The sequence below is a fragment of the Bradyrhizobium sp. BRP22 genome, assembly GCF_020194175.1.
Lineage (GTDB): Bacteria > Pseudomonadota > Alphaproteobacteria > Rhizobiales > Xanthobacteraceae > Bradyrhizobium.
In genome coordinates this window covers 229,373-271,696 of the sequence record NZ_JADYVX010000008.1, presented here as the reverse complement: position 1 = coordinate 271,696, position 42,324 = coordinate 229,373, and the positions used below count along the sequence as shown (strand labels likewise).

General features: G+C 62.6%; 36 protein-coding genes (1 of these 36 running past the window's edge). 14 read left to right on the top strand and 22 right to left on the bottom strand.

What is annotated here, in order from left to right; all coding sequences use genetic code 11:
- Positions 1 to 1,928, bottom strand: a 1,928-nt coding sequence (locus I6F35_RS14065; RefSeq protein ID WP_225118260.1) for an ATP-binding protein, incomplete at its 3' end; no start/stop codon positions are given.
- Between the two features lie 292 nt (positions 1,929 to 2,220).
- Between I6F35_RS14065 and I6F35_RS14060 the strand changes: the two genes are divergently transcribed.
- From I6F35_RS14060 to I6F35_RS14050, 3 genes are all read left to right on the top strand, one after another.
- A complete protein-coding gene (locus tag I6F35_RS14060; protein ID WP_225118259.1) occupies positions 2,221 to 4,848 on the top strand; it encodes an MMPL family transporter in 2,628 nt (875 codons plus the stop codon).
- 586 nt (positions 4,849 to 5,434) lie between these two features.
- Entirely contained in the window at positions 5,435 to 6,454 is a 1,020-nt protein-coding gene (locus tag I6F35_RS14055) for a patatin-like phospholipase family protein (RefSeq protein WP_225118258.1), read from the top strand.
- Positions 6,455 to 6,459: 5 nt separating this feature from the next.
- Positions 6,460 to 7,914, top strand: coding sequence for a GntP family permease (locus I6F35_RS14050; RefSeq protein WP_225118257.1), 1,455 nt, complete (start codon positions 6,460 to 6,462; stop codon positions 7,912 to 7,914).
- Between the two features lie 20 nt (positions 7,915 to 7,934).
- Here I6F35_RS14050 and I6F35_RS14045 read toward each other — a convergent pair whose 3' ends face one another.
- Positions 7,935 to 8,870, bottom strand: a complete 936-nt coding sequence (locus tag I6F35_RS14045) for an AEC family transporter (RefSeq protein WP_225118256.1) — start codon at positions 8,868 to 8,870, stop codon at positions 7,935 to 7,937.
- Between the two features lie 100 nt (positions 8,871 to 8,970).
- Here I6F35_RS14045 and I6F35_RS14040 point away from each other — a divergent pair, with 100 nt between their 5' ends.
- From I6F35_RS14040 to blaBJP, 5 genes are all read left to right on the top strand, one after another.
- Complete coding sequence (locus tag I6F35_RS14040; protein ID WP_225118255.1) at positions 8,971 to 9,855, top strand: LysR substrate-binding domain-containing protein; 885 nt, start codon at positions 8,971 to 8,973, stop codon at positions 9,853 to 9,855.
- Positions 9,856 to 10,114: 259 nt separating this feature from the next.
- Complete coding sequence (locus I6F35_RS14035) at positions 10,115 to 11,266, top strand: D-alanyl-D-alanine carboxypeptidase family protein (protein ID WP_225118254.1); 1,152 nt, start codon at positions 10,115 to 10,117, stop codon at positions 11,264 to 11,266.
- A 66-nt stretch (positions 11,267 to 11,332) separates the two neighbouring features.
- The gene (locus I6F35_RS14030) at positions 11,333 to 12,904 is read left to right on the top strand and encodes a L,D-transpeptidase family protein (protein ID WP_346283164.1); all 1,572 of its coding nucleotides are present in this window, start codon (positions 11,333 to 11,335) and stop codon (positions 12,902 to 12,904) included.
- A 187-nt stretch (positions 12,905 to 13,091) separates the two neighbouring features.
- Positions 13,092 to 13,622 (top strand): hypothetical protein, encoded by a 531-nt coding sequence (locus I6F35_RS14025; RefSeq protein ID WP_346283163.1) that lies wholly within the window; start codon positions 13,092 to 13,094, stop codon positions 13,620 to 13,622.
- Positions 13,623 to 13,701: 79 nt separating this feature from the next.
- Positions 13,702 to 14,589 carry a BJP family subclass B3 metallo-beta-lactamase gene (blaBJP, locus tag I6F35_RS14020; RefSeq protein ID WP_225118253.1) on the top strand — a complete coding sequence of 296 codons (888 nt, stop codon included), beginning with the start codon at positions 13,702 to 13,704 and terminating at the stop codon, positions 14,587 to 14,589.
- A gap of 107 nt (positions 14,590 to 14,696) precedes the next feature.
- Here blaBJP and I6F35_RS14015 read toward each other — a convergent pair whose 3' ends face one another.
- The 5 genes from I6F35_RS14015 to I6F35_RS13995 form a co-directional block, all read right to left on the bottom strand.
- Positions 14,697 to 14,918, bottom strand: a complete 222-nt coding sequence (locus I6F35_RS14015) for a hypothetical protein (RefSeq protein WP_225118252.1) — start codon at positions 14,916 to 14,918, stop codon at positions 14,697 to 14,699.
- Between the two features lie 159 nt (positions 14,919 to 15,077).
- Positions 15,078 to 15,536, bottom strand: a complete 459-nt coding sequence (locus I6F35_RS14010; protein ID WP_225118271.1) for a CDP-archaeol synthase — start codon at positions 15,534 to 15,536, stop codon at positions 15,078 to 15,080.
- A 110-nt stretch (positions 15,537 to 15,646) separates the two neighbouring features.
- Positions 15,647 to 15,868 (bottom strand): hypothetical protein, encoded by a 222-nt coding sequence (locus tag I6F35_RS14005; RefSeq protein WP_225118251.1) that lies wholly within the window; start codon positions 15,866 to 15,868, stop codon positions 15,647 to 15,649.
- 273 nt (positions 15,869 to 16,141) lie between these two features.
- Positions 16,142 to 18,181, bottom strand: coding sequence for an NAD(+) synthase (locus tag I6F35_RS14000; protein ID WP_225118250.1), 2,040 nt, complete (start codon positions 18,179 to 18,181; stop codon positions 16,142 to 16,144).
- A gap of 153 nt (positions 18,182 to 18,334) precedes the next feature.
- Positions 18,335 to 19,507, bottom strand: a complete 1,173-nt coding sequence (locus tag I6F35_RS13995; RefSeq protein ID WP_225118249.1) for a CopD family protein — start codon at positions 19,505 to 19,507, stop codon at positions 18,335 to 18,337.
- Positions 19,508 to 19,561: 54 nt separating this feature from the next.
- Between I6F35_RS13995 and I6F35_RS13990 the strand changes: the two genes are divergently transcribed.
- Positions 19,562 to 19,996: a hypothetical protein gene (locus I6F35_RS13990; RefSeq protein WP_225118248.1), complete on the top strand. Its 435-nt coding sequence runs from the start codon at positions 19,562 to 19,564 to the stop codon at positions 19,994 to 19,996.
- Here I6F35_RS13990 and I6F35_RS13985 read toward each other — a convergent pair.
- The 15 genes from I6F35_RS13985 to hutI all read right to left on the bottom strand — a co-directional run bounded on the left by I6F35_RS13985 (position 19,993) and on the right by hutI (position 37,987).
- Positions 19,993 to 20,325, bottom strand: coding sequence for a copper resistance CopC family protein (locus tag I6F35_RS13985; RefSeq protein WP_346283162.1), 333 nt, complete (start codon positions 20,323 to 20,325; stop codon positions 19,993 to 19,995). The two genes, I6F35_RS13990 and I6F35_RS13985, sit on opposite strands and share 4 nt — an antisense overlap.
- 448 nt (positions 20,326 to 20,773) lie before the next feature.
- Entirely contained in the window at positions 20,774 to 21,520 is a 747-nt protein-coding gene (gene eutC / locus I6F35_RS13980; RefSeq protein ID WP_225118246.1) for an ethanolamine ammonia-lyase subunit EutC, read from the bottom strand.
- 16 nt (positions 21,521 to 21,536) lie between these two features.
- The gene (locus I6F35_RS13975; protein ID WP_225118245.1) at positions 21,537 to 22,928 is read right to left on the bottom strand and encodes an ethanolamine ammonia-lyase subunit EutB; all 1,392 of its coding nucleotides are present in this window, start codon (positions 22,926 to 22,928) and stop codon (positions 21,537 to 21,539) included.
- 9 nt (positions 22,929 to 22,937) lie between these two features.
- Complete coding sequence (gene hisN, locus I6F35_RS13970) at positions 22,938 to 23,726, bottom strand: histidinol-phosphatase (RefSeq protein ID WP_225118244.1); 789 nt, start codon at positions 23,724 to 23,726, stop codon at positions 22,938 to 22,940.
- Complete coding sequence (locus tag I6F35_RS13965; RefSeq protein ID WP_225118270.1) at positions 23,726 to 24,661, bottom strand: choline/ethanolamine kinase family protein; 936 nt, start codon at positions 24,659 to 24,661, stop codon at positions 23,726 to 23,728. Before I6F35_RS13965 ends, hisN begins: the two co-directional genes overlap by 1 nt.
- 122 nt (positions 24,662 to 24,783) lie before the next feature.
- Entirely contained in the window at positions 24,784 to 25,749 is a 966-nt protein-coding gene (locus tag I6F35_RS13960) for a phosphotransferase (RefSeq protein ID WP_225118243.1), read from the bottom strand.
- Positions 25,746 to 27,035 carry a Zn-dependent hydrolase gene (locus I6F35_RS13955; RefSeq protein WP_225118242.1) on the bottom strand — a complete coding sequence of 430 codons (1,290 nt, stop codon included), beginning with the start codon at positions 27,033 to 27,035 and terminating at the stop codon, positions 25,746 to 25,748. Before I6F35_RS13955 ends, I6F35_RS13960 begins: the two co-directional genes overlap by 4 nt.
- Positions 27,028 to 27,789: a DeoR/GlpR family DNA-binding transcription regulator gene (locus I6F35_RS13950; RefSeq protein WP_225118241.1), complete on the bottom strand. Its 762-nt coding sequence runs from the start codon at positions 27,787 to 27,789 to the stop codon at positions 27,028 to 27,030. The genes I6F35_RS13955 and I6F35_RS13950 overlap by 8 nt, the downstream gene beginning before the upstream one ends.
- A 70-nt stretch (positions 27,790 to 27,859) precedes the next feature.
- Positions 27,860 to 29,701 (bottom strand): ABC transporter ATP-binding protein, encoded by a 1,842-nt coding sequence (locus I6F35_RS13945; protein WP_225118240.1) that lies wholly within the window; start codon positions 29,699 to 29,701, stop codon positions 27,860 to 27,862.
- Positions 29,698 to 30,618, bottom strand: a complete 921-nt coding sequence (locus I6F35_RS13940) for an ABC transporter permease (RefSeq protein ID WP_225118239.1) — start codon at positions 30,616 to 30,618, stop codon at positions 29,698 to 29,700. The genes I6F35_RS13945 and I6F35_RS13940 overlap by 4 nt, the downstream gene beginning before the upstream one ends.
- 13 nt (positions 30,619 to 30,631) lie before the next feature.
- Positions 30,632 to 31,612, bottom strand: coding sequence for an ABC transporter permease (locus I6F35_RS13935; protein WP_225118238.1), 981 nt, complete (start codon positions 31,610 to 31,612; stop codon positions 30,632 to 30,634).
- Positions 31,613 to 31,677: 65 nt separating this feature from the next.
- Positions 31,678 to 33,261 (bottom strand): ABC transporter substrate-binding protein, encoded by a 1,584-nt coding sequence (locus I6F35_RS13930; RefSeq protein ID WP_225118269.1) that lies wholly within the window; start codon positions 33,259 to 33,261, stop codon positions 31,678 to 31,680.
- A 258-nt stretch (positions 33,262 to 33,519) separates the two neighbouring features.
- On the bottom strand, positions 33,520 to 35,190 hold the full coding sequence (gene hutU, locus I6F35_RS13925) for a urocanate hydratase (protein ID WP_225118237.1): 1,671 nt from the start codon (positions 35,188 to 35,190) through the stop codon (positions 33,520 to 33,522).
- Positions 35,190 to 36,776: a histidine ammonia-lyase gene (gene hutH, locus I6F35_RS13920; RefSeq protein WP_225118236.1), complete on the bottom strand. Its 1,587-nt coding sequence runs from the start codon at positions 36,774 to 36,776 to the stop codon at positions 35,190 to 35,192. The genes hutU and hutH overlap by 1 nt, the downstream gene beginning before the upstream one ends.
- On the bottom strand, positions 36,773 to 37,987 hold the full coding sequence (hutI, locus tag I6F35_RS13915) for an imidazolonepropionase (RefSeq protein ID WP_225118235.1): 1,215 nt from the start codon (positions 37,985 to 37,987) through the stop codon (positions 36,773 to 36,775). Before hutI ends, hutH begins: the two co-directional genes overlap by 4 nt.
- Positions 37,988 to 38,069: 82 nt before the next feature.
- Here hutI and I6F35_RS13910 point away from each other — a divergent pair, with 82 nt between their 5' ends.
- The 5 genes from I6F35_RS13910 to I6F35_RS13890 all read left to right on the top strand — a co-directional run.
- Positions 38,070 to 39,428 carry a formimidoylglutamate deiminase gene (locus I6F35_RS13910; RefSeq protein WP_225118234.1) on the top strand — a complete coding sequence of 453 codons (1,359 nt, stop codon included), beginning with the start codon at positions 38,070 to 38,072 and terminating at the stop codon, positions 39,426 to 39,428.
- On the top strand, positions 39,425 to 40,168 hold the full coding sequence (gene hutC, locus I6F35_RS13905) for a histidine utilization repressor (protein ID WP_225118233.1): 744 nt from the start codon (positions 39,425 to 39,427) through the stop codon (positions 40,166 to 40,168). The genes I6F35_RS13910 and hutC overlap by 4 nt, the downstream gene beginning before the upstream one ends.
- A gap of 77 nt (positions 40,169 to 40,245) precedes the next feature.
- Entirely contained in the window at positions 40,246 to 41,190 is a 945-nt protein-coding gene (locus I6F35_RS13900; RefSeq protein ID WP_225118232.1) for an ABC transporter substrate-binding protein, read from the top strand.
- Positions 41,191 to 41,279: 89 nt separating this feature from the next.
- Positions 41,280 to 42,053, top strand: coding sequence for an ABC transporter permease (locus tag I6F35_RS13895; protein WP_225118268.1), 774 nt, complete (start codon positions 41,280 to 41,282; stop codon positions 42,051 to 42,053).
- Positions 42,050 to 42,324, top strand: partial view of an ABC transporter ATP-binding protein gene (locus I6F35_RS13890; protein WP_225118231.1) — the beginning only. It continues 511 nt past the right edge of the window; 275 of the gene's 786 nt are visible here — the first part of the coding sequence; it begins with the start codon at positions 42,050 to 42,052; the stop codon falls past the right edge of the window. The genes I6F35_RS13895 and I6F35_RS13890 overlap by 4 nt, the downstream gene beginning before the upstream one ends.

Genomic DNA, 42,324 nt, shown 5'->3' with positions numbered 1-42,324 from the left:
TTGTTGGACGCCGAAACGCGCCCCCCCTGCCCCTCGATGATCGTCCTGCAGATGGAGAGCCCAAGACCCATTCCGTCGGACTTGGTGGTAAAGAACGGTTCAAAGATGCGCTCAGGGTTGCCCTCGATCCCGGTACCGCTGTCCTCGACCGCCACCTTGATGAAATTCTCGGCAGCCCCGTCGATCTTGACGCGGATTTCGTGGGGCCGGTCAGTGATCCCCCGGGTCGCATGCAGCGCGTTCATCAAGAGGTTCACGATGACCTGCTGCACCTGGACGCGGTCGCAGACGATCGGGCCCCGGATATTGACTTCCTCGATGCGGATGGTCGCCGCCGCGGCGCGCGCTTCCCGCGCCAGCAGGGCAACGGCATCCTGTACCAACGCCCCCATATCGACCGAACTGGTCTGCGGCGCGGTCTTCTTGGCGAGCGCGCGCACCCTCCCGACCACCTCCGCGGCCCGGTTGCCGTTCGAGACGATCTTGTCCAGACAATCGGTCACTTCGGTGAGGTCGGGATTGGGCCGGGTAAGCCAGCGTTTGCCCGATTTTCCGTAGTTGATGATGGCCGCAAGGGGCTGGTTGACCTCATGCACGATCGAACCCGCGAGCTGACCTAACAGGGCGATGCGCCCGGCATGAGCGAGTTCGACGGAGGTCTGCTCGATCTTCGCGCGGGCTTCGTTTCTCTCGGTGACATCGAAGGCCATGAGCAGCACGCGGGACCAATCCTGTCCATCCGGCAGGACCGAGACGCGCAGCACCGCATCGATGATGCGACCATGCAGGGTGGCGCACCGCGTCTCGATCTCCGCGAGCGAAGCGCCGGCGGCCAATGAAGCAAAGATATGCGCGATGGCCGGTTCGGAATCCGGCAATTGTCCGAGAACCACGTTGCCATCGGTCAAATCGGCGACGGTATCGGCTTCAAACATGGTGAGCGCGGCGCTGTTGGCATTGTAAATCCCGATCTCCTTTGCCGCTGCGCGCAGGATCTGCGGATTTGACCGCAACCATGTCTCGCAGTCGTCAGCGGGTCCCTTGCCGTCCAGAATCAGCCGCATGGCCTTGCTCAGGTCGCATTCCAGGGCGGCAAAACCGGCGGAGTTGAAGATGGTGCTGTAGCGCTGCTCGGAGCTCCTTCTTTCCGCCAGCGCGCGTCGGCTCTCGGTGAGATCGGCGCTGGTCTCGATGATGCCGATGGCCCGGCCGTCCGGATCCCTGCGCTCGAGCCAGCGGCTCGCCAGAATGAGGCGCGTGCCGTCTCGCCGCGTTCGCACAATTTCTCCCGACCATGTTCCGCTTTGCGCGAGAGCGGCGCTGATCTCCCGCGCCGGCACGGCCGACTGGAGAAGGTCGCTACAGCGCTTGCCGAGCGCCTCGCCGCGGGTCCAACCGTAGAGCCTCTCCGCGCCTTCGTTCCAGTACCGGATCATGTCCGACTGGTCTCGAACGATGACGGTGTCATGCGAGAGCTCGAGAATCCTTGCCTGTTCGGCCAGGGTGGTTCGCGCGGACCGGTCCCTGAGCGACAGCATGACCGTGATCGCGATCGCGACGAGGCTTACCGCGTAGCGCAGGTGCGCCCCTCCAAGGGGATCTTCCGCGTGCCCGATGAGAAATGCGATCGTCGTGAGCACTGCCGTAATGCAGCCACTGGCAATCACGAACCTGCGGCCGAGCGGCGCAAGCGTCAGCACCACGCCGGTGTACAGCACCGCGACGGCGCCATCGATTGGACTCAACGCATCCGCCAGGAAGATCAGCACCGACGCAACGACGGCCGCCGCGAGCGCGAATTGCCCTCTCCGGCTGCTGATCGCCTTGAAATCACCCTGCCTCAGACCAGTGTTGGCCGCCATGTCAGTCCTCATCAAGCCCCGTTCCGGAGCCGACTTTTTATAGTTTCTCCTCGAGAGAATGATCATACCTAGGTTTGCATTCTCGTGCCGCCGTTTTGTCTGTACCTGCGGAGCCTGGACAGGAACCGCGCGCACCGTGCAAATTTGAAACGCTCACGCGAACCTCGGAAGACAGGGTTTTGATTGGCAACGCATCCTTCGGCCACGCTTCGCCTGAAGCCGCACTATTTGTTGTAGTGACCCATATCGGGGCGGACGGGTACGCTCGTTGCGCACGAGTTTCCCCCGAAGATCAATCCAGCATTGACGCGGAGTTTGTGGCCGAAGGCGATGCGCCCGTTGGGAAAGCCGATTCATCATGTTGAAATCAGCAATCGTTGGAGTCGTGGATTTCTGTGCGCATCGGCGTTGGTGGGTTCTCATATTCGGAATCCTGCTCGCGGTCGCGGCTCTCGCCTATGATGTCGCGCGATTTTCGATCACGACGGACACGGAGAACCTGATCGCCAACAATCTTCCCTGGCGTCAGCGGCAATTGGCGCTTTCCGAGGCATTTCCGGACAAAGGAATCCTGGTCGTGGTTTCGGCACCGACGCCGGAAAACGGCGAAGCGGCGACGAGCGCCCTGCAGCAGGAGCTCTCCAGGCACCCGGACCTATTCCGCGCGGTCGTTCGGCCTGACGGAGGCGAATTCTTTCAGCGCAACGGCCTGCTGTTCGAGCCGCTGCCGACCGTCCAGAAGTCCATCACGGGACTATCGAGCGCCGACTTTCTGATCGGCTCGCTCGCTGCAGACCCAACCCTGCGCGGCGTCGCGAAAGCGCTCGGCTATGCGATCGATGGCGTCGAGGGAGGAGACATCAAGCTCGATCAACTGGCGTGGCCGCTCTCGCTTGCCGACGAGACCCTGAGCGACGTGCTTGCCGGCAAGCCGGCGACATTTTCATGGCAAGCGCTGGTGCAGGGCTCAAAGCCGCGGACGGAGCAATTGCGTCACTTCATCGAGGTGGAGCCGATCCTGGATTTCTCCGCGTTGCAGCCCGGCCGCAAGGCCACGGACGGCATCCGCCGCGCGGCGGCCGATCTGAAACTGGGCGAGAAATTCGGCGCCAACCTGCAGCTTACCGGCACCGTGCCCATGAACGACGACCAGTTCTCGGTGATCCGGCAAAGCGCGCTGCGCGACACGTTGACGGCGTTGTTCGGAACGCTGATCATCTTGTGGCTGGCGCTTCGTTCGTGGAAGATCGTCACCGCGGTGTTTTTCAGCGTCATCGTCGGTCTCGCCGCCACCGCTGCCCTTGGCATCGTCATGGTCGGGGCCTTCAACCTGATCTCGATTGCATTCTTCGTCCTGTTCGTCGGGCTCGGCGTGGACTTCGGCATCCAGTTCAGCGTCCGTTACCGCTCCGAGCGGCATGAGTGCGGCGATCTGCGTGAATCGCTGCGACGGGCCGCACGCAAGGCGGGAGCCCCCCTCTCCCTGGCTGCCGCGGCCACGGCGGTGGCGTTCTTCTCGTTCCTGCCGACCAGTTATCGGGGCCTTTTTGAACTGGGTCTCATTGCCGGATGCGGAATGTTGATCGCCTTCCTCTGCAGCATCACCCTTGTCCCGGCGATGCTGGCTCTGCTCAAACCGCCGGGAGAGGTGGCACCGGTCGGTTTCAGCAGCCTCGCGCGGCTGGATGATTTCCTGCAGCGGCATCGCATCGCGGTGATCGCCGGCACCATCCTTGTCGTCCTTGCCGGAACGCCATTGCTGTTTCGCCTTCCGTTTGATTTCAACCCGATCCACCTGCAAAACCCGCACGCCGCTTCGGTTGTGACCTATCGCGAGTTGCAGGGCAATCCGCTGACCAGCGGCGGCGACGCCGAGGTGCTGGCATCATCGCTGAGCGAAGCCGACGGCATCGCAAAGCGGCTGGCTGCGCTGCCCGAGGTCTCGCGCACGCTGACGCTGAGCAGCTTTGTTCCGGACCAACAGGATCAGAAGATCGCCGTCATCAAGGCCGCCGCGCCACGCCTCCATGGCGCCCTCAATCCCAAGCGCGATCCGGCGCCAACGGACAAGGACACGGTGGACGCCATCCGCGCGACCGCGCAACATCTGTCGAAAGTCGCGGGCAGCGCGACCGGGCCCGGCGCCGAAGCCGCACGACGCGTTTCCGATTTGCTGATGCGCCTGTCGGAAGCCGACGCCGCGACGCGCACAAGCGCCGAAACCGCCTTCGTTCAACCGTTGAACCTCGATCTCGACCAGTTGCGCAGCAACCTCGATCCGCAACTTGTGACCGTCCAGAATCTTCCGGCCAATCTAGTACGCGACTGGCTGCTGCCCGACGGCAGGGCTCGCGTCGAGGCGCTGCCGAAAGGCAACCCGCAGGACAACAGCGTGATGCGGCGCTTTGCGACGGCGGTCATGGCGGCGGAGCCTTCGGCCACCGGCCCCGCGATCAGCCTCTATCAGTCGGGCAGGACGGTGATCGACGCCTTCATTGAAGCCGGCGCGCTGGCGCTTGTCGCCATCGCGATCCTGCTCCTGATCGCGCTGCGCCGCGTCACGGACGTGCTGTTGACGCTGACCCCGTTGCTGCTGGCGGGCGCCGTGACGTTGGAGATCTGCACGCTGACCGGCACGGCGATGAACTTTGCCAACATCATCGCCTTGCCGCTGCTGCTCGGTGTCGGCGTCGCCTTCAAGATCTACTACATCATGGCCTGGCGCGAAGGGCAGACCGGCTTGCTGCAGTCCAGCCTGACGCGCGCGGTGATCTTCAGTGCCATGACCACCGCCGTCGCGTTCGGAAGCATGTGGTCGTCGAACTATCCGGGCATGTCGAGCATGGGCAAGATGATGGCGCTCGCGCTGCTGTGCACAATGGCCGCCGCCGTGCTGTTCCAGCCGGTCCTGATGGGCCCGCCGCGTCAGGTCAGGGCGGCTCCGGCCAAGGGGTCGGCCGGCCCATTGCCGCGCGCGGCCGAATAAATTGGGAGCCTATTCGGTTGCATTCTAGCGAACCAGTTCACATTCCCCGACCGCTCTGTCATGCTATGTTCATATATCGCAACCGGACGGAGGACCGGGCGTTTGCCGCTTGGAGGGGGCGAAGCTGCATCTGGCCATCGTGACCGAGCGAAAATGGTGACGTGCTCGCCTGCAACATTGCTGGAGGTTGACCATGCACTCCGTTTCAGCCGAATGGCAATCCACTTCGACAGCTCCCTCTGACGAAGATCTCGAAATTTGCACATTGAACTATGATGGCATGGTCCATGCACTTCCGTTTCCTTGCCGGAAGGATGGATCCAACTGGGTCGATCGTTCGGGCGGAACGCGCGCTGACATTCATCCGACCCATTGGCGCAAATGGATTGAAGCCAATTAGCCCATTGTCAGGGTAGACGCGGCCGTTCCCTGACTGCGCTGCCGGAATTGCATGCTGGCGCAGCCCGATCTGCGGCCAAGCGAGGTCGGCCGTCGGACAGTGCATATCGCGACCACAAGTTTGTCTCGCATGTTCCGACTACCTGCGACATAGTCAGCCCCCCGTAGGCCGCGGAAATCGAGGCTCATGAACCGAAGCCCGGTGCTCATAGACCTGGCCCTCCAGGGCGGCGGCTCGCATGGCGCGTTCACCTGGGGCGTCCTCGACCGGCTTCTGGAAGAGCCGTGGCTTCAGATTGCAGGCATATCCGGGACCTCGGCCGGGGCGATGAACGCCGCTGTGCTGGCGGACGGCTGGACGGAGGGCGGCGCCGCCGGGGCACGCGACGCCCTGGACAAATATTGGCGGAGCGTCTCGCGCGCCGCCGCATTCAGTCCGCTGCAACGCTCGCCTCTCGACCACCTCATGGGACGATGGTCGCTCGACACCTCTCCCGCCTATCTCTTCACCGACTTGATGTCGCGGGTGCTGTCGCCCTACGACCTCAATCCGCTCGGCTTCAATCCGCTGCGAGAGATCCTGGCCAAGGCCATCGATTTCGAGCGTCTTGCCCGTGCGCCGATCAAACTCTTCGTCACGGCCACGCGGGTGCGGACCGGTCGCGGACGGATCTTCCGCAACGCGGAGATCAATGCGGATGTCCTGCTGGCGTCGGCCTGCCTGCCGACCATGTTCCGCGCAATCGAGATCGATGGCGAGCCCTATTGGGACGGCGGTTACGCGGGCAATCCTACGATCACGCCGCTGGTTCGCGAGACTGATGCGCACGACACCATCATCGTGCAGATCAACCCGACCGAGCGGCCCGAGCAGCCACGCACCGCCGCTGACATCCTCAACCGCCTCAACGAGATTTCATTCAATTCGCCGCTCGCGAAGGAACTGCGGATGATAGCACTGCTTCGCCAGGTCGCCGATCCCGGCACCGGCGAGGGCGCCCGTTGGGCACAGATGAAGACGCACCGGATCAAGAGCGACATGCTGGCGACATTCGGCGCGTCGTCCAAGCTCAACGCCGAATGGGCGTTCGTATCCAGGCTGCGCGAGGAAGGGCGGCGCGCCGCCAGTGAATTCCTCGACGCCCACGGCGCCGATCTCGGCGGGCGTTCGACCGCCGATCTCGACATCCTGCTGGCGGAGTGCTGAGGGCCATGGGGCTTCTCGGCATTCTTGTCGGGCTTGGTGTATTGATCTGGCTCGCTTTCCGCGGCTGGAGCGTCCTGCTGCTCGCGCCGGTCGCCGCGCTGATCGCGGCAGCGTTCGACCGTCAGCCGCTGCTCGCCAACTGGACGCAGACGTTCATGAGCAGCGCGGCGGAATTCCTCGCGCAATTCTTTCCCATTTTTCTGCTTGGCGCCGTCTTCGGCAAGCTGATGGACGACAGCGGTGCGGTCGTCGCGGTCGCGAACTTCATCACCCGCAGTCTGGGCGAGCGCCGCGTCATCCTTGCCGTCGTGCTCGCGGGCGCATTGGTCACCTATGGCGGCGTCAGCCTGTTCGTCGCATTCTTCGTGATCGTTCCCATGGCCCAGTCGCTGTTTCGCAAGGCTGCGATTCCGCATCGCCTCGTGCCTGCGGCGGTCATTCTCGGCACCTCGACCTTCACCATGTCGGCGATGCCCGGCACACCGTCGATTCAGAATGCCATCCCCATGCCCTTCTTCGGGACGACGCCGTTCGCCGCGCCGGGCCTCGGCCTGATCGCGTCGACGATCATGCTGGGCGTCGGGCTATGGTGGCTGCTTCGCGCCGAGAAAGCCGCGCGTCGGGCCAATGAGGGCTACGGCGACGCGCCATCGCCAACGCCCGAAGCTGCAGTCGATGATGAATTATTGCGCGGCCGAGCGACAACCGCGCGGGAATTCGATCCGGCGGAGATCCGCCACGGGCACCACAGCGAAGCGGCGGCGCCGGTCCTCAACGCTATTCTTCCCTTGATCGTCGTCATCACCGTCAATCTTCTGATGTCGCTACTGGTCCTGCCGCGGCTCGACTTCTCATTCCTGGCCGAGCAGCGTTGGGGGAACACTTCGCTGGCTGCCGTCACCGGCGTCTGGTCAGTGATCGTCGCATTGGCGGCGGCGATCTCGACCGTCATCATCTGCAACTGGCCGCGGCTGCCGGCACTGCGGCAAACCATGGATGCCGGCGCCAATGCATCCGTGCTGCCCGCCTTGAGTGTCGCAAGCCTCGTCGGTTTCGGCGCTGTTGTCGCTTCCCTCCCCGCCTTCGACATGGTGCGGGATTGGGTGTTGGGCATCGAGGGCGGTCCGCTGGTGTCGCTGGCCGTCGCCACAAATCTGCTTGCGGCCTTGACAGGGTCAGCCTCCGGCGGCCTGACGATCGCGCTCGATGCGCTGGGTCAGACCTACATGACGATCGCCGCGCAGGCCGGGATTGATCCGGGGATCTTGCATCGCGTCGCAGTGATCGGCTCGGGGACCCTGGACATACTGCCTCACAACGGCGCCGTCGTGAGCTTGCTCGCGATCTGCGGCCTGACGCACCGAGAAAGCTACCTCGACATCGTGATGGTCGGAATCGTGAGCTCTGTCATCGCCCTTGTCGCCGTGATCGCAATCGGCAGCGTGTTCGGGTCGTTTTGACGCAATGCACGCGACGGAGACTATCCGGCCAAAGCGAGATATCCGCTCACGGTCAGAACCGATGCCGCCGTGGATGCAAGGATGACGTTGGACGTGATATCCGCCTCGCGCTGATAGAACTCCGCCAGCATGAAAGGACCTGTCCCGGTCGGGAGCGCGGCGAGCAGAACGGCAACATGGGTGAGCAACGGCGAGAGGCCGAACACGGCGGTCGCCATCACCCAGGTGACGGCCGGCTGCAGCACAAGCTTGAAGCTGACCAGAAGAGCTGCCGATCCGATGTCCTGCTCCTCGGTCTCCCGCTTCGCCGCGAGGAACAGTCCGAGCGCGATCAGCGCGCAGGGCGAGGCCGCGCCACCCAACAGTTTCAGGAAGCTTTCCACTGGATCGGGAACACTGAGACCGGCGAGCGGAATGATCGCACCGAGAGCAGGTGCGACAAGCAAGGGATTGCGAAGCAGCGAACCGCCCACCTTGATCAGGAGGTGCCTGCGCCGCTTTTCGGTTTGCAGGCCAGTCTCGATCAGCACGATCGCAATCCCAAAGAGGATGCAAACCGTGATGATCGTGGCAATGAGGGTCGGTGCCAGTGCGTCCCGGCCAAGCGCCACCAGCGCCAGCGGGAAACCGACAAAGCCAACATTCGCGTAACCCGCATTCAGTCCGTCGATCGCGGCATCGGCCAGGTGCCGCGGGCGACGCAGGCGAACGGCGATCGTCAGGCAGAAGACCAGCGCCGCGCCGACGCCGAATGCCGCGATGAAACCCGGCTGCCAGACGTCGGCCCATCGCGCGTGGGCGATGACGTCGAACAGCAGGGCCGGCAGCGCGAGGTAGACCACGAAGCGATTCAGCTCCGTCGAGGCGTGGAGCCGGAGGACGCCGATCCGGCGAGCGAGCCAACCAGCGAAGATGAGCGCGAAAATGGGTAGGACGGCGGAGAGGGTCGAGAGCATCGGGAAGCCTGGCTTTTGAAGATTGCCGGTTAGCCCTATCCCAGCGGCTCTGATATCATCTAATACTAATTATGGCTCCCATCCATACCTTTCCGGTATCATGATCGACATCAGGCAGATGCGCTATTTCGTGGCCCTGGCCGAGACGTTGCACTTCGGCCGCGCCACCGAACGCCTCCACATCAGCCAGCCGCCCTTAAGCCGGCAGATCGCGGCCCTCGAAAAGGAACTCGGCGTCCGCCTGTTCGAACGTCACTCACGGCGTGCGACGCTGACCCATGCCGGGCGGCGCTTTCTCGAAGACGCACGCGCGGTGTTGATCGGCTTCGACCAAGCCTGCCGCAACGCGCGCCTGGCTGAGCGCGGCGAGTTGGGCGAGCTTTCCATCGGCTTCATGATGCACGCGGCCTACACGGTTCTGCCGGGCCTGGCGCGGCGTCACATGGCCAGTCATCCCGGGGTGCGTGTCGAATTGCGAGAGGTCGTTCCCGCCACCCTGGCTGATGCCGTGCTGGCCGGTCGCTTCGATGCAGCCATCATGTTCAACCCCGGCCCCATTCGAGGCCTGGACACGTATACGATTTACCGCGAGCGGCTTTGCCTGGCCGTGCACTCCAGCCACCCTCTCGCCGGCCATGCGGTGATCCGCGCCAAGCAACTCAATGGCGAGCCCCTGATCGCTGTCCCGACCGACGTTGCACCGAAGCTGCGCGAGGCGATTGTCGCCTATTGTCGTTCCGGTGGCTTCGAGCCGACGTTCAGGCTGGAAGTCGCCCTTCAGCAGACGATCGTGAACCTGGTCGCGGAAAACCTTGGTATTGCCCTGGTGCCGCAATCCATGGGGCAGCTCGGCATCGCCAATCTGGTCCACCGCAAGCTCGAAAAGGCGCCTACCATCGAGCACGTGGTCGCCTGGCGGCCGGGCAATCTCAATCCGGCACTCCGGCCATTCCTTGAAGAGGCGCGGGCCGCCCTCGCTCCGTAACTGATGCTGCGGCTAACCGCGCTTCGATCGTTACAATCCAATTTAAATCTGCCTGGAAGGGCGGCGTCTTGCTACCAGCCAAACCTGACGAAGTCGCGGTACCGCTTCAGCGCCGCCGCGTTGCATCTCGGCAACAGTTCCGGAAAAAAGCTGACAACCTGCAGTTTCCGCCATTGTGCGTCCAAATCTTGATCCGAACAATCAACCTGCTTGGCTGTGCAGCTTGGCTCAAGTGGAGCCCCTTTGGAGGCTACGGGACATGAACGCGCGGCAATTTGCGACGGCAGCGCCGGCGCTATGCGGAACGATCGTTCTTGCAGGTTGGGTCGTCGCATCACTTGATGGCCTAGGTTCGGCCAGCATCGAGAACGCCGGTGCAATGCGGATCGAGGATCACCGCGCACCATCTCCCATCGCCGAAGCTGCGGACGCATCGCAGGTGACGGCAACGGGCAACGTCGCTGTCGCTGCTGCCGATGTGGCGGCGGCCGTGGAATCGGTGGTCGGGACGACCACCGATGCAACAGCGGCTCCGGATGCGCCGGAACCGATCGTCGAGGCCGCGCTGCCCGATTCGTCGCAGACGCTCGCGCCCGATACACCGTCCATGCAGGCGGCGACGGCGAACACGCCCGATCCTGTACCAAATGACGCCAGGGAGGCTGTGAGCCGCATCGAAATTCTCGATGAGTGCTTCGTGGTGGACATCTGCGTCGACCGATACCTGTGGGCGCTGTACCAGCGGACGCCCAAGGAGGACACCAACAAGGTGTACGAGCGGAGGAAAGTGACCGTCAGGAAGCGCGGCAAAACGGTGACTGTTACCAGGACCTTTACCAGGCTCGTCGATGCGGACTTTACGTGGAAGGATCCCAGGGCGGCGGAACGAGCCGGCATGCCGATGATGGACTACGTGATCGGAGGCATGGATCGGCGCTTCAAGCTGAAGCTGTTCCATACGCTTCACGCCGCGGAGCAGGCCGGGCTGTCGCCCGGCATAACCAGCGCCTTCCGCGATGACTATCGCCAATCGATCGCGAGCGGCCTGAAGGCGGCGAGCAACAGGTCATACCATGGCGGCAGCCTCCGCGGCGGCTATGGCCACGGGCTTGCGGCGGATATCGTGAGCGTCAAGGGAACGACACGGGCGCAGCGGTGGGTTGCCAGCGAAGCCCTCTGGAAATGGGTCGATGTACACGGGAAGGAGTTCGGAATCGGACGACCGTATCTCGATAGAGATCCGCCGCACGTGGCACCCATGGATGGTAAAGAATATATTGCTCGCCGCGGAACGAACGTTCGCCAGGCGGAAGCGGATATGAAGAAGCGCACCCGGCTGGTCATGCGGTACGATCGCGGCATATCGAAACGCACGAAAAACGCACGGGCGTCCAAGGGGAGAACGATCTAACCCCATTCAGCGTGCGCTCTAAGGACGCGGGCAGGCTCCGCCGAATTCCTCAATTGTGCCGCTCGAATGTCCCAGGAACCATACGAGTTCGGACCGAGCCGGCTGGTGCCGCAGATGGGGTGCATGATTTCTCGTTTTGTGGGATCGAAGCGCAGCCAAGCGCGACGGCGGGCAACGCATCTCATCATGGCCAGTCTGGCCGCGTTGGTCGCGGCCGGAGATGACGCAGGCGCCAGGGGCGGCCGGAGTGAACGCCGGATCGAAGCCGTCGAGTCGCGCATCGCCGGCGACCCGATCATGGCCATCGTTTCGCTCCAGGACCAGCGGATCATCGTCTATGACGCCAATGGCTGGATCCTGCGTGCGCCGGTCTCGAGCGGCCAGAGAGGACGCGAAACGCCTGCCGGGATCTTCAGCGTGATCCAGAAGGAAGCGGAGCACTACTCGAACCTGTATGACGACGCCTACATGCCCCACATGCAGCGCATCACCTGGTCGGGCATCGCGCTCCACGGCGGTCCCCTGCCCGGCTATCCCGCGTCGCATGGCTGCGTGCGGATGCCCTTCGATTTCGCGGCGCGCCTGTTCGAGGACACCCGACTCGGCCTGCGGGTGATCGTGGCGCCAACCGATGTGGCACCGATCGAGATTGCCCATCCGGCCCTGCTCAAGCCGAAGCCGGATGTCGCCGCTTTGGCCGCTGCCCGTCGGGCGGAGGCCGACGAGGCAACCGCAAAGGCGGATCAGGCAAGGCTCGCCGCCGCCAAGGCCTACCGGGAGTCCACGCAGGCCACGATGCCGGTGCGCGTTGCGGAAAATCTGAAGCGCAGAGCCGAGACGCAACTCGCGGCCGCCGAAAACGCGCTCGGCTCCGCCACCTCGCCTGAGTCAAGAGAACAGGCGGAGCGCGCCAAGGCGCAGGCGGTCACCCGAGTGGCCGAGTTGCAGGAACAATGGACCGCGGCAAAGGCCGAGCTGCAGCCGAAACTCGATGCCGTGACGGCTGCGCGTGAAGCCGCCCTCGCCGCGGAGAATGCACGGATCGTGGCAGTCGAGGCCGCGCGGCAGGCGACGCGCGAGCTCGAGCCGGTATCGGTGCTGATCAGTCGCAAGACCCAGCGGCTTTATGTCCGGCGTGCCTTCGAGCCCATCCTGGAGAGCCCGGTCACCGTCCAGGACGCCGATCGTCCGATCGGCACGCATGTCTTCACCGCCACGGCGCAGACCGACGGCAGCACGGGCGTTCGATGGAGTGTCGTTTCACTGGAAAGTGGCCGTCCGCACATCGCCACGGCTGAACTCGATGATCCGGCGCGCAGGCGTGGAGGTCATGAGATTGAGCCAAGGAAGACGGAACCAGTCAGCGCAATGGCCGCGCTCGACCGGATTGTCATTCCGCAGGACGTCTTGGATCGCATCGGTGGGGTAACACCGCGGTCGTCCTTGATCATCACCGACGAAGCCTTGAGTTCCGAAACCGGCAAAGGGACAGAGTTCGTGGTCGTCATGAGCGGCGAACCGCAGGGCGGAATCAAGATGCGACGACGCGCTCCGGCGAGCGAATTTCCCTATGCGCGGTCACGCGATCGCCGGCCATTCTGGAGCCCGCCATTCGCGGGTCCATTTTCCACGTGGTGAAGCTGCGCTTGTCGCAACGGCAACGGCACAAGCGGCGCCGCGCTGGCATTCGTGACATCCGGAGCATATAGTTTCGGAACAGTTGGCGGTCGCGCAGATGTACGTTCACTCACGCAAATCAGGTCTGGCATTCATGTTGGCGGCGCTCTGCCTAGGCGGGCCCGCAGCCCACGCCCAAGTTGCGCCCATGACCTATTGGACTCCCGGTTGGCCCCTCGGCTTTGACAATCTGGCCGTCGACCAGAGTTCGAGCACTTACGGCAACTTTCCGAGCTTTGACGCCGGCGACTCTCGTGGCGGCTTTTCCTATACGCGCTACAACTTCCCGAACGGCTGGTTCGTCGGCAGCGAACGTAGCGGCATGGGTTTCAGCGGCATCAACCAGTACGCAGCGTTTGGCAATTTCGGTTCGCTCTATACGGAAGGCGTGCAGTTCGGCTACAGCTTCAAGAACGCAGGCGGCTTGCCGCTGACGGTCTATGCCGGCTTCGACACTTTGAAATACAACACCGGCATCGGCAGCCCCTTCGCGCCCTTCGACTCGGTGTCCGGCACGCTGCCCGGCTATAGCGCGCATGCGGGCGTCGAGTTCCAGCCGGCGTCGAATATCAGCCTGTCACTCGGCGTCGGCTACGTCCAACAGTCGGGACGCATCGACAGCGACATCAATTCCTCCCTGCTGCCTGGCGCTTCTCCGTTTGCCTTCGGTCGCCGCTAACTGATGCTTGAGCCGGCCGCTCAAATCGCGCATCAATGCTCTCCGTTGCACACCACAAAAAACAAAAAGGGAGGCAATCATGAGAACGCTCACAGCCGCGCTGTGCGCTTTGGTGCTGTTCGCAACCGGCGCGCAGGCACAAACCGTCAAGGATTTCCTGGCGCTCGTCACCAAGAAATGGACCACGCCGTTTGAGCCATTTCAACTGATCGGCAACATCTACTACGTCGGCACCGACGGCATCGCCGTCTACATCATCAAGACGTCGCAGGGCCTGATCCTGATGGACACCGCGCTTCCGCAGTCCACCGGCATGATCAAGGACAACATCGCCAAACTCGGGTTCAAGCTCGGCGACATCAAGTACATCCTGAACACCCATGCGCATTTCGATCACACCGGCGGCTTTGCCGAAATCAAGCAGGAGACCGGCGCTCAGCTTGTTGCCGGCGAACGCGACAAGCCCTTGCTGGAAGGCGGATACTATCCCGGCGACGAGAAGAATGCCGACCTCGGCTTCCCGCCTGTGAAGGTGGACCGCGCCGTCAGGGACGGCGACAAGGTCACGCTCGGCGACACCACGCTGACGGCGCACGCGACACCCGGCCACTCACCAGGCTGCACGAGCTGGGAGATGACCGTCAAGGACGGCAATCAGGACCGCGAAGTGCTGTTTTTCTGCAGCGGCACGGTCGCGCTCAACAGACTGGTCGGCAATCCGACGTATGGCGGTATCGTCGACGACTATCGGTCGACCTTCGCCAAGGCCAAGGCGATGAAGATCGACGTGCTGCTCGGCCCGCATCCGGAAGTCTACGGCATGCAGCAGAAGTGCGCGCAAATGAAGGACGGCGCGCCGAACCCGTTCGTCAAGTCTGGCGAGCTTGCAACCTACGCGGCGGGACTCGAACAGGATTTCGACAAACAGTTCGCCAAGCAGACGGCCGCTCTCCAGAAGAGCAACTAGAGCGTTTTCGAGCGAAGTGGATCCGGTTCGCGTGAAGGAAACGCGTCAAAACGAGAATCTGGAGCTTCGGTTCTGATCCATCAGAACCGAAGCTCCAGACGCGCCGGTTATAGCGCCGTGCCGCCGCCGAACTTCGACGGATCATCGTAGCTCGGCGTGTCGTCAAGGTGCATCGGCGACCGATGCGCTTCGACGGCCCAACCCGGACCGGCGTAGACCGGTCCGGGTTGAACGATGACATGTCGCTGCTCGAAGTGGTGATGCATCGTCGCCGCACTGGCGGATGCAGACAGGCCGATCAACAGGCCCAAGGCCAAAAAAGCACGCATCGCGCTTACTCCAACGAACTTGCCGTCCGCTTTCGTCCGATGAAGTGCGCTTCGGTCCCCGTCGTCCCAAGGTGCACCGGCTTCACGATCGGTCACATCAGCGGCATCAAGAGCGGTTGCATCCGACCGGTCATGTCTCGCCGCTCGGCGAACTCGACGTCAATAAGGCTGATCGCGGATGTGCAGCATGTACAACACGCGGGAGATCAGCAGTTCGCCGACCAGAAAAATGCCGACACAGATGATGATGTCGCCCCATGTCAGCGATAGCGCGTTCTGACAGACCGCCAAGGGCAGGAGCGATTCCGGAATCTGGTCCAGCCCAATCGCCTGCGCGCTGGACGGCAATTTCAGACGACGCTTGGTGAAGCTGGAGAAGAGATCGCCGAGCATGGCAAGCCATGCGACCAGAGCGCCGGTGGCGACGCTCACGCCAAGCACGGGCGCGACCGCCGCGGTGACGGCCACGGAAAGGACGACGCCCCTGATCGTTTTCGACTGACCCAGCAACGGGCGGCCATCAACGAACTTCACGCCGGCATCCAGAGGAAATGCCAAAGAGGACCCAAATATTCGCTTTGCGATGACGGGCGTGCCGTTCGCGAAGGTCAAGAGCACGAGCGACTGCAGGATCGGCCAAACGTCCATCTCACTATCCTGCGCCACCGCACGTCCATTGACCAGATCAATGACCGCCGTCAAACCGCGCTATGGCAACGCAAGAGGCGTCAGTGGCGGCGTTCGGTCGCGGCCGCCTCGCGCGGCGTTGCGGCGTTGCCGTGTCGATTGTGATTGGAGCTGCGCGGGCCATTCCCTGCCGCCGGCAACTCGATAAGCGTGTGGCGCTGCTCCTTGGCGTCGAACACGGTTACATAAAGCTTCGGATGTCGCTTCTTGATGGTGATGGCGGCCTTCTCCGCCGCCTCGTAGCTTTCGTGCTCGGACTTCAATTGCCGATCGACAGCAACATGAAAAGGCTTGGTAAGCTGTGGCTTGACGGATTTTCGCGCCGAACTTGCGACGTTATTGGCGATCGGCGTTCTGATCGGCCCGGTTCGGGTCGAGAAACCTGTTTTCCGTGAGGAACCGCGTTGCTTGCTCCTGGGCATTGGTCGACCTTCTCGAGAACATGCCGGCATCTACAAACGGAAATCTCCGTTCGGCTGATCTTCCAGATCGATAACAACGCAAATCAGGCCCGCCGGTGCCTATTATCATTGTCATCAGGCGGGCGGAATGTTTCGCTCCAGATCCGCCAGCCACGCCGCGGCGCTGGCATCTGAGGGCGCGCGCCAATCGCCGCGCGGCGACAGGGAGCCTCCCGCCGAAACCTTGGGGCCGTTTGGCATCGCGGAACGCTTGAACTGGCTGAAAGCGAAAAACCGCCGCAGGAAGACCTCGAGCCAGCGCCTGATATCGGCGAGCTGATAGGCCTTCCGCCGGTCGGCTGGAAACGCGGCCGGCCATTCGCCCTTGGCGACGTCGTTCCAGGCATGCCAGGCGAGAAACGCGATCTTCGACGGCCTGAAGCCGAATCGAAGGGTATAGAAGAGATTAAAGTCCTGCAGTTCGTAAGGACCCACGGCCGCTTCCGTGCTCTGCGGCGTTTCGCCGGCCTGAACAGGCACCAGCTCGGGCGAGATCTCTGATGCGAGAATCGCTCCCAATGTCTTTGCGACTTCCTCGTCGAATTGTCCTGTCGCGATGACCCAGCGGATCAGATGCTGGATCAACGTCTTCGGCACGCCAGCGTTGACGTTGTAGTGCGCCATCTGATCGCCGACACCATAGGTGCACCATCCGAGCGCCAGTTCGGAGAGGTCGCCGGTGCCGATCACAATGCCTCCGCGATAATTGGCGAGGCGGAAGAGATAGTCGGTGCGCAGCCCGGCCTGCACATTCTCGAAGGTGATGTCGTAGACCGGCTCGCCCCGCCCCGCAGGATGATCGATATCCCGGAGCATCTGCGTGGCAGCGGGACGGATATCCAGCTCGCTGGCACTGACGTGCAGCGCCTGCATCAATGCTAAAGCGTTGGCTTTGCTTTGGCTTCCGGTCGCAAAGCCCGGCAGCGTGTAGGCGAGAATGTTCGATCGCGGCAATCCGAGAAGATCGATCGCCTTGGCGGCGACGATCAGGGCGTGGGTGGAGTCGAGTCCGCCCGACACGCCGATCACCACGCGTTTCGTGCCGATCGCCCGCAGCCGCTGCACCAGACCCGCGACCTGAATGTTGTAGGCCTCGTAGCAATCCTGGTCGAGGCGGCTCTGATCGCTGGGCACGAACGGGAAGCGCTCGACCTTCCTCGCCAGTCCGATGTCCGTCATCGGCGGCCGCAGCGAGTAGCTGACGCGCCGATACGCGCCGGCACTCTTCTGCCTTCGATTGTCGTCGAAGGTGCTCATCATAGAGCGTTCCTGACGCAGCAGGTCCAGATCGATGTCGGCGATCGTGATCTGCCCGTCCTGCCGGAAGCGCTCACCTTCGGCCAGCAGCACGCCGTTTTCGAAAATGGAAGTCTGGCCATCCCAGGCCAGATCAGTGGTCGATTCCCCGATTCCGGCTGCCGCATAGACATAGGCGGCAAGGCAGCGCGCCGAGCAGGATCGTGACAGCAGATCACGCGAAAGCGCCCGACCGATCGTGATCGGACTACCGGAGAGATTTGCGAGCACCGTCGCTCCGGCCAAAGCGAGCTCCGCTCCCGGCGTCACGGGAATCCACATGTCCTCGCAGATCTCGACGCCGACGGTCAGTCCCGGAACATCATCGGCCTCAAAGAGCAGGTCGACGCCAAAAGGAACCCGAACGTCGCCGATCGTGATTTCCGATCCAACCAATCCCGCGCCGGAGGCGAAGTGACGGGTTTCGTAGAACTCCCGATATGTCGGCAGATATGTCTTGGGAACGACGCCCAGAATGCGGCCGCGATGAATGACGACCGCGCAATTGTAGATCCGCGCGCCATGACGCAGCGGCGCGCCGACGATCAGCACTGTCATCAGCTCGGCCGATGCCGCGCGAATGTCCGCCAGCCCCCGCTCCACCGCATCCAGCAGCGGATCCTGCATGACCAGATCTTCGATCGCATAGCCGGACAGACACAGTTCGGGAAATACCGCTGCTGCCACCGACTGCCCGTGACAGGCGTTTGCCGTCTCGATGATCGCGGTCGCGTTGGCGGCCGGATCCGCCACGCGAGACACCGTGACGCAGGCGGCGACCCGGGCAAAACCGTGGCGGTAGATCGAATAGAAGCTCATGTGGCTCGGTTCCGTCTCGCGAGATCCAATGGCAAGACAACTCCCCACTCAATGCCGCGCGGTCAAGCCATCTCAACCGGTTTAGTCTATTCAAACAGAGCGCCGTGCCAAGCAGGTCTGTCGATGCCGCGAAACGTGAATTTGGCGCCTGGGTTAAGCCTCCCGATAATCGAGCAGGATCAGCCCGACGAGGATGAATGCCACGGGCCAGATCCAGGAGGCAATCCGGCTTGCCCTGCCGTCGAGACGCAGCTCCAGCCAGCGTGCCCATCCGGCGAGGATGCCGCAGAGCGCCAGAGGCGTGTGGCTCATCTCGATCAAGAGCTGATCCTTGATGTTGGCGATGGCATGGGAATGGGTCAGCAGCAGTGCGCCGCCGATCGCGGTGGTCAGCGGAAAGACCAAAGCCGCCTTGCTTTTCCTCAGTCCGCCGACCTGCACGCGCCATTCGAATAGACCGAACAGGACGATCAGCAGCACGAAGATACGATGCTGCGCGATCTCTGGATCGCGCAGCGATTCGAAAAAGCCGAATTGTCCCAGCGGCCACGCCGCTTCGTCGGCACGGAAAAACAGAAACGTCGCCATGGCAAGAAACAGCAGCGGCCAGTGTCTCGCCCAGCGGCCCCAACGAAAATGCTGGATCAAGGCGAGAAGGCCGATGAGGACGACGAAGATTCCCGCCCAATGGTGGTTGAATTCCGACCAGGCGACATCCGCTGCGTTGCGGGGCAGGATCGTGCCTTCGCCCGGGACATAGGCCAGTGGTGCCGTTGTGCGCTGCGCATCAGCCGCAGCGAGTTTCGTCTGCAATTCCGCGATGGTGAGCTTGTCGTAATCAGGGCTGGATAGGCGGATCGGAAAATGCGGCGTGAAGCGCTCGACGATCTCGGACCAGCTCACCCGGTCCTGAGATAGATCGACACCCGGCGGCAGCGACGTCAGGGAAGCGGCGGCAAAGATCACAGCGGCGCCGATCCCGATCTCCACTTCAGCGAACCGCTTCAGCCGTGTGATCGGCGTTGACGCATCGCGGCGCAGCCGATCGACGGTCAAGAAGTTGAAGGCGCCGAGCCCAAGCAGCATCAGCAGCAGGCAGACCTTCGCGCTCATCATGACGCCATAGGCGGTGCCGTAGATCGCTTCGAAGGAGCCGACATAGCCGAACGCCATTACGATGCCGCCGACGAGGATGGCGGCCACCGAAGCCATCGACATCACGGAATAGCGCCGTGCGATCAGCTTCCAGTCAACCGGATCGTGACAGAGATTGAGCGCAATCAGGAAGCAGGGCAGACCTCCGATCCAGACCGCGGCACCGAGCATGTGCAGCGCGCCAGAGAGGAGGTAGGGCCATCGCAGGTCGAGACGGCTTGCTGCGTGCGTGACCGAAAGCTGCGCGATCAAGATCACGGCAGCGAGGCCGACAAGAAAGAGAAGTCTTGTCGTTGTCCACGACCTTCTTGCAAGAAGAGCGATGAGAAAAGCACAAGCGGCGATCACGAGGTCCGCGCGTACGAAACCGGCTCCGGCGGCCTCTGCCCACGAAAGCTCGAGGGTGCCGACAAGCGCGGCGGCATTGAGCACGAGCGAGCAAAGCGTGAAGATGCCCAGGAGCAAGGAGCTGATCAGAAGAAATGTCCGGCAACGGCTGCCAATCTTGGCGCCCTCGGCGGAAAGCCAGGAGGTGAGCGGTTGCAGCAGCACAAGCAGGAAGGCGAGCGTGCCGAGCGTGAAGGTCTGGCTCGTGAGAATCAGACCGCGCAGAACGACGGACAGGAATCCGAAAATGTCGAGAAAGAGCGACAAGGCTAGCGCAGGGTGAACGGAATATCGCCGCGTGTGATGTGCCCGTCGACGCTGAGCACCTGCCAGCGCAGACGCCAAACGCCGGCATCGAGACCCTTTGCCTCCGCGTCCAGGGCGTCGGGCGCCGAGTCGGTTGCCGCCGTGAGCCGCTGCTGCGTCCCGCTTGGGCCGACCAGCGTCACTTTTGAACGGTCGTGATCAATCCGACTGTTGAACTGCAGATGGATCGCCACATTGCCGGCAGGCATAACCGCGTCAGCCGCGGGCGACGACTTGATCACGATGGCATGCGCCGTGGCCGCCTGGAGAGAAAGCAAGAGCAGGAGCAGCGCCAAGAATGGCAGCGGAGTTCTACGTCTCATGTGCAGCAACTATTCTTGATGACAAGGCATGCAGCCGTTCGGCGACTGTCATGACTTGGCTCGGTGAAGGAGTTCTACGAACCAGCTCAATATCGCGATTGACCGTGCGTGTTTGAATTCGGCCTCACCTATCCACTGAGTTATGGGTAAAGAGCGCGTGAGCTCTGTCGGGAGCGTTGAATCCGATCGCAGAGGAAGATCCCCACCATATCGAGATAAAAAAATGATACGGTATGGTTTTGTTATGTCAAGCCTTCGGGTTCACGCATTCACGGCCTTCTGCGGTTACGACCGTAACCGTTCAGATCAGTGCGGGCCACTTGGCGCGGAGCCGAGTACCTATGCGGTCTGCAAGGAGAAGCAGGGTTGGTCCCTTCTTCGGCAGACCTCGATATGGCAGAACTGGCTCCGCAAACCCGCTTCAGTCGCGCGGCAACTTCGCGACGGCATCCCGCAGGCCGACGCCGCTGGTGGCTGTCTTCAGCATATCCGTAACCAGCGACACTACAGCATCCGCAGCACTGTCGGCCCTCAGGCCGCCATCACGGATGTTGGAGATGCAGTTTCTCCTTGAATCAGGCGTACCCGCTTTCGGGGAGTAGGTGATGTAAGCTCCTAAACTATCCGCTGCCGAAAGGCCGGGTCGTTCTCCGATCAGCATGATCGCAATCCGGGCACGAACAATCTCCGCAATGGAATCGCCCAGCGCCACGCGCGCGAGCGACGCCAGGATCAGCGGCGCAATGGAAAGTCGTCGCGAGGAAAGACGTTCGACGATCGCTCGTGTCAGCGGCACGGCGTTGACGTCGATGGCGCTGGCAGACAATCCATCGGCCACCACGATCACGACATCGCAACCCGGACGGACCCCCGCCAGGCGTTCCGCGGATGCCGGAGAAAGCTTCCGGCCGAGATCAGGGCGCCGGATGTAGGTGCCGCGATCACCCGCCTCGCTTTCGACCTCGACCGTTTCCAGCCCAAGGTCGGAGAGGTTGGCGCGGAGTGAAGCCCAATCGACCGCAGACCAGACTGCCTGACGCGCGCGCGCATGATCGAGAAGGAACGATTGCGCGGCCCGCGTCGGCAGCCCCGCACCGAACCGCCCGAGCAACACCCGCGCGTCGGTCATCCGCCGCAGATCGACCGATCCTGTCCTTTCCTTCGGCAAATCACCCTTCGTCACGTCACGCTCCGAGCAGCCTGGCATCCGCCATATAGTCGGCGAGCTTCGGCGGCGCATCCAGAAGGCGGCCGGCCATATCGGTCAAGCCGACATCCACGAGCCAGCGCTCGAACTCCGGCGCCGGCGGCCGCTTCAGGATTTCGCGGCAGTAGACCGCGTCGTGATGGGCGAGCGACTGGTAGTTCAGCATCACATCGTCCGCGCCGGGAACGGTGATGACGAAGTTGACATTGGCCGCACAAAGCAGCGTGAGCAGCGCATCCATGTCTTCCTGGTCGGCATCCGCATGGTTCGTATAGCAGACATCGACGCCCATCGGTAAGCCGAGCAGCTTGCCGCAAAAATGATCCTCCAGGCCGGCACGGATGATCTGCTTGCCGTTGAAAAGATATTCCGGGCCGATGAATCCGACCACGGTATTGACCAGCAAGGGCCTGAACTCACGCGCAACCGCATAGGCGCGAGCTTCCATCGTCTGCTGGTCAACGCCGAAGTTCGCGTCGGCCGAAAGCGCCGCGCCCTGCCCGGTCTCGAAATACATCAAATTCGCATCAATCGGACCGCGCCCGAGGCTGCGTACAGCCTCATGGGCCTCCTTCAGCAGCGCCAGGTTGACGCCGAAGCCGTCATTGGCCTTCTGCGATCCGGCGATCGACTGAAATACGAGATCGACGGGCGCCTTCGCCGCGATCGCCTTGATGGCCGTCGTCACGTGACCCAGGCAGCAAGTTTGCGTCGGAATTGAAAGTCGCACGCGCAGTTCGTCCAGGAGCGCGACGATGCGCACATAATCATCCACGGTGTCGGTCACCGGATTTACCCCGATCACCGCGTCACCTGATCCCATCAGAAGCCCATCGATCGCGGAAGCGGCGATGCCGTAGGAATCATCGGTCGGATGGTTTGGCTGATTGCGTGTCGAAAGCCGTCCCTTCAGTCCGATCGTCGAGCGGAAGCGGGTCACGACCTCCCGCTTGGACGCCACGGAGATCAAATCCTGCAACCGCATGATTTTCGAAACCGCGGCCACCATCTCGGGCGTCAGGCCGCACGTCACCGCCTCAAGTTGCTGCTGGCCTGTTTCCGGCCTGAGCAGCCATTCACGGAATTCACCGACTGTCAGCGACGAGATGATCCCGAAAGCCGCCGGGTCATGGCGATCGACAATCAGGCGCGAGACTTCGTCGCTGTCGGCTGGGATCAATTCCTCGGCAAGGAACGTTTTGAGCGGAACGTCGGCGAGCGCCATCTGTGCGGCAAGCCGCTCGACCGGTCCGTCCGCGGCGATGCCGGCAAGCTGATCGCCCGATCGCTCGGGCGTCGCCTTGGCCAGCAGATCCCGAAGGTCGGTGAAACTGAAGACCGTGTGCTCGATCGTCGTCTTGTAGGGCATGACCGCTTGCTATCGGTTGATGAGGGCCAGCGCTTCCGCGTGAAGTTTCGGCGTGGCGGCCGCCAACACGCGGCCCTCGGAATGAATTGAAAGTGGACTTCCCTTCCAGTCAGTGATGCATCCCCCTGCTCCCTCCACGATCGGAACCAGGGCCATGTAGTCATATGGCTGCAGTCCCGTTTCCAGAACGATGTCACAATGCCCCGACGCGAGGAGACCATACATGTAGCAATCTCCTCCGAAGCGCCGCAAGCTGGCGGATCTCGAAAGCCGCTCGAACACCTCGGCATCCTCGTCTGCGAACATATCGGGCGACGTCGTATAGAAACGGGCATCGGCGAGGGTTTCGCAGGCGCTCGTCTGGATCAATCTGCCGCCGAACAGTGACAGGCCGGGCTTGGCCATCCACCGCTCGCCGGTAGCAGGGACGTCGATCAAACCACAGAAAGGCCGCTCCTCATAGGTCAGCGAGATCAGAGTGCCGAACAGCGGAAAGCCGGTGATGAAGCTCTTGGTGCCATCGATCGGGTCGATGATCCAGGTGAAGGCGTTGCCGCGCCTGACCCCAATCTCCTCCCCGATGATGCCGTGGTCGGGATAACGCGCCTCGATCCGCTCCCTGAGGTGTAGCTCGACAGTTCGATCGGCGATCGTTACCGGACTCGCATCGGGTTTGGAGATGACATCCAGCGGCGTTCGGAAATAGGACAGCACGATCGGCCTGACCGTGTCCGCGAGTTCGGCGGCGAAGGAAAGATAGACATCCGCATCGTCTGCCGCGACGGCAAGCTTGACCATCACAGCGCCTTCAGGAATGACGGCCAGCGCGGGTCGTAGATGATGGAGCGCGCCCGCATATGCTTCCATATGCCGTATTTGTAGAAGTCGAAATCCAGCGTTGAGATCCGGTTTTGCACCATCGCCCAGGTGCTCCACTTGATGTCGGCGAGCGCCTTGTGGACGATGAAGCGGGCGTGCCATCGCTTGTCATAGCGGCCGAAATATTCCTCGATGATTTCCTGTTCGACATCCTCCGGGAAGAAGTGCTCGCTGCTCCAGATTGCGAGGTCATAGAGCCGTTCATTGTTGGATGCATATTCGAAATCGATCAGCTTGACCGACTTGTCCTCTCCGACCAGGAAGTTCCCGGGCATCGGATCGTTGAAGCAAGGCACGAGATCGAGCCCGGAAGCCTCGAGAGCCGCGCGGGCCTGCTGGTACTGACGGTAGAGCCAGGCATGATCCTCGGGCCAATAGCCGCCGAGCTGTTTCACCTGGTCATAATGCTCCTCGATCATGTCGAACACGGTCTTGGTCAGCGGCAGCGGTGGCGCCTCATGCAGGCGGCGATATATCTTCACGACGGTGGCGCGAAAAGCCGGATCGACGAAATCGCGATGGGTCGACGCCCGCCGATCAGCGAGGAATTCGGAAACCTCGATGTCGAGATGATCGAGAAAGTCGAACGTCCTTGGCCCGACATCCATTGCTTCGGCTTGTTTGCTGGCCGCCCGCGCCGCGCGGCGATCGATGAACATCTCGGTGCCGCGCCCGGGGATCTTCACAAAGTATCCGACAGCGTCGCCGTCGACTCTCACGAGGAAATTGGTGTTGCTGATGCCACCTGACACTGGCCGATAGGACAGGCGGCAACCCTTCCAGGCCTCCACCTCAACGATGGCCGCCTCGAGCGTCCGCTCGGCATCCGACCTGGCCGCACCGATTTCAAGCATAACCATGCCTCGCTTCTTCTCTAGAGCATTTTCGGTTCTGATTGAATCAGAACCGAAGCTCTAGATTCTTGTTTGACGCGTTTTCTTCACGCGAACCGGTATCCACTTCGCTCGAAAACGCTCTAGAGTGATCGGACCCGTTCCTCGAAGCCCGGATGACCAAGCAGCATCCGGCAGCGCAGGAAGCGCCATCCCGCATATTTCAGGAATTCCAGGCCTAGAACCGGCGATCGTGCATTCTGCAGCAGGCTGCGAAGCGCCCAGTAGAAGTCGTCGGCGGCGGCATAGAGCCTGCATCGGCTGAACGCCTTCTCACTGAAGCGGCCGTCGTGCATCTCCAGAAGCGGCTTCATCTGGCTTTCGAACTGGTAGAGCTCGTTCATCTGCACGCCGAGCTGGTAATAGGGGTCGACGTCGCCGGCCATGTCGAAGTCGACCAGCATCATCGCCTCATTCGGACCAAGCATGACATTCGACGAATGAGGGTCTCCATGCGCCGGTTTCAGCTCGACACCCGCGGCAGCAATCGCCTCACGCATCGCGGTCATCCATGCCAGCATCCATTCCACATCGTCGGGGAGCATGGTGCCCGCCTCCGATACCAACGGCCAAAGCTGATCGATGCCATCGAAGACAGACCATGGGCGCCCGAACGGCTCGCCTGCGGCGATCACCTTCTGCATCTGGATGAGGCGGGCGGCCACGCTCTCCTGCATCAGGTCGTCGATCTTCGCGGCTCGCCAGCCCTCGCCGAGCCGGGTGAACAGCACGGCCCTTTCGCCGGGGACCCGCGCAATGGGCTCCGGCGACAGGCCAAGACCATGAAGACGATGCGCCGCTGCGAACGCCACATCGTCGTCGACAAGCTCGGCGACCTCATCAGCCCCGAGCCGAAGGAAGAAAGTCGCCACCTCCTCATCCGGCGCGACGTCGAACGAGGTCGACTCGACCGCATGATAGGATGGCGATGCGACAGGAGGCGCAGATGCCGCGTAGGTCGCGCGCGCGGCATCGACGAAAGGCAGGCTCTGGATGGCTCGCTCGGCGCGCGCCTCCAGGGCCGTCTGCGGCTTCCCGAGCGTCTTCATGCAGCCGGCCCTTTCAGACTAGCCGCCTGCAGCCCATCGCTCGCGATCGCATAGAGCATGTCCGCGAGAACCTGCGTCCCGAAAACCTGATCCTCGGTGCTAGTGAACTCGGTCGGATGATGGATCACGCCGTCGCGCGAACGCACCGCCAGGACGATCGAGGGGCAGACGCTGGACGTTGCCACCGCATCATGACCACCGATCGTATCCAGATGGCGCGCCGTCTCGCCGTAACCAGCGGCGGTTCGTTCGGCGAGCGAAATCAGCCCCGGAGCAAAACCGCCCGCCTTGCGTCGATCGATCGCCCTGACTTCGTATGTCACGCCGGCCTTCTCGGCCGCCGCCTCCATCCTGATCTTCATCTTCCGTTCCGCTTCAGCGAGGACTTCCGGCGAGCCGGAACGCAACTCGATGAAGAGAACGGCTTCAGATGGAACGGTGTTTGGCGAGTTCGGAAAGACCTCCAATCTGCCGACCGATGTGTGCAGGTCGAGGCCGTGCTCGCCGGCGATCTCCTTCAGGTCCGCAATGAGATAGGCTGCGCCGAGCAGGGCGTCCTTGCGTTTGGCCATCGGCGTCGGCCCCGTATGCGCCTGTCGGCCGAGGAAGGCGACCCGGTATTTGGTCGCTCCCCAGAAGCGCGTGAAGATGCCGAATTTTTCATTCGCCTCGAACAGCACCTTGTCGCCTTCGATATGAAGTTCAATAAGGGCGTCAGGAACCGCTACCTTGTCGCTGCCCGCATAACCGATCTGTTCGAGGGACTGGCGAACGGTGACTCCATCGCCATCCGCCCGATCGAGCGCCCATTCGAGTTCGGCCGCTCCGGCGAACACGCTGCTGCCGAGCAGGCTCGGCTGGAAGCGCGCGCCCTCCTCGTTGGTCCAGTTCACCACCTGGAAATTGCAGGCCGACAGCTTGTTCTCCGCCTTCAGACGCTCCGAGACGGCAAGCACAGCCTCGCAGGCCGAGACGACGCCGAGCGCCCCGTCGAAGCGACCGCCATTGGGCTGGCTGTCGATATGCGAGCCGACCATGACGACCGGCGCATTGGAGCCGGCAAGCGGCAGGCTGCCGAACTGATTGCCGATGGCATCGACCGCCTGGGTGAAGCCGTTGTCGGCGAACCAGCGGCCAAGCCAATCGCGTGCTGCGCCATCCTCCTTCGAGAGGGTGAGCCGGGTCATCGATCCATCCGGCCCGCCACCGAACGTCGACAATTCCTCCATCATCGCCTGAAGACGTGACGGATCGATCGGAGCGCGCTTCAAGGCAACCTCAGGCATAGATGATTTCCACGTTGGATTTGAGGAATTGGTCGGAGAAGTCCCTGGTCAGGAGGCCCCCTGTGATGACAGCATGTACGTCGCAGAGCCCGAACGTATGGATCGAACCGAGCCGGCCGAATTTGGAGCTGTCGGCGACGATCACCGACCGCTTGGCCTGTGCGCGCGCCACGCGGCGCGTGATCGCCTCGTCCTCGCCATAATCCATGAAGCCGCGTTCGGCATGGACGGCGCTGATGGCGATGATGGCCAGATCGAAGAAGTGCTCCTTCATCGCCGCCACGGTCTCCGGCCCGAAGGTTGCCTGATAGTCAGGGCGCAACCGTCCGCCGAGCACGCGCACGCTGGGCGTGGACAGATAGTAGAAGTGCGCCGCGACCGCGAGCGAGTTGCTCACGATCGTGAGGTCCTTGCGGGCCTCAAGGTGCTTCACGCAGGCAAGCGCCGTCGTCCCCTCGTCAACGAAGATCTTCATGCCATCCTTGACCAGCGCCGCGGCGGCTTCGCCGATCCGCGCCTTCTCCCGGGCACCGACGCGCAGGCGCTCGGCAAACGGCTGATCGCTCTCCTGCCGATCGATCACCGCGCCGCCATAGACACGGCGGGCAAAGCCCTGCGTCTCGAGTTCCCGGAGATCACGCCGGATCGACTCGTGACTGACCTTGAGGTGGTCGACCAGGTCCTTGACTTGAACCCGCTGCTGCTGCCGCAGCAGATCGCGGATCAATTCAAGGCGATGCTCCGTGAAGCTCATGGACGTTCCTCGATTGTCACGGCACTGCCGGCCGCTTCGCGATACGAATTCCTGTTCACGACCCGCCCCATCACGCGCTGGCACGCATCCCTTCGACAGAGCCGGAAGCCTCAGCCGACGGCGTCACCAGATGACAGGCAGCGAAGTCCTGCCGCTCCCGCACCGTCAGGCTCGGATGAAGGCGGCTGCATTTGTCGATGGCCTGCGGGCAGCGCGAGCGGAAGCTGCAGCCTGCGGGAACGTCGAGGGGGCTTGGCGGCTCGCCCTCCAAGAGGCACTCCTCCGGCTGATAACGGCGCCGCTCGAGCGTCGGCATGGCGCTCAGAAGGGCCTTGGTGTACGGGTGCCCCGGGTCGAAGAAAAGACGCTCATTGTCGGCGAGCTCGAAGACCTCGCCGAGATACATCACCGCCACGCGATTGCAGGCCTTCCTCACCATCGCAAGGTCATGCGAGATGAAGATGTAGGTCAGGTCGTATTCCTTCTGCAGCTTCTGGAACAGATCGAGCAGCTTGAACTGCTCGGTTTGATCGAGTGCCGACAGCGTCTCGTCCATGATGAGAATTTCCGGCTCGAGCACCAGCGCACGGGCGACATTGACGCGTTGGCGCTGTCCCGCGCTCAATCCGAGCGGAAGCTCCTCGTAAAGTTCGGCCGGCAGCCCCACTTCCCCCATCACCTTCAGGACCCGCTCGCGAATCCTGCCCCTGTCGCGCCAGCCATGCGTCCGCAGCGGATCCTCCAGCATCTTCCCGATCGCGGTGCGGGGCGGCAGCGAGCCGAACGGATCCTGCAACACCATCTGCAGCTTGCTGCGGAATTCGAGCAGCGTTTTGCCCTTGAGCGTTGCGATGTCCTTGTCAGCGCAGAGGATCTGTCCCGAACTCGGCAGTTCGAGCCTGGACAGAAGCCGCATCAGGGTGGACTTTCCGCAGCCGGATTCGCCGACGATGGCAAAGCTGTCGCCGCGGCGCACATCGAAGGTGACATTGCGAACTGCGCGAACCAGATTGACCCCGCCAAAGCCCGTCTTCTTCTTGACCTTGTAGGTCTGCGAGGCATCGCGAAGACTGATAACCACCTCCCGCTTGTCGTCGAGGGCGGGAGTTGCCGGAGTCTCGACCCATATCTTCGGGGTCTGGCGCACGAGTTCGCGCGTATATGGATACACGGGCCTGTTGATCAGGTCTTCGGTCGACTGTTCTTCGACGACGCGACCTTGCTCCATCACCAGGATCCGCGAGCAGGCCTCGCGCGCCACCGGCAGGGACGATGAGACAAACAGGACCGCGGTGTTGAAGGTTTGCGTCAACTCCTTCATCAGCCGGATCACCTGCGCGGCAACCGTCACGTCGAGCGGCTGAGTGACATTGTCGGCGACCAGGAGCGCGGGATTGGTTATCAATGCATCGACGATCAGCGCGCGCTGCATCATGCCGCCCGAGAATTGGGACGGATAGTCGTGAAAACGGCTTCGCGCGGATGGGATGCGGACGGCATCGAGGAGCTCGATCACGCGACGTTCGGCGTCGCGGCGCGATGTGGCGGGCACAACAGCCCGCATCTTCTCGACGATCTGCGCACCGACCGGCAGCGTCGGATCGAGCGCGCCCATCGGGTTGGCGCCGACATAGGATATCCGCTGGCGCAACAGGCGCATCTCCGCGCCACGCATGGCATAGATGTCGCGTCCCTCGAACAGCACCTCGCCGGATCGCTTCGTCAGCGGCGGCTCGAGCCAGTTGACCACAGCCTTGGACAGCACGGTCTTGCCGGAGCCACTGGCGCCGACCACGCCGACGATCTCGCGCGGAGCGAGGCTCAGGGACACGTCATCGAGAATGAGCTTGGCCGTGCCGCCGCTGCCCGCGGCGACCGTCAGGTTCTTGAGGGCGAGAAGTGGCTGCGTCATGCTTCGGAGCCCCCATGAATTGCATTGCGGGCGCGTTCAAGGGAAGCGCCGATCAGGTTGATGCTGGTGAGGGTCAGGCCGAGGAAGAGACCCGGCATGGTGGCGATCCACCATGCGTTCAGGAGATATTTCCGTCCGTCCGCGATAATATTGCCGAATGTCGGCGTCGGCGGCTGCACGCCGAGCCCGAGGAAGCCGAGCGTGGATTCGAAGATCATCATGCGCGCCACGTCGAGCACCGAGGTGAACAGCACCGGCGGCAGCAGCAACGGCAACAGCAAGGTGAGGATGATCCGAAAATCGGTCGAGCCGCCGATCTTTGCTGCGCGGACATATTCGCGCTGCCGCTCGGTCATCACGATGCTGCGCATGATGCGGGCATAGACCGGCCAGTTCGAAAGCCCAAGCACCAGGACGATCGCGGGGATCGTCGGCCGCGAGACGCCAAGCACCGAGATGGCGAGGATGATCATCGGGATCGAGAGCTGCGCATCGGTCAGCCGCATCACGATGGCATCGGTTCGTCCACCGAAGTAGCCCGAAATCGTGCCAAGCGCGCATCCGATCGCGAGCATGACGATGACGGAGGCTACGCCGATCAGGAACGAATAACGTAACCCGACGAGCGAGCGCACGAGCATGTCCCGGCCGATCTGGTCGGTGCCGAGCGGGTGCGACCAGCTCCAGTTTCCTCCCAGAAACAGCGGCGGCAAAAGGCGGGCCTTGACGTCCATTTTGGTCGGATCGATGCCGCTCAGTTCAGGGTAGAATGCAGTCGCCAAAGCAAGGAGGATGAACAGCGCGAGGCCGACGCGAAACCCCGGCGTGGATGCCGCCTTGTCGAAGATGCGTCGGACGATGGAGCGTTGGGCCGGCTTCTGCGCCATTGGCTCGGCGGTAACAGTGGCGATGGACATCTATATTCGCGCCTCAGTATTCGAGCCTTGGATCCATGGTCGTGGCAATCAGATCCACAATGATGTTGATCAGCACGAAGATGGCACTGGTCACGATGGCGATCCCTTGAATCAACGGGAAGTCACGCTGCAGCACCGCGTTGATGGTGAGCAGACCAAGCCCCGGATAGTCGAAGATGTACTCGACGATGATCACCCCGCCGAGCAGGCTTGAAAACTGCACCCCGAGCAGATTGAGCAGCGGCACCGAGGCGTTGCGAAGGGCATGGTTTGCAATGATGCGGCTGCGACCGAGGCCGCGGACATGCCCCACTGCCACGTAGGGCTCCATCATCTGCGCAGAGACGGAACTGACGAGCGTCCGGATCAGGACAGGTGACAGCTCGACCGCAAGTACGATGGCCGGCAGAATCGTATAGGCAAAGCCCTGATAGCCGATCGCCGGCAGCCAGCCGAGCTTGACCGAAAACAGCAGCGCGAGAACGATTCCGAGCCAGAAGTTCGGCAACGATATGAAGACCGACGAGGTGTAGAACGCCAACTTGTCCGGCCACCGCCCGATCGCGAGGCCCCCCGCAATCCCGATGATCCCGGAGAAGACGAGGGCAATCACCAATGTCACTGCAGCAAGCTGCAGCGTCATGGGCAAAGCTTCAACGATCAGGCTTAGAACCTTGGCCCGCTCGCCGCGTGTCGTGTCATTGAAATTCGCGCCGCCCGTCGCCGCGCCGTTGGCAGGGCGAACGAAGGACTGCCCGAGGTCGCCTCGAACGACACTGCTCATGTAGCGCCCGAATTGAACGATGATGGGGTCGCGCAGGCCCATGTCGGTCGCGATCTTCTCGATCAGGGCCTCGGGAGCCATTCCACCAGCCATCAGCCGCACGGGGTCGCCCGGCACGATCCTCAGCAGCGTGAAGATCAGCAACGAGACGAGGAATATGATGATGGCGCCCTGGAATAAGCGCCGCATCAGGAAATTGAGGACCAGCATTCTTCAGCTCCGCGGAGGACATGCCGGACCGCGCACCATCTGCGGCGCGCGGTGGCCGTTCATGGTCAGGCAACGGGCTTGGAGGCGTCCATCGATCCATCCGGATAGATATAGAGGCCCTCGAAATCCTTCTGCATCGCGTGAATCATCACGGAGGTGAAGAGCGAGAGCGCCGGCATCTTCGAGGCGATAAGCGGCATCGTCTCGGTCTGGAGGATCTTCTTCCGTTCCTCGAGCGTCGGGGCGCTACGCTCCTTGTCCAGACTTGCATCGATCGCCGGATCCTCGATGCCGCAAATGCGATGCGAGGAGGAATGGAAATGCGTGCGGAGAATCAGATCGGGCTCAGGCGAGCCGGTCGACCATCCGCAGTCCACCATATGGCCGGGTCCACCGCCGGGACGATGGTACAGGCGTTCATTCCACGCGGCCGGCTCGAGCACGGTCAGGCTGACATTGAAACCTTGCTCGTTGAGCATCGCGGTGATGATCTCGCCATATTCCTTGGTCTTCGGGTAGAAGCCCACCGACGTGATGTATTCGAGCGGCGGCAAGCCCTTGCCGTTCGGGAAACCAGCCTCCGCCAGCAGCGCCTGACATTTCTTCGGGTCGAACTTCGGATAATTCGCAAGATCGATGTAGCCGAACTTGACCGGCGACACGAAGTTGGACGACGCATGGCCCGCGGAGCCCAGCACTTCGAGGATGAGATCGCGGTTGATCGCGTGGCACGCCGCAAGGCGGATGCGGGGATCGTTGAACGGCGGCTTCGAACAGCGGAACCACAAATACTTGTTCTCGACCGAAACAACCTGGTTGATGCGGATGTTGGGATTGCCCTTGACCGTATCCACCTGCTCCGGCTCGAGCCGTTCGACGATCGAAGCCTGGCCGTTCATGAGGGAGAGCATGCGCGTCGTGGAGTCGCCGGTGAAGGTGAAATTGATCCCGGCAATGGCCGGCTTGCCCTTGAAGTAGCCGTCGAACGCCTTCATCACCGTGTCGTTGCCGCGCTGCTCGACGAATTTGAACGGACCTGTGCCGTTCAGCCGCTGCGAGAGCACGCCCCCGGGTCCTTGCGCAATATCCTTTGCCGACATGATCGGCAGGAACGCGGCGAGGAACATGAAAAGGTGCGCCGGATAACCGCCTTTCGACGTATCGACGATCACCGTGTAGTCATCCGGCGTCTCGATCTTCAGCGTCTCGGTCGGGCCCGGATACCATTGTGCCGGGCGATCCGGCTTCGACCCATATTCGAAAGTGGCCTTCACGTCCTCCGCCTTGAACGGCTTGCCATCATGGAAGACGACGCCCTGGCGCAGCTTGATCTGCAGGCGGTTGGGATCGAGCAGCTTGATGTCGGTGGCGAGCTCGTAGACGACTTCGCTCGGATTATCGAGCTTCATCGGCGTGCGGGTGAGGAAGCCCATCACGAAGCCTTCGATGTTCTTCTGCGACAGTGTCGTGTGAGCGGTCGGATCCCAGTTGCCCGTGATGTTCTCGGCCGACAGGAAGGTCATGGTCTTGCCGGCCTGCGCGTGAGCCCGCGAGATGAAAAAGTCCGGATCGATCTGCATGTAGCCAGCGGCGGCCGCGGCTCCTGCCGCCCCCTTCAGAAAGTGGCGGCGGTCAAATTTCGGATGCATCGACATTCCCCTTTTCCACATGAACCAACAAACGGTCACAACGGTCATGCAGGAGGCGTGCCAAGGCCGTAAATGCTTAGTTTTTGATGATCGCCGTGTGGTTTTTGACCGATCTTGTGGCAGCCCCTCTCGGCGTGCGCAGGACACGGACGCGCATCTGCCTCATCGCGGGCGGTTCGCCTACGGTGCAGGCAGTCGGATTTGCGAGTTACGTGAACTGGATTTGCGCTGATCGTTGTGGTCAGCGCCGGGCGCGCCCTATGGCGCCAAGCTGGGCAGATCGAGGCCGTTCGAGCGGGCAGATGCAATCGCGCTTTCATAGCCCGCGTCGGCGTGCCGCATGACACCGCTCGCCGGATCGTTCCAGAGCACCCGTTCAATGCGGCGGGCAGCCTCAGGAGTTCCGTCTGCAACAATGACCATTCCGGCGTGTTGCGAATAGCCGATGCCGACGCCGCCGCCGTGATGCAGCGAAACCCACGTCGCGCCGCTGGCACAATTCAGGAGCGCATTGAGCAGAGGCCAATCCGATACGGCATCAGAGCCGTCGCGCATCGCCTCGGTTTCGCGGTTCGGGCTTGCCACCGAGCCGCTGTCGAGATGGTCGCGGCCGATCACGATCGGCGCCCTCAGTTCGCCGCGCGCCACCATCTCGTTGAAGGCGAGACCCAGCCGGTGGCGATCACCGAGGCCGACCCAGCAAATCCGCGCCGGCAGCCCCTGAAACTTGATCCGGGCTTTCGCCATGTCGAGCCAGTTGTGCAGGTGCTTGTCGTCGGGCATCAGCTCCTTGACCTTGGCGTCGGTCCTGAAGATGTCATCCGGATCTCCTGACAGCGCCGCCCACCGAAACGGCCCAACGCCCCGGCAAAACAGCGGACGGATATAGGCCGGCACGAAGCCGGGAAAATCGAACGCGTTCTCAAGTCCCATATCCTTCGCCATCTGGCGAATGTTGTTGCCATAGTCGAGCGTGGGAATGCCTTGGGCGTGGAAATCCAGCATGGCCTGGACGTGATCGACCATCGACGTCTTTGCCGCGGCTTCGACCGCCTTCGGATCGCTGGCGCGTCTGGTCTCCCACTCGGCAAGCGACCATCCCTTCGGCAGGTAGCCATTGATGGGATCATGCGCGCTGGTCTGGTCGGTGACGATGTCGGGCCTCACACCACGCCGCACCAGCTCCGGAAAAATCTCGGCCGCATTGCCGAGCAGGCCGACCGAGACCGGTGTGTGGCTCTGCGCGCTCTCCGCCACGATCGAAAGCGCCTCATCAAGCGTGCTCGCCTGCCGATCGAGGTAGCCTGTGCGCAGCCGCATCTCGATGCGGCTCGGCTGGCATTCGATCGCAAGCAGCGACGCGCCCGCCATGGTCGCGGCGAGCGGCTGCGCGCCGCCCATGCCACCGAGACCCGCCGTGAGGATCCACCTGCCTGCAAGACTGCCGCCATAGTGCCGCCGCCCGACCTCGACAAACGTCTCATAGGTTCCCTGCACGATGCCCTGGCTGCCGATATAGATCCAGGAGCCGGCGGTCATTTGACCGAACATCATGAGGCCTTGCCGGTCGAGCGCGTTGAAGTGATCGAGCGTCGCCCAATGCGGCACCAGGTTCGAGTTCGCGATCAGAACGCGCGGCGCATCCGGATGGGTGCGGAAGATTCCGACCGGCTTGCCCGACTGGACCAGCAACGTCTGGTCAGCTTCCAGCTTGCGCAGCGACGCGACGATCCGATCGAAGCTATCCCAGTCGCGCGCAGCGCGACCGATTCCACCGTAGACGACGAGCTCGCTTGGACGTTCGGCGACCTCCGGATCGAGATTGTTCATGAGCATGCGGAGCGGAGCTTCCGTCAACCAGCTCTTGGCGCTGATCTCGCCGCCCCGAGGTGCGCGGATCGTACGGTCGTTATCCAGTCGGCGATTCATCACAGATGGCCCTTATCGGCAGGATTCGAAACAAGGATCGGAAACGGGTTGTCGGGGAGCGCCGAGAGCGCAGCGGCCGGCAATGCACCGGCTTCGACCAGCGCGGTTGCCTTCGCAAGGTCGCCAGCCATGTAACGATCCTCGCCCAACGCCGGCACATGCACGCGCAATTCGGCGATGACCGCAGCGAGTGGGGCGCTGGTCAAATGCGGCGCGCGAAGTGTGATGCCTTGCGCTGCGACCAGGAGCTCGATGCCCAGGATCGTCGCCAGATTGTCCGCCATGTCGGACAGCCGGCGCGCAGCGTGCGCGGCCATCGAGACGTGATCTTCCTGATTGGCGCTGGTGGGGGTTGAATCGATCGAGCAAGGCAACGCGCGCTGCTTGTTCTCGGCATAGAGCGCCGCCGCCGTCACTTCGGCGATCATGAATCCGGAGTTGATGCCGGGCTCTGGTGTGAGAAACGGCGGCAAACCGAAGTTCAACGCGGGATCGACCAGCGTCGCGATGCGCCGTTCGCTGATCGCGCCAACTTCCGACAGCGCAAGCGCAATCTGGTCGGCGGCAAAGGCGATCGGTTCGGCGTGGAAGTTGCCGCCCGAGACGATCTCGCCGGTCTCGACCAATACCAGCGGATTGTCGGTGACCGCATTGGCCTCGATCGTCAGCGTGCGGGCCGCCTGCGTGAGCAGATCAAGCGCAGCGCCGGCAACCTGCGGCTGGCAGCGCAAACAATAGGGATCCTGCACGCGCTCATCGCCCTCGAGGTGCGACTGGCGTATGTCGCTGCCGGCGAGCAGCGCCGTCAGGGCAGCAGCCGCATCGATCTGCCCGGCATGTCCGCGCAGTTGCTGGATTTCCGGACGGAACGGAGCGGTCGACGCCATGGCGGCATCGACTGAAAGTGCCCCTGTCACCAGAGCCGCGCAGGCCAACCGATGGGCGCGCAGCACACCGGAGATAGCGTAAGCCGTCGAGAACTGAGTGCCATTGATAAGGGCGAGCCCCTCCTTCGGTCCTAGCGTCAGTGGGGCAAGGCCCGCAGCCGCGAGCGCGTCGCGGCCCGAGACGACCTGTCCGCCAACAATTGCCTGCCCCTCCCCGATCATGACGGCCGTCATATGCGCAAGCGGCGCCAGATCGCCGGATGCGCCGACCGAACCCTGCTGCGGCACCAGCGGACAAACGCCTCGCGCGAGCATCATCTGCAATTGCTCAATGAGCTCACGGCGTACGCCAGAAGCGCCTCGCCCGAGCGAGACGATCTTCAGCGTCATCATCAGCCGAACAATGGGTTCAGGCGTGGCCCGCCCTACCCCACAGCAATGCGAAACGATGAGATTGCGCTGAAGCAGCGCCGTCTGATCGGCGGCAATGCGCGTCGACGCCAGTTTTCCGAAGCCGGTGTTGATGCCGTACGCCGGCACGTCGGCACGGGCAGCCTGCGCAACGATATGAGACGCTGCTTCGACCCGCGCCCAGAACGATGGTTCGAGCACGACTGCGGCACCTGCGAGCACCTGTGCGCAATCGTCCAGCGTGACCCTTCCCGGCGTGACGACGATCGGCGCCGCCGGATCGCTCATTGCCCCCTCCACACCCGGCCATGCAGGGGATTGAATCCGATCCGGTAGACGAGTTCGGCAGGCCGCTCGATGTCCCAGATTGCGAGATCACACCATTTGCCGGCATCGAGCGTGCCGGCATCACTTAAGAGACCCAGCGCGCGCGCTCCCTCCCGCGTCACGCCGGCAAGACATTCGGCGACGGTCAATCGGAACAACGTCGCACCCATGTTCATCGTGAGCAGCAGCGACGTCAGCGGCGAGCTGCCGGGATTGCAGTCGGTCGCGAGCGCCATTTTGACTCCGTGGGCACGGAACAGCTCGACCGGCGGCTTCGTCGTCTCGCGAATGAAATAGAAGGCGCCAGGCAACAGGACCGCGACCGTACCCGCCGCCGCCATCGCCCGAACACCGGCTTCATCGGTATGCTCCAGATGATCGGCGGACAGAGCTGAATATGCCGCGGCAAGCGATGCGCCGCCGAGATTCGATAGCTGGTCGGCGTGAAGCTTGACCGGCAAACCCAGAGCCTTCGCCGCCTCGAACACGCGCGCCGTTTGATCATGCGAGAACGCGATGCCTTCCATGAAAGCATCCACGGCATCTGCGAGTCCAGCCTGAGCCACTGCTGGCAGCATCTCGCGGCAAACGAGATCGATGTAACTATCCTTGTCGCCGGAAGCTTCCGGCGGCAGAGCATGTGCGCCAAGAAAAGATGTCCTGATAGCGATCGATCGGACACGACCGAGGGCGCGCGCGGCCGAAAGCTGTCGCATTTCGGTTTCCGTGTTCAGGCCGTAGCCGGACTTGATTTCGATCGTCGTGACACCCTCACGGATCAGCGCGTCGAGTCTCGGCAGCGCACCGGCGACAAGCTCGGCCTCGCTCGCAGTCCGGGTCGCCGCAACGGTGGAGACGATGCCGCCGCCGGCACGCGCGATCTCTTCATAGCTTGCGCCCTTAAGCCGCAGTTCGAATTCGTGTGCGCGGTTGCCGCCGAAAACGAGGTGGGTGTGACAATCGACCAGTCCGGGCGTGATCCATCGGCCCGCACAGTCGATCCGCTCGGTCGCGTCGGCATCATGCGGAAAATCAGACTGTGCGCCCGCATAAGCGATCCGGCCATCGCGAGCCGCAATCAGCCCGTGCTCGATGGTGCCGAGCTCGGGCAGATCCTCACGCATCGTGGCGAGCCGGGCATTGTGCCAGATACGATCGAAACGTTCGGCCATGTGTCTTCCCCCGGTGCCGGAAGCTTGACATATATGTCTAGACATATAATCGTATCAGCGCTCTGTCCAGCCGGCAGGAAACATGACGCATCTGCATTTTAGATCCGCGCTGCTGCCGTCGGGGTGGGCCGACGATGTGCAGGTGATCGTCACGGATGGGATCATCGCTAAGGTCACGGTCGGCGTAGCGCCGGAAGTGCGTGATGAGCGACATCAATTGGCAATTCCGGGGCTAGCGAGCCTGCACAGTCACGCGTTCCAGCGCGGCATGGCGGGCCTTGCCGAAACGCGCGGCAACACGGCGGATACGTTCTGGACATGGCGCGAGACGATGTACCGTTTCGCGCTGGAGATGATGCCGGAAGACGTCGAAGGCGTCGCGACCCTGCTTTATGTTGAGATGCTCGAGCAGGGCTATACGCGGGTCGGCGAGTTCCACTATCTTCATCATGATCGTGACGGCACGCCCTATGCCAGCCTCGCCGAGATGGCGACACGGATTGCACAGGCTGCCGAGAGCACAAGCATCGGCCTCACGCTGCTGCCGAGTTTCTACGCGCACAGCGCCTTTGGCGGCGCGCCGCCGCATGCAGGCCAGCGCCGTTTCGTCTGTTCGATCGACCAGTTCGCCGCACTGGTTGACGCCACGCGCAAGGCGGTCGGCACTTTACCCGGAGCCAATGTCGGGATTGCCCCGCACAGCCTGCGCGCCGTGACCCCAACCGAATTATCTGCAATCGTGCCGATCGCCCAGAGCGCGCCGATCCATATCCATGCCGCCGAGCAAGTCAGGGAGGTCGAGGATTGTGTTGCCTGGTCGGGCCAGCGGCCACTCGAGTGGCTGCTTGACCATGCGCCCGTCGATCAGCGCTGGTGCCTGATCCATGCGACCCACACAACGCCGACGGAAGTTGCCTCGCTTGCGCGCAGCGGCGCCGTCGCCGGCCTCTGCCCGGTGACCGAAGCGAGCCTCGGCGACGGCATTTTCCCGGCGCGCGAATTTGTCGATGCCGGGGGCCGATTTGGCGTCGGCACCGACTCCAATGTCCTGGTTGGCGTTGCCGATGAACTACGCCAGCTCGAATATGGTCAGCGCCTCAAGCACCGCGAACGCAATGTGCTGTCGGGCGGCCCCGGCAGTTCGACCGGCCGTGCGCTGTTCGACAACGCGCTCGCGGGCGGTGCACAGGCGCTGGCGCAGAGCTGCGCAGGGATGGAGCAAGGCGCGCGCGCTGATATCGTGACCCTCGACATCACGCATCCATCTCTGGCCGGACGCCGCGGCGATGCCATCCTTGACGGCTGGATTTTTGCATCGGGCGGAGGGGCCATTGATTGTGTCTGGGCAGGCGGAAATAAAGTCGTTGAGGGCGGACGTCACCGGCTGCGCCCGCGAGCGCGCGAGCAGTTCAACGCGGCCGTTCGGAGACTCCTGGCATGAGCCTTCCCGCCCAGCGCGACGAACTTCAGGCCGCGGACAAGCTGACGCTCTATAAGCAGATCCGACACGACATCGAACGCCGGATCCTGGCCGGGGAATGGCCTCCGGGTCATCGCATTCCCTTCGAGCATGAGCTGATGGCGCGCTATCGCTGCTCACGAATGACCGTAAACAAGGCACTGTCGGAACTGGCGCAAGCCGACCTGATCGAGCGAAGGCGGCGGGCGGGCACATTCGTGCGTCGTCCGCAGCATCTGTCGGCGGTGCTCAAGATCGCGGACATTCGCGCAGAGATCATCGGGCTTGGACGAAGCTATGCCTATGAGCTCATCCATTGCTCGCGCCGTGCCGCGAACGCCGCCGATCGCGCGCGTCTTGGCGTCCGCAAGGCCGGCAAGGTGATCGCTATCGCCTGTCGTCACAGCGCCGACAACGTGCCGTTTGCCATCGAAGACAGGCTGATCGATCTCGACACCGTGCCGGAAGCCGCGGCGGCGGACTTTACGACCGAGCCACCCGGCTCATGGCTGTTGCACCATGTTCCCTGGACAGAAGCCGAGCACACCATCGGCGCTGTGGTGGCCGACGAGCGCACTGCGGCCGGACTTGACATCGCGGTCGGCGCGCCGTGCCTGGTGATCGATCGATACACATGGCGCAGCGCACGAACGGTTACCGCCGTGCGCCTGCACTACCCAGGCGATTCCCACCGGCTGGTAGCCCGTTTCAAAGGCGGCTGAAGAAAATATCTGGCACGGCATAATTCATGCAGGATGATGCAAACAGCGATCATAGTTCGGTAGGAGGGAAGAGCATCATGCGTAGTTTCAAGATATTCACCGCAATCTTTGCCATGCTGGTGTCCGCACCGGCGGTCGCCGACGATGTGAAGGTCGGTATCGGCATCTCGGGATGGACCGGCTTTGCGCCGCTCACGCTGGCAAGCCAGGCCGGCATCTTCAAGAAAAACGGTCTTGACGTGACCTTAAGGAAGATCCCGCAGAAGGATCGGCATCTCGCCATCGCCTCCGGCGATATTCAATGTGCGGCGACCACAGTCGAGACCTGGATTTCCTGGAATGCGAACGGCGTCGCAACCAAGCAGATCTTTCAGCTCGACAAGAGCTTTGGTGCCGACGGCATGGCCGTGCGTAACGAGGTTGCCTCGATCAAGGATCTGAAAGGCAAGACAGTCGCGGCGTCCGCGCCCGGCACCTCGCCCTACTTCGCTCTCGCCTGGATGCTTCGAAAGAACGGCCTCTCGGTCAAGGACGTCACGGTGGTGAACCTGGAGCCTGCCGCGGCCGCGCAGGCGTTCGTGTCCGGCCAGAACGATGCGGCAATGACCTATGAACCTTACCTCTCCACGGTGCGGGCGGCACCGGACAAGGGCAAGATCATCGCCACCACCCTCGACTATCCGATGGTGATGGATACGTTCGGCTGCACGCCGAAATTCCTCACCGACAATCCGAAAGCTGCGCAGGCCCTGGCCGACAGCTATTTCGAAGCCCTCGACATGATCGCAAAGGATCAGGCGAAGGCGTATGAGATCATGGGAGCCGACGTGAAACAGTCCGGCGAGCAATTCGGCAACTCGGCGAAATATCTGCGCTGGCAGGACAAGGCCGCGAACCAGAAATTCTTTACGGGCGAGTTCCTGACCTTCAACAAGGAGGCGGCAGATCTGTTGCTCGAGATCGGGATCATCAAATCTGCCCCCAGAATCGAAGATCTTTTTGACGCAAGCTTCATCAAATAGAACCGCTGCGCCTGCGCCAGTCCGCTGCGCCGTAGCGGAGCGGGACTGGCGCGGCGAGCGGTAAGCGCCGCCTGGAAAACACCGCCGTGATGCGTCCCCTAAGTCCCGTAACTTCGAAGCAACGCGCGGCCTACGGCCTTGCATTCTTCGTGCTGTTCGTTGCCCTTTGGGCCTGGGCGACCTTCGGCGGTTATGTTTCGAGGACATTTCTCGCCAACCCATTGACGATGGTGCAGGAAGGCTTCGAGCTGCTCACCAGGCATGGTTTCCTGTTCGATATCGGTATCACGATCTGGCGCGTCCTCGGCGGCTTCGTGCTGGCAGCGCTCGTTGCCGTGCCGCTCGGCGTTCTCATGGGCGCCTACAAGCCGATCGAAGCCTTTCTCGAACCGTTTGTTTCGTTCGCGCGTTATCTGCCCGCCTCCGCGTTCATCCCGCTTTTGATCCTGTGGGCCGGGATCGGCGAGCTGCAGAAGCTCATGGTGATCTTCATCGGCTCGGTCTTCCAGATCATCCTGATGGTCGCGGTGACCGTGGGCAGCACGAGGCGCGATCTGGTCGAAGCGGCTTACACGCTCGGAGCGGCCGACAGCGGCATCATTCGCCGCGTGCTGCTGCCCTCCTCCGCGCCCGAGATCGCGGAAATTCTTCGGCTGGTCCTGGGATGGGCATGGACCTATGTCATCGTCGCCGAACTGATCGGATCGTCGTCGGGGATCGGCCACATGATCACTGACAGCCAGGCCTTGCTCAACACGGGCCAGATCATCTTCGGCATCATCGTTATCGGGCTGATCGGCCTGATCTCGGACTTTCTGTTCAAGGCCTTCAACGCATGGCTGTTTCCCTGGAAATTGGCATGACGGCGCTGAAGATCGATCAGGTTTCCCGTACCTTTCCCGCGCGAGCCGGCCATGCGCCGACGCGCGCGCTTGAGCCGACCGATCTCAGCGTCGGCGACAATGATTTTGTCACCATCCTCGGTCCATCGGGCTGCGGAAAGTCCACCCTGCTCCGTATCATCGCCGGGCTCGACCGGCCGACCAGCGGGCGCGTCATGCTCGACGGCTGCGAGGTCACCGGACCCGGCGCGGATCGCGGCATGGTGTTTCAATCCTACACGCTGTTTCCCTG

What these genes read in the sequence shown, in the direction of transcription:
- I6F35_RS14030 (WP_346283164.1), top strand. Translation starts at nt 11,333, where the DNA reads ATGTCCCAGGAACCATACGAGTTCGGACCGAGCCGGCTGGTGCCGCAG.
- I6F35_RS14055 (WP_225118258.1), top strand. Translation starts at nt 5,435, where the DNA reads ATGAACCGAAGCCCGGTGCTCATAGACCTGGCCCTCCAGGGCGGCGGC.
- I6F35_RS13910 (WP_225118234.1), top strand. Translation starts at nt 38,070, where the DNA reads ATGACGCATCTGCATTTTAGATCCGCGCTGCTGCCGTCGGGGTGGGCC.
- I6F35_RS14000 (WP_225118250.1), bottom strand. Translation starts at nt 18,181, where the DNA reads ATGAGCTTCTATTCGATCTACCGCCACGGTTTTGCCCGGGTCGCCGCC.
- I6F35_RS13950 (WP_225118241.1), bottom strand. Translation starts at nt 27,789, where the DNA reads ATGAGCTTCACGGAGCATCGCCTTGAATTGATCCGCGATCTGCTGCGG.
- I6F35_RS13900 (WP_225118232.1), top strand. Translation starts at nt 40,246, where the DNA reads ATGCGTAGTTTCAAGATATTCACCGCAATCTTTGCCATGCTGGTGTCC.
- I6F35_RS13945 (WP_225118240.1), bottom strand. Translation starts at nt 29,701, where the DNA reads ATGACGCAGCCACTTCTCGCCCTCAAGAACCTGACGGTCGCCGCGGGC.
- I6F35_RS14025 (WP_346283163.1), top strand. Translation starts at nt 13,092, where the DNA reads ATGACCTATTGGACTCCCGGTTGGCCCCTCGGCTTTGACAATCTGGCC.
- blaBJP (WP_225118253.1), top strand. Translation starts at nt 13,702, where the DNA reads ATGAGAACGCTCACAGCCGCGCTGTGCGCTTTGGTGCTGTTCGCAACC.
- I6F35_RS13940 (WP_225118239.1), bottom strand. Translation starts at nt 30,618, where the DNA reads ATGTCCATCGCCACTGTTACCGCCGAGCCAATGGCGCAGAAGCCGGCC.
- I6F35_RS13935 (WP_225118238.1), bottom strand. Translation starts at nt 31,612, where the DNA reads ATGCTGGTCCTCAATTTCCTGATGCGGCGCTTATTCCAGGGCGCCATC.
- I6F35_RS13995 (WP_225118249.1), bottom strand. Translation starts at nt 19,507, where the DNA reads ATGCTCGGTGCCGCGGTCTGGATCGGAGGTCTGCCCTGCTTCCTGATT.
- hutI (WP_225118235.1), bottom strand. Translation starts at nt 37,987, where the DNA reads ATGGCCGAACGTTTCGATCGTATCTGGCACAATGCCCGGCTCGCCACG.
- I6F35_RS14045 (WP_225118256.1), bottom strand. Translation starts at nt 8,870, where the DNA reads ATGCTCTCGACCCTCTCCGCCGTCCTACCCATTTTCGCGCTCATCTTC.
- hutU (WP_225118237.1), bottom strand. Translation starts at nt 35,190, where the DNA reads ATGAATCGCCGACTGGATAACGACCGTACGATCCGCGCACCTCGGGGC.
- I6F35_RS14050 (WP_225118257.1), top strand. Translation starts at nt 6,460, where the DNA reads ATGGGGCTTCTCGGCATTCTTGTCGGGCTTGGTGTATTGATCTGGCTC.
- I6F35_RS13955 (WP_225118242.1), bottom strand. Translation starts at nt 27,035, where the DNA reads ATGCCTGAGGTTGCCTTGAAGCGCGCTCCGATCGATCCGTCACGTCTT.
- I6F35_RS13930 (WP_225118269.1), bottom strand. Translation starts at nt 33,261, where the DNA reads ATGCATCCGAAATTTGACCGCCGCCACTTTCTGAAGGGGGCGGCAGGA.
- I6F35_RS14035 (WP_225118254.1), top strand. Translation starts at nt 10,115, where the DNA reads ATGAACGCGCGGCAATTTGCGACGGCAGCGCCGGCGCTATGCGGAACG.
- hutC (WP_225118233.1), top strand. Translation starts at nt 39,425, where the DNA reads ATGAGCCTTCCCGCCCAGCGCGACGAACTTCAGGCCGCGGACAAGCTG.
- I6F35_RS14015 (WP_225118252.1), bottom strand. Translation starts at nt 14,918, where the DNA reads ATGCGTGCTTTTTTGGCCTTGGGCCTGTTGATCGGCCTGTCTGCATCC.
- I6F35_RS13975 (WP_225118245.1), bottom strand. Translation starts at nt 22,928, where the DNA reads ATGCCCTACAAGACGACGATCGAGCACACGGTCTTCAGTTTCACCGAC.
- hisN (WP_225118244.1), bottom strand. Translation starts at nt 23,726, where the DNA reads ATGGTCAAGCTTGCCGTCGCGGCAGACGATGCGGATGTCTATCTTTCC.
- I6F35_RS13960 (WP_225118243.1), bottom strand. Translation starts at nt 25,749, where the DNA reads ATGAAGACGCTCGGGAAGCCGCAGACGGCCCTGGAGGCGCGCGCCGAG.
- I6F35_RS14060 (WP_225118259.1), top strand. Translation starts at nt 2,221, where the DNA reads ATGTTGAAATCAGCAATCGTTGGAGTCGTGGATTTCTGTGCGCATCGG.
- I6F35_RS13965 (WP_225118270.1), bottom strand. Translation starts at nt 24,661, where the DNA reads ATGCTTGAAATCGGTGCGGCCAGGTCGGATGCCGAGCGGACGCTCGAG.
- I6F35_RS13895 (WP_225118268.1), top strand. Translation starts at nt 41,280, where the DNA reads ATGCGTCCCCTAAGTCCCGTAACTTCGAAGCAACGCGCGGCCTACGGC.
- hutH (WP_225118236.1), bottom strand. Translation starts at nt 36,776, where the DNA reads ATGAGCGATCCGGCGGCGCCGATCGTCGTCACGCCGGGAAGGGTCACG.
- I6F35_RS14040 (WP_225118255.1), top strand. Translation starts at nt 8,971, where the DNA reads ATGATCGACATCAGGCAGATGCGCTATTTCGTGGCCCTGGCCGAGACG.